The organism is Polaromonas jejuensis NBRC 106434, from assembly GCF_001598235.1.
Taxonomy (GTDB): domain Bacteria; phylum Pseudomonadota; class Gammaproteobacteria; order Burkholderiales; family Burkholderiaceae_C; genus Polaromonas; species Polaromonas jejuensis.
On sequence record NZ_BCYO01000014.1, the window covers coordinates 56292 to 113449 of the forward strand.

Annotated in this window: 50 protein-coding genes and 1 pseudogene (2 of these 51 cut by a window edge); 34 read left to right on the forward strand and 17 right to left on the reverse strand. The window is 62.6% G+C overall.

The features are described from left to right. The 14 genes from ispC to PJE01S_RS15840 all read left to right on the forward strand — a co-directional run. Positions 1 to 245, forward strand: partial view of a 1-deoxy-D-xylulose-5-phosphate reductoisomerase gene (ispC, locus tag PJE01S_RS15775; protein WP_068834597.1) — the final stretch only. 943 nt of this gene lie to the left of the window's left edge; 245 of the gene's 1188 nt are visible here — the last part of the coding sequence; its start codon lies off the left edge, out of view; the stop codon is at positions 243 to 245. A gap of 1 nt (position 246) precedes the next feature. Next, positions 247 to 1623 carry an RIP metalloprotease RseP gene (gene rseP, locus PJE01S_RS15780; protein ID WP_068834598.1) on the forward strand — a complete coding sequence of 459 codons (1377 nt, stop codon included), beginning with the start codon at positions 247 to 249 and terminating at the stop codon, positions 1621 to 1623. A 13-nt stretch (positions 1624 to 1636) separates the two neighbouring features. Next, complete coding sequence (bamA, locus tag PJE01S_RS15785) at positions 1637 to 3937, forward strand: outer membrane protein assembly factor BamA (RefSeq protein ID WP_068834599.1); 2301 nt, start codon at positions 1637 to 1639, stop codon at positions 3935 to 3937. Further along, positions 3937 to 4443: an OmpH/Skp family outer membrane protein gene (locus PJE01S_RS15790; protein WP_068834600.1), complete on the forward strand. Its 507-nt coding sequence runs from the start codon at positions 3937 to 3939 to the stop codon at positions 4441 to 4443. Before bamA ends, PJE01S_RS15790 begins: the two co-directional genes overlap by 1 nt. Positions 4444 to 4490: 47 nt before the next feature. Beyond that, positions 4491 to 5546: a UDP-3-O-(3-hydroxymyristoyl)glucosamine N-acyltransferase gene (gene lpxD / locus PJE01S_RS15795; protein ID WP_068834601.1), complete on the forward strand. Its 1056-nt coding sequence runs from the start codon at positions 4491 to 4493 to the stop codon at positions 5544 to 5546. Next, positions 5543 to 5983: a 3-hydroxyacyl-ACP dehydratase FabZ gene (gene fabZ / locus PJE01S_RS15800; RefSeq protein ID WP_068834602.1), complete on the forward strand. Its 441-nt coding sequence runs from the start codon at positions 5543 to 5545 to the stop codon at positions 5981 to 5983. The genes lpxD and fabZ overlap by 4 nt, the downstream gene beginning before the upstream one ends. Positions 5984 to 5996: 13 nt before the next feature. After that, a complete protein-coding gene (lpxA, locus tag PJE01S_RS15805) occupies positions 5997 to 6809 on the forward strand; it encodes an acyl-ACP--UDP-N-acetylglucosamine O-acyltransferase (protein WP_068834603.1) in 813 nt (270 codons plus the stop codon). Between the two features lie 96 nt (positions 6810 to 6905). After that, positions 6906 to 8045, forward strand: a complete 1140-nt coding sequence (lpxB, locus tag PJE01S_RS15810) for a lipid-A-disaccharide synthase (protein WP_068834604.1) — start codon at positions 6906 to 6908, stop codon at positions 8043 to 8045. Then, complete coding sequence (gene rnhB / locus PJE01S_RS15815; protein WP_068834605.1) at positions 8017 to 8634, forward strand: ribonuclease HII; 618 nt, start codon at positions 8017 to 8019, stop codon at positions 8632 to 8634. Before lpxB ends, rnhB begins: the two co-directional genes overlap by 29 nt. Continuing rightward, positions 8631 to 9413 (forward strand): TrmH family RNA methyltransferase, encoded by a 783-nt coding sequence (locus PJE01S_RS15820; protein ID WP_084389590.1) that lies wholly within the window; start codon positions 8631 to 8633, stop codon positions 9411 to 9413. Before rnhB ends, PJE01S_RS15820 begins: the two co-directional genes overlap by 4 nt. 251 nt (positions 9414 to 9664) lie before the next feature. After that, entirely contained in the window at positions 9665 to 10861 is a 1197-nt protein-coding gene (gene carA / locus PJE01S_RS15825) for a glutamine-hydrolyzing carbamoyl-phosphate synthase small subunit (RefSeq protein WP_068834606.1), read from the forward strand. Continuing rightward, positions 10854 to 14084, forward strand: coding sequence for a carbamoyl-phosphate synthase large subunit (gene carB, locus PJE01S_RS15830; protein WP_068834607.1), 3231 nt, complete (start codon positions 10854 to 10856; stop codon positions 14082 to 14084). Before carA ends, carB begins: the two co-directional genes overlap by 8 nt. A 117-nt stretch (positions 14085 to 14201) precedes the next feature. Next, a complete protein-coding gene (gene greA, locus PJE01S_RS15835) occupies positions 14202 to 14678 on the forward strand; it encodes a transcription elongation factor GreA (protein WP_068834608.1) in 477 nt (158 codons plus the stop codon). Positions 14679 to 14734: 56 nt separating this feature from the next. Beyond that, positions 14735 to 15199 (forward strand): DUF4149 domain-containing protein, encoded by a 465-nt coding sequence (locus PJE01S_RS15840; RefSeq protein WP_377371961.1) that lies wholly within the window; start codon positions 14735 to 14737, stop codon positions 15197 to 15199. A 44-nt stretch (positions 15200 to 15243) separates the two neighbouring features. On the opposite strand, the gene folD is transcribed toward PJE01S_RS15840, so the two are convergent. The 3 genes from folD to PJE01S_RS15855 form a co-directional block, all read right to left on the reverse strand. Continuing rightward, a complete protein-coding gene (gene folD, locus PJE01S_RS15845) occupies positions 15244 to 16089 on the reverse strand; it encodes a bifunctional methylenetetrahydrofolate dehydrogenase/methenyltetrahydrofolate cyclohydrolase FolD (RefSeq protein WP_068834609.1) in 846 nt (281 codons plus the stop codon). 88 nt (positions 16090 to 16177) lie between these two features. Beyond that, complete coding sequence (locus PJE01S_RS15850; protein ID WP_068834610.1) at positions 16178 to 16804, reverse strand: response regulator transcription factor; 627 nt, start codon at positions 16802 to 16804, stop codon at positions 16178 to 16180. A gap of 36 nt (positions 16805 to 16840) precedes the next feature. Continuing rightward, complete coding sequence (locus tag PJE01S_RS15855) at positions 16841 to 19411, reverse strand: PAS domain-containing sensor histidine kinase (RefSeq protein ID WP_068834611.1); 2571 nt, start codon at positions 19409 to 19411, stop codon at positions 16841 to 16843. A 302-nt stretch (positions 19412 to 19713) separates the two neighbouring features. Here PJE01S_RS15855 and aceE point away from each other — a divergent pair, with 302 nt between their 5' ends. From aceE to PJE01S_RS24585, 9 genes and pseudogenes are all read left to right on the forward strand, one after another. Next, a complete protein-coding gene (gene aceE, locus PJE01S_RS15860; protein ID WP_068834612.1) occupies positions 19714 to 22446 on the forward strand; it encodes a pyruvate dehydrogenase (acetyl-transferring), homodimeric type in 2733 nt (910 codons plus the stop codon). Positions 22447 to 22490: 44 nt separating this feature from the next. Beyond that, the gene (gene aceF / locus PJE01S_RS15865; protein WP_068834654.1) at positions 22491 to 24161 is read left to right on the forward strand and encodes a dihydrolipoyllysine-residue acetyltransferase; all 1671 of its coding nucleotides are present in this window, start codon (positions 22491 to 22493) and stop codon (positions 24159 to 24161) included. Beyond that, positions 24158 to 24748: an Ntn hydrolase family protein gene (locus tag PJE01S_RS15870; RefSeq protein ID WP_068834613.1), complete on the forward strand. Its 591-nt coding sequence runs from the start codon at positions 24158 to 24160 to the stop codon at positions 24746 to 24748. Before aceF ends, PJE01S_RS15870 begins: the two co-directional genes overlap by 4 nt. Next, positions 24745 to 26598 (forward strand): dihydrolipoyl dehydrogenase, encoded by a 1854-nt coding sequence (gene lpdA, locus PJE01S_RS15875; protein WP_068834614.1) that lies wholly within the window; start codon positions 24745 to 24747, stop codon positions 26596 to 26598. The genes PJE01S_RS15870 and lpdA overlap by 4 nt, the downstream gene beginning before the upstream one ends. 159 nt (positions 26599 to 26757) lie before the next feature. Next, positions 26758 to 29829, forward strand: a complete 3072-nt coding sequence (locus tag PJE01S_RS15880; RefSeq protein ID WP_068834615.1) for a type I restriction endonuclease subunit R — start codon at positions 26758 to 26760, stop codon at positions 29827 to 29829. After that, on the forward strand, positions 29819 to 31099 hold the full coding sequence (locus PJE01S_RS25570; protein ID WP_068834616.1) for a restriction endonuclease subunit S: 1281 nt from the start codon (positions 29819 to 29821) through the stop codon (positions 31097 to 31099). Before PJE01S_RS15880 ends, PJE01S_RS25570 begins: the two co-directional genes overlap by 11 nt. Then, positions 31092 to 32312 carry an AAA family ATPase gene (locus PJE01S_RS15890; protein ID WP_084389591.1) on the forward strand — a complete coding sequence of 407 codons (1221 nt, stop codon included), beginning with the start codon at positions 31092 to 31094 and terminating at the stop codon, positions 32310 to 32312. The genes PJE01S_RS25570 and PJE01S_RS15890 overlap by 8 nt, the downstream gene beginning before the upstream one ends. Then, entirely contained in the window at positions 32309 to 33928 is a 1620-nt protein-coding gene (locus tag PJE01S_RS15895; RefSeq protein WP_068834617.1) for a type I restriction-modification system subunit M, read from the forward strand. The genes PJE01S_RS15890 and PJE01S_RS15895 overlap by 4 nt, the downstream gene beginning before the upstream one ends. A 52-nt stretch (positions 33929 to 33980) precedes the next feature. Further along, positions 33981 to 34151 (forward strand): annotated as a pseudogene (locus tag PJE01S_RS24585) (oxidoreductase dimerization domain-containing protein); the annotation flags it as partial. 85 nt (positions 34152 to 34236) lie between these two features. Here the strand turns inward: PJE01S_RS24585 and PJE01S_RS15900 are convergent. From PJE01S_RS15900 to PJE01S_RS15930, 7 genes are all read right to left on the reverse strand, one after another. After that, entirely contained in the window at positions 34237 to 35418 is a 1182-nt protein-coding gene (locus PJE01S_RS15900) for a M20 family metallopeptidase (protein WP_068834618.1), read from the reverse strand. Continuing rightward, a complete protein-coding gene (locus tag PJE01S_RS15905; protein WP_068834619.1) occupies positions 35415 to 36818 on the reverse strand; it encodes a M20 family metallopeptidase in 1404 nt (467 codons plus the stop codon). Before PJE01S_RS15905 ends, PJE01S_RS15900 begins: the two co-directional genes overlap by 4 nt. Before the next feature lie 37 nt (positions 36819 to 36855). Continuing rightward, the gene (locus PJE01S_RS15910) at positions 36856 to 37722 is read right to left on the reverse strand and encodes an ATP-binding cassette domain-containing protein (protein WP_068834620.1); all 867 of its coding nucleotides are present in this window, start codon (positions 37720 to 37722) and stop codon (positions 36856 to 36858) included. Beyond that, the gene (locus tag PJE01S_RS15915) at positions 37719 to 38714 is read right to left on the reverse strand and encodes an ABC transporter ATP-binding protein (protein WP_245660803.1); all 996 of its coding nucleotides are present in this window, start codon (positions 38712 to 38714) and stop codon (positions 37719 to 37721) included. The genes PJE01S_RS15910 and PJE01S_RS15915 overlap by 4 nt, the downstream gene beginning before the upstream one ends. A gap of 17 nt (positions 38715 to 38731) precedes the next feature. Continuing rightward, on the reverse strand, positions 38732 to 39661 hold the full coding sequence (locus tag PJE01S_RS15920; RefSeq protein ID WP_068834621.1) for an ABC transporter permease: 930 nt from the start codon (positions 39659 to 39661) through the stop codon (positions 38732 to 38734). A 24-nt stretch (positions 39662 to 39685) separates the two neighbouring features. Continuing rightward, entirely contained in the window at positions 39686 to 40603 is a 918-nt protein-coding gene (locus PJE01S_RS15925) for an ABC transporter permease (RefSeq protein WP_068834622.1), read from the reverse strand. A gap of 85 nt (positions 40604 to 40688) precedes the next feature. Further along, complete coding sequence (locus tag PJE01S_RS15930; RefSeq protein WP_068834623.1) at positions 40689 to 42221, reverse strand: ABC transporter substrate-binding protein; 1533 nt, start codon at positions 42219 to 42221, stop codon at positions 40689 to 40691. A 182-nt stretch (positions 42222 to 42403) separates the two neighbouring features. On the opposite strand from PJE01S_RS15930, the gene PJE01S_RS15935 reads away from it, so the two are divergent. Continuing rightward, positions 42404 to 43336 (forward strand): LysR family transcriptional regulator, encoded by a 933-nt coding sequence (locus PJE01S_RS15935; RefSeq protein ID WP_068834624.1) that lies wholly within the window; start codon positions 42404 to 42406, stop codon positions 43334 to 43336. A 75-nt stretch (positions 43337 to 43411) separates the two neighbouring features. Here PJE01S_RS15935 and PJE01S_RS15940 read toward each other — a convergent pair whose 3' ends face one another. Continuing rightward, positions 43412 to 44098 carry a C40 family peptidase gene (locus tag PJE01S_RS15940; RefSeq protein ID WP_068834625.1) on the reverse strand — a complete coding sequence of 229 codons (687 nt, stop codon included), beginning with the start codon at positions 44096 to 44098 and terminating at the stop codon, positions 43412 to 43414. Between the two features lie 225 nt (positions 44099 to 44323). On the opposite strand from PJE01S_RS15940, the gene PJE01S_RS15945 reads away from it, so the two are divergent. Then, positions 44324 to 45490 carry a PQQ-dependent sugar dehydrogenase gene (locus tag PJE01S_RS15945; protein ID WP_084389593.1) on the forward strand — a complete coding sequence of 389 codons (1167 nt, stop codon included), beginning with the start codon at positions 44324 to 44326 and terminating at the stop codon, positions 45488 to 45490. A 78-nt stretch (positions 45491 to 45568) separates the two neighbouring features. Here PJE01S_RS15945 and PJE01S_RS15950 read toward each other — a convergent pair whose 3' ends face one another. The 3 genes from PJE01S_RS15950 to PJE01S_RS15960 all read right to left on the reverse strand — a co-directional run bounded on the left by PJE01S_RS15950 (position 45569) and on the right by PJE01S_RS15960 (position 47288). After that, positions 45569 to 45880, reverse strand: coding sequence for a DUF167 domain-containing protein (locus PJE01S_RS15950; RefSeq protein WP_068834626.1), 312 nt, complete (start codon positions 45878 to 45880; stop codon positions 45569 to 45571). Then, positions 45881 to 46516 carry a LysE family translocator gene (locus tag PJE01S_RS15955; RefSeq protein ID WP_068834627.1) on the reverse strand — a complete coding sequence of 212 codons (636 nt, stop codon included), beginning with the start codon at positions 46514 to 46516 and terminating at the stop codon, positions 45881 to 45883. A 118-nt stretch (positions 46517 to 46634) separates the two neighbouring features. Beyond that, positions 46635 to 47288 carry a LysE family transporter gene (locus tag PJE01S_RS15960; protein ID WP_068834657.1) on the reverse strand — a complete coding sequence of 218 codons (654 nt, stop codon included), beginning with the start codon at positions 47286 to 47288 and terminating at the stop codon, positions 46635 to 46637. 102 nt (positions 47289 to 47390) lie between these two features. On the opposite strand from PJE01S_RS15960, the gene PJE01S_RS15965 reads away from it, so the two are divergent. The 4 genes from PJE01S_RS15965 to PJE01S_RS15980 are packed head-to-tail and all read left to right on the forward strand — an operon-like array spanning position 47391 to position 50241. After that, positions 47391 to 48203: an MlaE family ABC transporter permease gene (locus PJE01S_RS15965; protein WP_068834628.1), complete on the forward strand. Its 813-nt coding sequence runs from the start codon at positions 47391 to 47393 to the stop codon at positions 48201 to 48203. A gap of 18 nt (positions 48204 to 48221) precedes the next feature. Further along, positions 48222 to 49244, forward strand: a complete 1023-nt coding sequence (locus PJE01S_RS15970) for an MlaD family protein (protein ID WP_068834629.1) — start codon at positions 48222 to 48224, stop codon at positions 49242 to 49244. Next, the gene (locus PJE01S_RS15975; RefSeq protein WP_068834630.1) at positions 49241 to 49942 is read left to right on the forward strand and encodes a hypothetical protein; all 702 of its coding nucleotides are present in this window, start codon (positions 49241 to 49243) and stop codon (positions 49940 to 49942) included. The genes PJE01S_RS15970 and PJE01S_RS15975 overlap by 4 nt, the downstream gene beginning before the upstream one ends. Then, positions 49939 to 50241: a hypothetical protein gene (locus tag PJE01S_RS15980; RefSeq protein WP_068834631.1), complete on the forward strand. Its 303-nt coding sequence runs from the start codon at positions 49939 to 49941 to the stop codon at positions 50239 to 50241. The genes PJE01S_RS15975 and PJE01S_RS15980 overlap by 4 nt, the downstream gene beginning before the upstream one ends. A gap of 86 nt (positions 50242 to 50327) precedes the next feature. On the opposite strand, the gene PJE01S_RS15985 is transcribed toward PJE01S_RS15980, so the two are convergent. The 3 genes from PJE01S_RS15985 to PJE01S_RS15995 all read right to left on the reverse strand — a co-directional run bounded on the left by PJE01S_RS15985 (position 50328) and on the right by PJE01S_RS15995 (position 52997). Then, positions 50328 to 51125 carry a slipin family protein gene (locus tag PJE01S_RS15985; protein WP_068834632.1) on the reverse strand — a complete coding sequence of 266 codons (798 nt, stop codon included), beginning with the start codon at positions 51123 to 51125 and terminating at the stop codon, positions 50328 to 50330. After that, positions 51122 to 52573 (reverse strand): NfeD family protein, encoded by a 1452-nt coding sequence (locus PJE01S_RS15990; RefSeq protein ID WP_068834633.1) that lies wholly within the window; start codon positions 52571 to 52573, stop codon positions 51122 to 51124. Before PJE01S_RS15990 ends, PJE01S_RS15985 begins: the two co-directional genes overlap by 4 nt. 205 nt (positions 52574 to 52778) lie before the next feature. Beyond that, the gene (locus PJE01S_RS15995) at positions 52779 to 52997 is read right to left on the reverse strand and encodes a hypothetical protein (protein ID WP_068834634.1); all 219 of its coding nucleotides are present in this window, start codon (positions 52995 to 52997) and stop codon (positions 52779 to 52781) included. Between the two features lie 280 nt (positions 52998 to 53277). On the opposite strand from PJE01S_RS15995, the gene PJE01S_RS16000 reads away from it, so the two are divergent. The 5 genes from PJE01S_RS16000 to PJE01S_RS16020 form a co-directional block, all read left to right on the forward strand. Beyond that, on the forward strand, positions 53278 to 53811 hold the full coding sequence (locus PJE01S_RS16000; RefSeq protein WP_068834635.1) for a hypothetical protein: 534 nt from the start codon (positions 53278 to 53280) through the stop codon (positions 53809 to 53811). Beyond that, entirely contained in the window at positions 53808 to 55067 is a 1260-nt protein-coding gene (locus tag PJE01S_RS16005; protein WP_068834636.1) for an Hsp70 family protein, read from the forward strand. The genes PJE01S_RS16000 and PJE01S_RS16005 overlap by 4 nt, the downstream gene beginning before the upstream one ends. Before the next feature lie 192 nt (positions 55068 to 55259). Next, on the forward strand, positions 55260 to 55577 hold the full coding sequence (locus PJE01S_RS16010; protein WP_068834637.1) for a helix-turn-helix domain-containing protein: 318 nt from the start codon (positions 55260 to 55262) through the stop codon (positions 55575 to 55577). 10 nt (positions 55578 to 55587) lie between these two features. Then, entirely contained in the window at positions 55588 to 56934 is a 1347-nt protein-coding gene (locus tag PJE01S_RS16015) for a type II toxin-antitoxin system HipA family toxin (RefSeq protein WP_068834638.1), read from the forward strand. Positions 56935 to 56985: 51 nt separating this feature from the next. Continuing rightward, a protein-coding gene (locus tag PJE01S_RS16020) for a DUF2721 domain-containing protein (RefSeq protein WP_068834639.1) crosses the window boundary here: on the forward strand, positions 56986 to 57158 show its start. The gene runs 283 nt beyond the window's last position; the window shows 173 of its 456 coding nt (coding positions 1-173); it begins with the start codon at positions 56986 to 56988; its stop codon lies off the right edge, out of view.

A 57158-nucleotide genomic window follows, 5' to 3' on the forward strand; every position in this document is an offset into this window, starting at 1 on the left:
TGCCGCTGGCCTGGCAGGTGTTGAATGCGCCCATGGGCAGCACGGCAGTGCTCAATGCGGCGAATGAAATCGCCGTGGCGGCTTTCCTGGACAAGCGAATCCGCTTTGACCATATTCACCAGGTCAACCATGCCACTTTAGATGCCGTGGCGGTCTCCGGTGTGAACGATATCGAAGGCCTGCTCGCGCTGGATGCGCGGGTGCGCCTCGTTGCCGCTGAAATCGCAAAACGTCTGGAGACCTGACATGCTGACGCTGGTTTCTTTTGCGGTGACGCTGGGCATACTGATCTCCGTGCACGAGTATGGCCACTACCGGGTGGCGGTGGCCTGCGGCATCAAGGTGTTGAAGTTTTCCATCGGCTTTGGCAAGCCCATCTACACCTGGCGGCTCAAGAACAAGTCCACGGAATTTTCCATCGGCATGCTGCCGCTGGGCGGCTACGTCAAGATGCTGGACGAGCGCGAGGCTCCGGTCGACCCCGCGGAGCGCCATCTGGCCTTCAACACCCAGCCCCTTAAATCCCGCGCGGCCGTCGTGGCTGCGGGGCCTGCGGCCAACCTGCTTCTGGCCGTGCTGATCTACGCCGTGCTCAACTGGATAGGTTTGCAGGAGCCCAAGGCCGTTCTGGCCAGTCCCGTGGCGGGTTCGCTGGCCGAGAAGGCCGGCCTGCGTGGTCGCGAAACCGTCCAGCAGGCGGCTTTCGATGGCGAGGAGCTGCAACCGGTCCGCTCCTTTGAAGACCTTCGCTGGCGGCTCACGCAGGGCGCGCTCGATGGCCGCGATGTGCAACTGATGCTGGGTGGTGACCCGGAAGCTTCCACGCGAATGGTCGTGCTGGAGCTCAGCAAACTGGGTGCGGCCGAAGCCGACGCGCAGTTGTTCCGGACAATTGGCATCCTCGGGCCATGGACCTCGCCGGTGATGGGGGAGATCATGGCGGGGAGTGCGGCTGAAAAATCCGGTTTGCGTGCAGGTGATGTGGTTCAGCGCGTGGGCGATGCGGTGATTGTGGATGGACAGCAGTTGCGCGAACTCATACGGACCTCTGCGCGATCCGCCGGCGGGAGCGCTGCCGCCGTGGCGCCGCAGCGCTGGCAAGTCCTGCGGGCCGGCCAGCCCTTGACGCTGCAAGTCACCCCCGAACTCAAGCAGGAGGGCGGAGTGGCGGTGGTCCGCATCGGTGCCTATGTCGGTGCGCCACCGGAGTTCGTGACGGTGCGTTACGGACCGCTGGATGGCTTGTGGCAGGGCGCTGTTCGCACCTGGGAGGTTTCTCTGCTCACGCTCAAGATGATGGGGCGAATGCTGATCGGAGAAGCCTCCCTCAAAAATCTGAGCGGGCCACTCACCATCGCGGACTACGCCGGAAAGTCGGTGAGCCTGGGCTGGACAGCCTATCTGCTGTTTTTGGCCCTCGTTAGCGTGAGTCTCGGCGTCTTGAATTTACTCCCGCTGCCGGTTTTGGATGGTGGGCACCTGATGTATTATCTTTGGGAATGGGTCACTGGTCGCGGCGTGTCTGACGTCTGGATGGACCGCTTGCAACGCGTTGGCGTTGCGATCCTGCTGGGCATGATGTGTATTGCCCTTTTCAATGATGTCACCCGGCTTTTGGGCTAATTCCAACCACTTCATGCAAAAACAATTCAATCGTTTCAAAGTTCGTGCGGTCTGCGCCATTGCCGCCGGTTTGCTAGTAGCCAATGCCGCATGGGCAGTAGACCCTTTCACGGTTCGGGACATTCGGGTGGAGGGCCTGCAACGGGTTGAACCCGGAACGATTTTTGCCTCGCTCCCCTTTCGTGTTGGTGAGACTTACAACGACGACAAAGGCTCCACGGCCATCCGCGCGCTGTTCGGCCTGGGCCTTTTCAAGGACGTGCGGCTGGAGGTCAACGGTGACGTGCTGGTGGTGATCGTCGAAGAGCGTCCTACCGTGGCCGACGTGGATTTCGTCGGCGCCAAGGAATTCGACAAGGACGTGCTTAAAAAAGCACTGAAGGACGTGGGTATCTCGGATGGCCAGCCTTTTGACAAGGCGCTGGCCGACAAGGCCGAGCAGGAACTCAAGCGTCAGTACATCAACAAGAGCCTGTACGGTGCCGAGGTGATCACGACCGTGACGCCGATTGAGCGCAATCGTGTGAACCTGACCTTTAGCGTCGTCGAAGGCGATGTCGCAAAAATCAAGGAAATTCACATCACCGGCAACAAGGCATTCAGCGAATCCACGCTGCTGGGCCTGTTCGACCTGGACACCGGCGGCTGGCTGAGCTGGTACACCAAGTCGGACCGCTATTCCCGGACCAAGCTCAATGCGGATATTGAGACCCTGCGCTCCTATTACCTCTCGCGGGGCTATCTCGAGTTCAAGGTGGACTCGACCCAGGTGGCGATTTCCCCTGACAAACAGAGCATTGCGGTCACCGTCAACATCACGGAGGGCGAGCGTTTCGTGGTGTCGGGTGTGAAGCTCGAAGGCAATTACCTGGGCAAGGAAGAGGAATTCAAAACCCTGGTGGCGATCAAGCCGGGAGCGCCTTACAACGCCGACCAGGTCGCCGAAACGACCAAGGCCTTTAGCGACTACTTTGGTACTTTTGGCTTTGCCTTTGCCCGGGTAGAGGCGGTACCGGAAATTGACCGGGTCAATAACCGTGTGGCGTTTGTGCTGCAGGCCGAGCCCTCGCGCCGGGCCTATGTGCGGCGCATCAATGTGGCGGGCAACAACCGCACGCGTGACGAGGTGGTGCGCCGGGAGTTCCGTCAGTTCGAGTCGTCCTGGTACGACGGCGACAAAATCCGTCTTTCGCGTGACCGCGTGGACCGCCTGGGCTTCTTCAACGAGGTGAATATGGAGACGCAGGAGGTGACCGGCACGGCTGACCAGGTCGACGTCACCGTGAATGTGGTTGAAAAACCCACCGGCAATTTGCAACTGGGCGCCGGCTACTCCACGGCTGACAGCCTTTCCCTGGTGTTCGGCATCAAGCAGGAAAACGTTTTCGGCTCGGGCAACTACCTGGGTATTGAGGTCAATACCAGTAAATCCAATCGCCAGCTGGTTTTGAGCACGATTGATCCTTATTTCACGGCCGACGGCATTTCCCGCAGCATTGACGTGTATGACCGCACGTCCTCGCCCCTGAACGGCCAGGGGGGTGACTACAAATTGAAAACGCGGGGTGCCAGCATTCGTTTCGGGGTTCCCTTCACCGAAACGGACACGGTTTATTTCGGCAGCGGCTATGAGCGCTTGACTATTGTGCCGGGGACGCTGCTTCCCGTCAGCTATCAGGACTACGCGAATCAGTTCGGCCTCACGAGCAGTTCCATTCCCTTGACCGTGGGCTGGTCGCGCGATAGCCGGGACAGTGCGCTGGTGCCTACGTCGGGGCGCTACCAGCGCGTCTACGGCGACTGGGGCGTGGCCGGCGATATCAAGTTCGTACGCGTCAATTACCAGATCCAGCAATACATTCCACTCAACAAGCAGTTCACGATTGCCCTGAACGGTGAGTTGGGTTGGGGCAAGGGCCTCAACGGCCAGCCTTTCCCGCTCTTCAAGAACTTCTACTCCGGCGGTTTGGGCTCTGTGCGTGGTTTTGAACAGAGCTCTCTGGGCCCCCGCGACTCGTCAGACCTGGCCACCGGCGCGCCCAAGAAGCTGACGCTCAATGCCGAGCTCGTCGCCCCGTTTCCGGGGGCGGGCAATGACCGTACCCTGCGTGTGTACGGTTTTGTGGATGCGGGTAACGTGTTTAAAGACAGCTACAGCCTGAACGGTCCGGATGGTCTTCGCGCATCGACCGGTCTTGGCATCAGCTGGATTTCCCCAGTGGGTCCTCTTCGTCTCGCCTATGCCGTGCCTCTGCGAAAACAGCCAGGCGATAGAATAGAGCGGTTGCAATTCCAAATCGGTACATCTTTCTAATGAAGCATTATTCAAGCAAAATTGTCCTGGGCCTCGTCATCGCATTGGCAGGTTTTTCCGCCAGCGCGCAGGAGTTCAAGGTTGGAGTTGTCAACCTCGACCGGATTTTCCGCGAAGCCAATTCGGCCAAGGCGGCCCAGACCAAGCTGGAGCAGGAATTCAGCAAGCGCGAGAAGGAGTTGAACGATCTCGCCACCCAGCTGAAAACGCAGTCCGACAAGTTCGAGCGCGAAGCGCCCACGCTGGCTGAAAGCCAGCGCGTGGCCCGCCAGCGGCAACTGGTCGATCTGGACCGGACCTTCCAGAACAAGCGCCGCGAATTCCAGGAAGATCTGAGCGCCCGTAAAAACGAAGAGCTTCAGCAAGTGATTGAGCGCGCCAACAAGGTCGTCAAAACGCTGGCTGAAACCGAGAAGTACGACCTGATCCTGCAGGAGTCGGTGTACGTGAACCCCAAGCATGACATCACCGACAAGGTGATCAAGGCGCTGAACGCCTCCCGTTGATTGCGGGTGTTCACCACGCACGTTGACGTAAAACTGGCAGGCGCAGTGTGACGCTCCGTCTTGCCGACATTGTTCAGTCTTTGGCTGCCAGGGTGGATGCCGAGCTGCTCGGCAACCCTGATATTCTGATAGAGCGCCTGTCCACGCTGGACGGCGCCGGTCCCCGGGACCTGACATTTCTGAGCCACCCCAAGTACCTCGGCAAGCTGGCGCAGTCTGCCGCTGCCTGCGTCGTGGTCTCCCCCGCAGTCCGTGAAGCCGCCATGCGCCGCGGGGCCTGTATCGTGGCGGATGACCCCTACCATTACTTTGCGCTGATCACCCAGCTCTGGAAACAGCGTCATTTTCCGCCTCCGGCACCCCACATCCATCCCAGCGCCTTCATTGATCCCGGCGCGACGCTGGCCCCCGGCGTCTCCATCGGTGCGTTCGCCTGCATCGGGGCCGGCGCCATGATTGGCGCGGGTGTACGCATCGCCGAGCATTGCGTCATCGGCGCGCAGGTGGAAATTGGCGCCGATACCCGGCTGTCGGCACGCGTCACGGTGGCCGACGGTTGCCGCATGGGTGAGCGCTGCATTGTTCATCCCGGCGCAGTCATCGGTGCGGATGGCTTCGGCTTTGCGCCGCATGAGGGCGAGTGGGTCAAGATCGAGCAGCTGGGCGCGGTGCACATCGGCAATGATGTGGAAATCGGCGCCAACACCTGCATCGACCGCGGCGCCTTGCAGGACACCGTGCTGGAAGACGGCGTCAAGCTCGATAACCTGGTGCAGATCGGCCACAACGTCAGGGTCGGCAAGCACACCGCCATGGCCGGTTGTGCCGGCGTCGCGGGCAGCGCAACGATTGGTGCGCATTGCACGGTCGGTGGTGGCGCCATTGTGCTGGGACATCTGAGGCTGGCCGACCATGTGCATGTGTCGGCGGCCAGCGTGGTGACGCGATCCATTCTGAAACCCGGACAGTACACCGGGCTCTTTCCTATCGACGACAATGCGGCGTGGGAAAAAAATGCGGCCACGCTCAAGCAGCTCCACAGTCTGCGCGAGCGACTCAAGCTGACAGAAAAATCACTCTCACAAATTCTAGAAAAATCATGATGGACATTCACCAAATTCTCAAGCAGTTGCCGCACCGCTACCCGATTCTGTTGGTCGACCGTGTGCTCGAAGTGGAAAAAGGCAAAAGCATCAAGGCACTCAAGAATGTCACGATCAATGAACCGTTTTTCATGGGGCATTTTCCGCACCATCCCGTGATGCCGGGTGTTCTTATTCTTGAAGCCATGGCACAGGCCGCGGCGCTGCTGGCATTTGAAACATTGGGCGTGACACCCGACGACAAGACGGTGTACTACTTTGCCGGCATCGACGGCGCCCGTTTCAAGCGTCCCGTCGAGCCCGGCGACCAGCTGATCATGGATGTGACGCTGGACCGCATGAAAGCCGGCATCTTCAAATTCAAGGGTGTCACGCGCGTGGGTGACAACATCGCCTGCGAGGCCGAACTGATGTGCACCATGCGCACCATTGCCTGAGCGCGGGCCTCACATGACATCGCCAGTCGCTGCGCCGGGCATTCATGCCACGGCGCTTGTTGATCCACAGGCCCAGCTGGACAGCTCGGTCAGCGTGGGCCCGTACACGGTCATCGGTCCCCACGTCAGGGTAGCTGCGGGCACCAGCATTGGCGCCCACTGCGTGATTGAAGGCCACACCACCATAGGCCGTGACAACCGGATTTTCCAGTTCAACTCGCTGGGCGCCATTCCGCAGGACAAAAAGTACGCGGGCGAGCCCTGCGAGCTGGTGATTGGTGACCGCAACACCATCCGCGAGTTTTGCACCTTCAACATCGGCTCGCCGGGCGACAACGGCGTCACGCGGGTCGGCCATGACAACTGGATCATGGCCTATGTGCATCTGGCGCACGACTGCGTGGTGGGCAACAACACCATTTTTGCCAACAACACGCAGCTGGGCGGACATGTGCATGTGGATGACTGGGCCATACTGGGCGGCTTCACGGTGGCGCACCAGTTCGTCAGAATCGGCGCCCACAGCTTTACCGCCATGTGCTCGCTGCTGTTTGCCGACCTGCCGCCTTTTGTGATGTGCCAGGGCCAGCCGGCCCAGGCGCGATCCATGAATTTTGAGGGCCTGCGCCGCCGTGGTTTCTCGGCGGAGCGCATTTCAGCCGTCAAGGCCATGCACAAGGCGCTGTACCGCGACGACCTGACGCTGGAGCAGGCCAGGGCACGCATCACAGAACTGACTGAAAAACACCCCGAGTCGGCGCCGGACGTGCAGATGATGCTCTCATTTTTGCAGCAGACATCGCCGCAACGCGGCATCGTCCGGTAGGCGCTCATGTCGGTTGCGTCCACCCCTCTGCCCACTCGTAGAGAGGCTGGTGGGCCTGCCGCCAGCCCGGCCGTGCAGGCGGCGCCGCGCGTCGCCATGGTGGCCGGCGAAACCTCCGGTGATTTGCTGGCAGGCTTGCTGCTCGATGGCCTCAAGGCGCGCTGGCCGGCCTTGGTGTCCAGCGGCATAGGCGGGCCGCAGATGGCGCGCCGGGGTTTTCAGGCCTGGTGGCCCAGCGACAAGCTGGCGGTGCGCGGTTATGTGGAGGTGCTGCGACACTACCGCGAAATCATAGGCATCCGCGAGCAGCTGAAAAAGCGCCTGCTTGATAGGGCCGATCAGCGCCCCGACGTTTTTATCGGCGTGGATGCGCCCGATTTCAACCTGGATCTGGAGGCCGCGCTGAAGGCCGAAGGCATCAAGACCGTGCATTTCGTCAGTCCCTCCGTCTGGGCCTGGCGCGCCGACCGGGTCGAAAAAATCCGGCGCAGCGTGGACCATGTGCTGTGCATTTTCCCGTTTGAACCGGCCCTGCTGGCCTCGCATGGCATTGCCGCGACTTATGTCGGGCATCCGCTGGCCAACGTGATTCCGGTGGCGCCTGATCGGGCGGCGGCGAGGCGCCAGTTGGGCCTGCGGGATGAGGACACCGTCATTGCCATCTTGCCGGGCAGCCGCAAGTCGGAAATCCAGTACCTCGCTACTCGCTTTTTCAGGGCTGCGGCGCTGGTCAAGCGGGCGCAGGCTGCTATTAAATTTGTAGTGCCTGCGGTTCCCGCGCTAAAGGCGTGGATAGAGCGGCTGGCCGATGAGGCGGGTGTGCGGGCGGATCTGCAAATCGTCGAAGGCCAGTCGCACACGGTGCTGGCGGCCTGCGATGTCACCCTGATCGCCAGCGGCACCGCCACGATGGAGGCGGCCTTGTTCAAGCGCCCCATGGTGATTGCCTACAACATGAACTGGCTGTCGTGGCAGATCATGCGGCGCAAAAAACTCCAGCCCTGGGTCGGCCTGCCCAACATCCTTTGCCAGGACTTTGTGGTGCCGGAGTTGCTGCAGGAGGCGGCGACGCCCGAGGCGTTGGCGCACGCGCTACTGCAGTGGGTTGACGCAAAAACTGCGGCGCCCGACAAAATAGCGGCTGTCGAACAACGATTCACCAAGCTGCATGCCGAGTTGCAGCGCGACACTTCTCAATTGGCGACCGATGCGATCCAAAAAATTCTTGAAGGCTGAGCAAACCGCCTTGTCCTGGGACACCCCGGGGTTGATGGCGGGCGTTGACGAGGCCGGGCGCGGGCCCCTGGCCGGGCCGGTGGTGGCGGCAGCGGTCATCCTGGACGATTTGAATCCCATCAAGGGACTGGCCGACTCAAAAAAACTCACGGCCTTGCGGCGTGAAAAGCTTTACGACGAAATCCGCGCCAAAGCGCTGTGCTGCTCCATTGCGCTGGCGAGCGCCGAAGAAATCGATAAGCTGAACATTTTGCAGGCCACTATGCTGGCCATGAAACGTGCGGTGGAGGGCTTGCGGCTCAAGCCCAGCAAGGTGCTGGTCGATGGCAACCGTCTGCCGGCACTTGGCGTTCTGGCGGAAGCCATTGTCAAAGGCGACGCCCTGGTACCGGCGATCTCGGCCGCGTCCATTCTGGCCAAGGTCTACCGTGATCGCTGGTGTCAGGAGTTTGACCTCGAATACCCGCAGTACGGTTTTGCCGGCCACAAGGGCTATGGCACGGCCGCGCACCTGGCCGCGTTGCGGGAGCACGGTGCCTGTCCCCAGCACCGCAAGTCGTTTGCGCCGGTGGCCGAGGTGCTCCGGTGAGCAGCGGTTTTGCCGTCCCTGTGTCGCATGTCACGTCCCGCGACAACCCGCTCATCAAGGAGTTGCGCAAGCTTTCGCAAGACAGCACGGCTTACCGCAAGCAGGGCCGGGTCTGGCTGGAGGGCGACCATCTGTGCCGTGCGGCGCTGCTGCGCGGGTTGAAACCGGCCGTGGCCGTTTTTTCGGAGTCTTTTTGGCCTCTGGCCCCCGCTGAGTGGGCGCAGGCAGCTATTAAAAACATAGTGATTTCCGACGCGTTGCTGCCGGAGATCAGCGGCCTGGAGTCCCCGGCGCGCATGGGCTTTGTGCTGGAATTGCCGGCCGCAACGGCGCTGCGGCCCGATGCGGCCTCGGTGATTCTGGATCGGGTCCAGGATGCCGGCAATGTCGGCTCCATTTTGCGCAGTGCGGCGGCGTTTGGTTTTGGCCAGATCATCGCGCTCAAGGGCACGGCCGCGCTCTGGTCGCCCAAGGTGCTGCGCGCCGGCATGGGGGCGCACTTTGCCCTGCAACTGGTGGAAGGGGTGGCGCCGGAGGCGCTGGCCGGCTTGCGTGTTCCCATCGTCGTCACCAGTTCGCACCACGGCAGCTTTTTGCACCAGCAACAATTGCCCATGCCCTGTGCCTGGGCCATGGGCCATGAAGGGCAGGGCGTCAGCGACGAGCTGATGGCCCGCGCTGCACTGAAGGTCCGTATCGACCAGCCGGGCGGCGAAGAATCGCTCAATGTGGCCGCAGCGGCAGCCATCTGCCTGTACGCAAGTTCGTTGGGGATATAAACCCACCCCCGTCCAGTCTCGCTGCGTGTAGTCTGTTCCCCCTCGGGGGGGCGGCCCCCTCGGGGGCAGGGAGCTACACGAAGTGAGCGACCGTGGGGGCCACGTTCACGCTATAATCAAGGGCTTTTCAAATCACAGCTTCGCCCGAGCGCATACAAAGCCAACACCCTCACAAAAGCATCCAGCAAGAGTCTTGACCGAGACGTTTCTTGTGCACGCTTGGGCGAACCGTAACCAACCCGGAGAACCCAGTGCTTTTGTCTCTACAGGGAATATCAGGAATAACCCCTCACGCCATCCTGGCGCTCGCAGACGGCACGGTCTTTGTCGGCAATTCGATTGGGGCCGCTGGCTCCACGATCGGTGAGGTGGTGTTCAACACCGCCATGACCGGCTACCAGGAAATCCTCACGGATCCCAGCTACTGCCAGCAGATCGTCACCCTCACGTACCCGCATATCGGCAACTACGGCATCAATGCCGAAGACGTCGAAGCCGGCAAAGTCCATGCCGCCGGCCTGATCATCAAGGATTTGCCGCTGCTGGCATCCAACTTCCGCATGTCCATGACCTTGTCCGAGTACCTGGTCAAGGAGAACACGGTGGCGATTGCCGGCATTGATACCCGCCAGCTGACGCGTCATCTGCGGACCAAGGGCGCCCAGAACGGCTGCATTCTGGCCCTGGCCGACGGCGAGCCGGTCAGCCAGGCCGCCATAGACAAGGCCATTGCGGCCGCCAAGGGCGCGCCCAGCATGGCCGGCCTGGACCTGGCCAAGGTTGTGTCCGTGAAGCAGACCTACGAATGGACGCAGACAGAGTGGAAGCTGGTGAACCTGGAAGGCAAGCCCGGCTACGGCGTGCAGATCACCCCCCGGTTCCATGTCGTGGCCTACGATTTCGGCGTGAAGAAGAACATCCTGCGCATGATTGCCGAGCGTGGCGCGCGCATCACGGTGGTGCCGGCACAGACGCCGGCCGCCGACGTGCTCAAGCTCAAACCCGATGGCATCTTTCTGGCCAATGGCCCGGGTGACCCCGAGCCTTGCGACTACGCCATTGCCGCCGTGCGTGAACTGATTGAAACCGGCATTCCGACCTTCGGCATTTGCCTGGGTCACCAGATCATGGCCTTGGCCAGCGGTGCCAAGACCTTCAAGATGAAGTTCGGCCACCATGGCGCCAACCATCCGGTCAAGGATCTCGATAACCAGCGCGTCAGCATCACCAGCCAGAACCACGGTTTTGCGGTGGACGAGAAAACCTTGCCCGCCAATCTGCGTCCCACGCACATCAGCCTGTTTGACGGCACGCTGCAGGGCCTGGCCCGCACCGACAAGCCGGCCTTCTGCTTCCAGGGCCACCCGGAGGCCTCACCCGGCCCGCACGACATTTCCTATTTGTTCGACCGCTTCACGGCACTGATGGAGCAACACAAACATGCCTAAGCGTACAGACATCAAATCGGTTCTCATCATTGGCGCCGGCCCCATCATCATCGGCCAGGCCTGCGAGTTCGACTATTCCGGCGTGCAGGCCTGCAAGGCGCTGCGCGAAGAGGGTTACAAGGTCATCCTGATCAACAGCAACCCCGCCACGATCATGACCGACCCGGCGACCGCCGACGTCACCTACATCGAGCCCATCACCTGGCAGACGGTTGAAAAAATCATCGCCAAGGAGCGGCCGGACGCCATTTTGCCCACCATGGGCGGCCAGACCGCGCTCAACTGCGCACTCGACCTCTGGCACCACGGCGTGCTTGAAAAATACAAGGTCGAGTTGATAGGCGCCAAGCCCGAAGCCATCGACAAGGCCGAGGACCGCCTGAAGTTCAAGGAAGCGATGACCAAGATCGGTCTCGGCTCGGCCCGCTCCGGCATTGCCCACAGCATGGACGAAGCTTGGGGCGTGCAGAAGTCCGTGGGCTTTCCGACCGTGATCCGCCCCAGCTTCACGCTGGGCGGCACCGGCGGCGGCATTGCCTACAACCCCGAAGAGTTTGAAGTCATCTGCAAGCGCGGCCTGGAAGCCTCGCCGACCAATGAGCTGCTGATCGAAGAGTCGTTGCTGGGCTGGAAAGAGTACGAGATGGAAGTGGTGCGCGACACCGCCGACAACTGCATCATCGTCTGCTCGATTGAGAACCTGGACCCCATGGGCGTGCACACCGGCGACTCCATCACCGTGGCGCCGGCCCAGACCCTGACCGACAAGGAGTACCAGATACTGCGCAACGCTTCCCTGGCCGTGCTGCGCGAGATCGGCGTGGATACCGGCGGCTCCAACGTGCAGTTCTCCATCAACCCGGTCGATGGCCGCATGGTGGTGATCGAGATGAACCCGCGCGTGTCGCGCTCCTCGGCGCTGGCCTCCAAGGCCACGGGTTTCCCGATTGCCAAGGTGGCGGCCAAGCTGGCCGTGGGCTACACGCTGGATGAGTTGCGCAACGAGATCACCGGCGGCGCGACCCCTGCGAGCTTTGAGCCCAGCATCGATTACGTGGTCACCAAGATCCCGCGTTTCGCGTTTGAAAAATTCCCGACAGCCGACTCGCGCCTGACGACGCAAATGAAGTCGGTGGGTGAAGTGATGGCCATGGGCCGCACCTTCCAGGAGTCCTTCCAGAAAGCCCTGCGCGGCCTGGAAGTGGGCGTGGACGGGATGAACGAAAAAACCCAGGACCGCGAAGTACTCGAGAAAGAACTCGGCGCTCCGGGCCCCGACCGCATCTGGTATGTGGGTGACGCCTTTGCCCTGGGCATGAGCGTGGATGAAGTGTTTGCGCTGACCAGGATCGATCCGTGGTTCCTGGTGCAGATTGAGCAGATCGTCAAGATCGAGCTGGAACTGGAAACCACCTCGCTGGACAAGATTGACGCCGTCACCTTGCGTGCGCTCAAGCAAAAAGGCTTCTCGGACCGCCGGCTGGCCAAGCAGCTCAAGACCACCGACACCGCCATCCGCGAAAAGCGCCGTGCGCTGGGCGTGCGCCCGGTCTACAAGCGCGTGGACACCTGCGCCGCCGAGTTTGCGACCAACACCGCCTATATGTACTCGACCTATGAGGCCGAGGGTAGCGAGTGCGAGGCCGCGCCCACCGACAAGAAAAAAATCATGGTGCTGGGCGGCGGGCCCAACCGCATCGGCCAGGGCATCGAGTTTGACTACTGCTGCGTGCACGCGGCCCTCGCCATGCGCGAAGATGGTTATGAAACCATCATGGTCAACTGCAATCCCGAGACCGTCTCCACCGACTACGACACCAGCGACCGCCTGTACTTCGAGCCGCTGACGCTGGAAGACGTGCTGGAGATTGTCGACAAGGAAAAACCCTTTGGCGTCATCGTCCAGTACGGTGGCCAGACGCCCTTGAAGCTGGCGCTGGACCTGGAGAAAAACGGCGTGCCCATCATCGGCACCTCGCCCGACATGATTGACGCCGCCGAAGACCGCGAGCGCTTCCAGAAGCTGCTGCACGAGTTGAAGCTGCGCCAGCCGCCGAATGCCACGGCCCGTACCGAGCCCGAAGCGCTGGAAAAGGCCGCCGCCCTGGGCTACCCGCTGGTGGTGCGCCCCAGCTATGTGCTGGGTGGCCGTGCGATGGAAATCGTGCATGAGCAGCGCGACCTGGAGCGCTACATGCGCGAAGCCGTCAAGGTCAGCCATGACTCGCCGGTGCTGCTGGACCGTTTCCTGAACGATGCGATTGAGTGCGATGTGGACTGCATCCGTGACGCCGAGGGCAAGACCTTCATCGGTGGCGTGATGGAGCACATCGAGCAGGCCGGCGTGCACAGCGGCGACTCGGCCTGTTCCCTGCCGCCGTATTCCCTGAGCGCAGAAACCGTCACGGAAATCAAGCGCCAGACCGCCGCCATGGCCCAGGCCCTGAATGTGGTCGGTTTGATGAACGTGCAGTTCGCCATCCAGAACATCGATGGCAAGGACGTGATCTACGTGCTGGAAGTGAACCCGCGCGCGTCGCGCACCGTGCCTTTCGTCAGCAAGGCCACGGGCATCCAGCTGGCCAAGGTGGCGGCACGCTGCATGGCCGGCCAGTCGCTGGCCTCGCAAGGCATTACCAAAGAAGTCACGCCGCCTTATTTCAGCGTGAAAGAGGCGGTCTTCCCCTTCGTCAAATTCCCCGGCGTGGACACGATTCTCGGCCCCGAGATGAAGTCCACCGGCGAGGTGATGGGCGTGGGCAAGACCTTTGGCGAGGCCTTTGTGAAGTCGCAGCTGGGCGCAGGCACCAAGCTGCCGACGTCGGGCAAGGTCTTCCTGACGGTCAAGAACAACGACAAGCCGCGTGCCGTTGAAGTGGCGCGCGCGCTGGCCGCCCTGAAGTTCGAACTCGTGGCGACCAAGGGCACGGCTGCCGCCATCCAGGCGGCCGGCATTGCCTGCACGGTGGTGAACAAGGTCACGGAAGGCCGCCCGCATGTGGTGGACATGATCAAGAACGACGAAATCGCCCTGGTCATCAACACCGTGGAGGAGCGCCGCAATGCGATTGCCGATTCACGGCAGATCCGCACCTCGGCGCTGCTGGCCCGCGTCACCACCTTCACCACGATTGCCGGTGCCGAAGCGGCGGTCGAAGGCATGAAATACCTGGACAACCTGAACGTGTATTCGGTTCAGGAGCTGCATGCGCAGCTGGCGTGAAGCCTAGGTGATTTTCCGGGCTCGTTGAGCCCGTATTTGCATTAAACTTATTGCAGATTAAACACTCCGCCGCCAGGTGACTGGTGGCGGTTTCGCTTTTGCAGGAGTAAAAAATAAATGGCAACCTTACCGATTACCAAGCGCGGTGCAGAAAAACTCAAGGCTGAATTGCACCAGCTCAAAACCGTTGAGCGCCCCTGGGTCATCAACTCGATTTCCGAAGCCCGTGCGCAGGGTGACCTGAGCGAAAACGCCGAGTACGATGCCGCCAAGGACCGCCAGGGCTTTATTGAAGGCCGTATCCAGGAAATCGAGGGCAAGCTGTCTGCCGCCCAGATCATTGATCCGGCGGAGCTGGATGCGGGCGGCAGGGTCGTGTTCGGCTCCACCATCGAGTTGCAGGAAGAAGACTCCGGCGACACCGTGACCTACCAGATCGTGGGTGAGGACGAGGCCGATATCAAGCAGGGCCGGGTCAACATCAGCTCACCGATTGCGCGCGCGCTGATCGGCAAGGATGAGGGCGACACCGCCGAGGTGCAGGCACCGGGCGGCCTCAAGCGCTACGAGATTGTGTCAGTCAGCTACCTCTGAAGCATGTGGCCCCCACGCTTGTCCCTGTGCTGCGTTCGGTGGCCCCGGGCCTGATGATGCCGACAAAACAACGTTTCAGCCTCTTGCTGGCGGCCCTCTGGTGGGGCAGCCTGACGGGCCTGGGCTTTGTGGTGGTGCCCCTGCTGTTCATGCATCTGGGCAGCCCTGCGGCGGCCGGCGCCATGGCGGCCAAACTCTTCACGGCGCAAACCTGGCTGAGCACCGGCTGCGCCATGCTGATGCTGCTGGTTCTTAACAGGAAAGACGGTCCAGCCCTTTCTCCACCTGCGGATGCAGCTATGAAATTCATAGTCGCTGGCCTGCTGCTGGCCTTGCTGGTCGAGTTTGGCGTGGCCCCGCGCATCGTCAATGCGCGGGCCGAGGGCGGCGATCTCAAACTCTGGCATGGCCTGGGAAGCGCCATGTACCTGGGGCAATGGCTGTGCGCCGGCTTCGCCCTCTGGCGCCTGTCCGGGCGTTCAGACGCGCAAAACACCGGGGCTCACGCCGACCCGGCCTGAGCCGGCCGTCACGCCCCGGCCCATGTGGCGCGGGGTTGTGCGCGTCAAAGCCGTTCAGCGGCTTCCAGCGTGTTGACCAGCAGCATGGTGATGGTCATGGGGCCCACGCCGCCAGGCACCGGCGTGATGTAGCCCGCCACTTCCCTGACGCCCTCGAAATCCACGTCACCGCAGAGTTTGCCTTCGGCGTTGCGGTTCATGCCGACGTCGATCACCACTGCGCCGGGTTTCACCATGTCGGCGGTCAATACCTTTTGCTTGCCCACGGCGGCCACAATCACGTCGGCCTGCAGCGTCATGCCCTTGAGGTCTTTGGTGGCGCTGTGGCAAATGCTCACGGTGGCATTTTTCTGCAGCAGCATCAGTGCCATGGGCTTGCCCACGATGTTGCTGCGGCCTATGACCACGGCATGCTTGCCGCGCAGGTCGTAGCCAATGGATTCGAGCATCTTCATGCAGCCATAGGGCGTGCAGGGCCAGAAGCCGGGCATGCCGGTCATCAGGGCGCCGGCACTGGCGACGTGAAAGCCATCGACATCCTTGGCGGGCGCAATCGCTTCGATCACCTTTTGCGCATCAATGTGCGCGGGCAGGGGCAGCTGCACCAGGATGCCGTGGATGGCGGGGTCCTTGTTGAGCGCTTCCACGCGGGCCAGCAGTTCGGCTTCGGTCAGGCCGGCGGGGTATTGCTCGAGCACTGAATGCAGGCCGGCGTCATGGCAGGCCTTGACCTTGTTGCGCACATACACCTGGCTGGCCGGGTTTTCGCCGACCAGCACCACGGCCAGACCCGGTGTGATGCCGCGGGCGCGCAGGGCGGCCGCGCGCTGGGCGACTTCGGCCCGCAGCTGTTTGGAGAGGGCATTGCCGTCAATGAGTTGTGCAGTCATTTTTCAGTTTTCTCAAGTAAAAACGCCCGCTGGTCCAGGAGCCACGGGCGCAATTAGCTATCGATAAGATAGCGTTTGATGGTCGGGCTCAGGTCTTGGGCGCGTTGGAGCCCAGGGCTATCTTGAGCAAATCGGCCACGGTGTTGGCATTGAGCTTTTCCATGATGTTGGCGCGGTGCGCTTCCACCGTCTTGATGCTGATGCCCAGGTCGTCGGCGATCTGCTTGTTGAGGCGGCCGGCCACAATGCGTTCGAGCACCTGGGCTTCGCGCGAGGTGAGCTTGGCGAGCAGGGCGTCGCGGCTGGCGGACTGCTGGAAATCGCTGAAGGCTTCCTTGGCCTGCTCCAGCATGCGCTCGACCAGGTTGACCAGCGCCTCTTCCTGGAAAGGTTTCTGGATGAAATCCATGGCGCCTTTCTTCATGGTGTTGACCGCCATGGGCACGTCGCCATGGCCGGTGATGAACACGATGGGCAGTGGCGACTTGCGTTCGACCAGGCGGTCCTGCAGTTCCAGGCCCGTCATGCCGCCCATGCGGATGTCGACGATCAGGCAGGCCACTTCGCGTGCGTCGTAGCGGCTCAGAAAGGTTTCGGCCGAGTCGTAGCAGCGCACCCGGTAATCCTTGCCTTCGAGCAACCATTGCAGTGAGTCGCGCACGCCCTCGTCGTCATCAACGACGTAGACCGTGCCTTTTTTGGGAATCAAGCTCATGCCGTGCCTTCTTGTGTGAACTGTCTCGAATGGTCTTTAGGGAACGCCGGCATCCTTGAACGCTACGTTATCGGTAGCAGCGGCCGCCAGTGAAAGCAGGGGTCTCACGGGAATCCAGAAGGTAAACCGGCAACCCACCACTTCCTCTCCATTGTAGAGGTTCTCGGACTCCATCCGGCCGTGGTGAGACTCGACAATGCTGCGGCACAATTTCAGGCCTATGCCCATGCCTTCGGCCTTGGTGGAGTAGAAGGCCTCGTACAGCCGGGTCATCACTTCCGGCGACAGGCCGTGCCCCGTGTCGAGTACCGAAAACTCGACCACGGCCTGGTCTTCGATGTGTTTGGGCACCACGCGCAATTCCACGCTGCGGCGGGCCGGCGGCAGTTGGGCCTGCTCAATCGATTCGGCCGCATTCTTCATCAGGTTGATCAGCACCTGCTCGATCAGGATGGGGTCCACCATGATGTTGGGCAGGCGCGCCGCGATGTAGTGGGTCAGCCGCACATGGTGGCGCCTGAGCTCGATCTCGGCCAGTTCCATCGCGTTGCTGACGATGGTGGCGACATCGGAAATGGTGCGGTTGGGTTCGCTGCGTTTCACAAACGAGCGGATGCGCTGGATGATCTGCCCGGCGCGGTTCGCCTGCTTGGCGGTCTTCTGCAGCGCGACCAGCAAGTCCTCGTTGCTGATTTGCTGGCCCTTGATGCGTGACACCATGCCGTTGCAGTAGTTGTTGATGGCCGTCAGCGGCTGGTTCAGCTCGTGTGCCACGCTGGAGGCCATTTCGCCCATGGTGATGAGCCGGCTCGCGGTCTGGGCGCGTTCGTTCTGCAGGGCGGCCTGTTCTTCGGCATGACGCCGCGGCGTGATGTCGGTGGCAATCACCATCTGGGCCAGGCGGCCGTCCACCCAGGTCAGGTAGCGTGAGCGCACTTCCAGCCATTTGGCCAGCTCGGGCACAAAGATCTCGGCGTTTTCCGTCCGGGCCGCCGTGAGCTCGTCGGTGGGCAGGCCGGCCAGGCCGTCCACGGCATCGAGTGCATCGTCGGTCGGAGTGGACACGGGGACGCCGGCCTGGGCGATCAGGTTCAAGTGCCCGGAGACCTCGCCGCCAAACCAGGCGCGGTACAGCTTGTTGGCAAACAGCAGCTCTTCACTGCTGCCCAGCGGCGCCACGGAAACGGCGGCGTCCAGCCCTTCCAGCACCGTGGTGAAACGCTCATAGGAGGCGGTCAGTTCCTCGCGAATCCGTTTGGGTTCGGTGATGTCGGTCATGGAGGTCATCCAGCCGGTTTGCTGCCCGCGCGGATCAATCAGGGGGGACACATACATGCGGGCATCAAAGATCTGGCCGCTTTTGCGTTTCACCCGGACTTCAAAACCGCCAGGTGGCGTTCGGCCATGCAACTCGTCGTCCAGCCGCGCCATCAGCGTATCGAGCTCTTCCTCGGGCCAGTGGGGAAAAGGCGCGGTGCAACCGACCAGCTCGCTTTCAGACAGGCCCGTCATCTGGCAAAAAGCCGGGTTGACATAGGTGATGCGGCCCTGCAAATCCAGCGCACGCATGCCGGTCAGCATGGAGTTCTCCATGGCGCGGCGAAAGTTGGTCTCCGAGATCAGGGCTTGCTGGGCCTGCACGCGGCGACGCGTGTGGCGCCAGGTGCCCAGCAGCATCCAGACGGTCAGCGCACTCAGGGCGCTGACCAGCCAGAAAAAGCCGCTGCCGACCACCCCCAGCGAGGTGCGATAGCCCTCGGCGCGTATCAGCAGGCCGTTACCAACTGGCGAGACGGGTATTTCGTATTCAGCGGCACTGTCCGACCAGGGCAGCAGGCGTGCGGCCGGATTGCGTGGCGGCGGCACGTTGCCTGCCAGCACCATGTTTTTGTCGTCCACCAGGGTCACGGCGTATTTGGCGGTGACTTCGGTCGGCACGCCAAAGCGCAGCAACCCGTCTATCGAGTAGTCGCCCATGATGACGCCGTCGAACTTGCCCTGGTCATCCAGCGGCACCTGCAATTGCAGGCTGGGGGTTTTGTAGCCGTTGTTTTCCTTGGTGACCAGCGGGCGCGAGTAAACCGGCTGCCGCAGGTCGCGCGCCAGTCCGAAGGTGCCGTCGGTTTCCCCTATCTTGAGCTGCTCGCCGGCGCTGCGAATCTGGCTGGCGCTGGCGCTGGGCGATATGTAAGAGACCTTGACGCGCCGTTTGCTGTCCACCCAGCTCACCGCCATCAATTCGGGGTACTGGTTCACCAGCGACTCGGCCTGGCTGATGAACTCTTCGGTGTCGACCTCCTTGTTGGAGACATCCCTGCCAATGCGCATGAGCTGCTCCTGCCGCTCAAGCAGGCGCAGGCGCAGGCGCTGCTGGGCGTATTCCACATCGCGCCTGACGGCTTGCTGCTCGCGGTCGATTTCTTCAATCCGCAGGTAGCCGAAAGCCGCAATCACGGCGGCCAGGAAAAGCACCACCGCCAGCAATGGGCCCAGGGTGATGAAACGGTCTTGCCGCGAGGGCGACTGCTTGCGCCACCAATGGCGCCACAGAGCCAGAGGAGCGGGGCTGGCCGCAGCATTGGCGGGGGAGGGGGCGTGTTTGGGCATAGGGGATTCTGCAGTTTAAGTGAGAGGCCCTGCGCGGAGCAGGGCGGGTTGTGATCTTTTCAGGGGGCAGGAAGCGAAGCGCTTGAGCCCTGATGAACGGTATGTGACTGCATTTGTTTAGGGATTTCTTAATGTGAAATTAGAAAGCACGATTTGAAATTAGTCAAATATTATGAGAAACTAGAGACTTGGATCTAAATTGCGTTTAAAACACGCCTTGGTTCCAGCTTAGACACAAGCGTTGCGCGCAGGCTCTGCAAGGGCTTGTGTTGCAGGTTAACAAGCGTTACTTAGGAGACAAAATGGCTGCCAATCCCAACCAAGCCGGCACAGACAACTTACGCGCCGCCGCCAATGACCCACTGGACAAAGACACGCAGGAAACCCGGGAGTGGATGGATGCGCTGTCGGCGGTGATTGAAAGCGAGGGCCCCGAGCGCGCTCACTTTCTGCTGGAGCAATTGCTTGAGCACGCCCGCCAGAAAAGCATAGACATGCCTTTTTCTGCCAACACCGGCTACGTCAACACCATCGAAACCGATCAGGAAGAGCGCTCTCCCGGCAACCTTGAGGTTGAAGAGCGTCTGCGCGCCTACATGCGCTGGAACGCCATGGCCATGGTGGTCAAGGCCAACCGCCTGCACCCCGCCGATGGCGGCGACCTGGGCGGCCACATCGGCTCGTTTGCCTCGCTGGCCAGCCTGTTTGGCGCCGGCTTCAATCATTTCTGGCATGCCGAGAGCGAAAACCACGGCGGCGACTGCCTTTACATCCAGGGCCACGTGTCGCCGGGTGTCTATGCCCGCGCCTACCTCGAGGGCCGGCTGACCGAAGAGCAGTTGCTCAACTTCCGCCAGGAAGTCGACGGCAAGGGCCTGTCCAGCTACCCGCATCCCAAGCTGATGCCCAATTTCTGGCAGTTCCCCACCGTTTCCATGGGCCTGGGCCCGCTGATGGCGATCTACCAGGCACGTTTCCTCAAGTACCTGCATGCCCGCGGCATTGCCAACACCGAGAACCGCAAGGTCTGGGTGTTCTGCGGCGACGGTGAAATGGACGAGGTTGAATCGCTGGGCGCCATCGGCCTGGCGGCCCGCGAAAAACTCGACAACCTGGTGTTCGTCATCAACTGCAACCTGCAGCGGCTCGACGGCCCGGTGCGCGGCAACGGCAAGATCATCCAGGAACTCGAAGGCGAGTTCCGCGGCGCCGGCTGGAATGTCATCAAGCTGTTGTGGGGCAGCAACTGGGATCCGTTGCTGGCGCGCGACAAGGATGGTGCGCTGCGCAAGATCATGATGGAGTGCAACGACGGGGATTACCAGGCCTTCAAGGCCAACGACGGCGCCTATGTGCGCAAGCATTTCTTCGGCCGCGACCCCCGCACGCTGGAAATGGTTGCCAAGATGAGCGACGACGACATCTGGAACCTGCGCCGCGGCGGCCATGATTCGCAGAAGGTCTACGCGGCCTTCCACGCGGCCGTCAAGCACACGGGCCAGCCCACGGTGTTGCTGATCAAGACGGTCAAGGGCTTTGGCATGGGCAAGATCGGCGAGGGCAAGAACACCGTGCACCAGACCAAGAAGCTGACCGACGAAGACATCAAGATCTTCCGCGACCGTTTCAACATCCCGATTCCCGATAGCCAGCTGGCCGACCTGCCGTTCTACAAGCCGGCCGACGACACCCCCGAGATGAAGTACCTGCACGAGCGCCGCAAGGCCTTGGGCGGCTACCTGCCGCACCGCCGTACCCAGGCTGACGAGCAGTTCACGGTGCCGGCCATCGAGGTCTTCAAATCGGTGATGGAGCCCACGGCCGAAGGCCGTGAAATCTCCACCACGCAGGCCTATGTGCGCTTTCTGACGCAGCTGCTGCGCGACCAGGCGCTGGGCCCGCGCGTCGTGCCCATTCTGGTGGACGAGGCGCGTACCTTCGGCATGGAAGGCCTGTTCCGCCAGATCGGCATCTACAACCCTGCCGGCCAGCAGTACACCCCGGTCGACAAGGACCAGGTCATGTACTACAAGGAAGACGTCAAGGGCCAGATCCTGCAGGAAGGCATCAACGAAGCCGGCGGCATGGCCAGCTGGATTGCCGCAGCCACCTCGTACAGCACCAACAACCGCATCATGGTGCCGTTCTATGTGTACTACTCGATGTTCGGCTTCCAGCGCATCGGTGATCTGGCCTGGGCGGCCGGCGACATGCAGGCGCGCGGCTTCCTGCTGGGCGGCACCTCGGGCCGCACCACGCTGAACGGCGAAGGCCTGCAACACGAAGACGGCCACAGCCACATCCTGGCGGGCACGATTCCCAACTGCATCAGCTACGACCCGACCTTTGCGCACGAGGTGGGCGTGATCCTGCACCATGGTCTCAAGCGCATGGTGGAAAAGCAGGAGAACGTCTATTTCTACCTCACGCTGCTCAACGAAAACTACGCCATGCCAGGCCTGAAGGCCGGCACGGAAGAGCAGATCATCAAGGGCATGTACCTCTGCAAGGAAGCGCCCGCCGCGGCCGCCACGCCGCGCGTGCAGCTGCTGGGCTCGGGCACCATCCTGCGTGAATCCATTGCCGCGCAAGAGCTGCTCGAAAAAGAGTGGGGCGTGTCCGCCAACGTCTGGAGCTGCCCCAGCTTCAATGAGCTGGCCCGCGACGGCCAGGCCATCGAGCGCTGGAACCTGCTGCACCCGACGCAGGCGCCGCGCGTGTCCTTTGTGGGTCAACAGCTCGCCGCTCACGGCGGCCCTGTCGTGGCGTCGACCGACTACATGAAGGCCTATGCCGAGCAGATCCGTCCTTTCATTCCCAAGGACCGCACCTACAAGGTCCTGGGGACGGACGGCTTTGGCCGCAGTGACTTCCGCAGCAAGCTGCGCGAGCACTTCGAGATCAACCGTCACTACATCGTCGTCGCCGCATTGAAGGCGCTGAGCGAAGAGGGCACCGTACCGGTGGCCAAGGTGGCAGAGGCCATCCAGAAATACGGCATCCAGGCCGACAAGATCAATCCTCTTTATGCCTGATGCACGCCCTCACGCAAAAGCCAGAAGCAATCGGAGATAACAACATGGCATTGGTAGACATTCAAGTTCCTGATATCGGGGATTTCGACGAAGTAACGGTGATCGAACTGCTGGTCAAGCCGGGCGACGCCGTCAAGGCCGAGCAATCGCTGATCACCGTGGAGTCCGACAAGGCCTCCATGGAAATCCCGTCCAGCCAGTCTGGCGTGGTCAAGGAACTCAGGGTCACGCTGGGCGACAAGGTCAAGCAGGGCTCGGTGGTGCTGACGCTGGAGGTCGCCGGCGCCGAAGCCGCACCGGCTGCAGAGAAAAAACCGGCTGCAGCCCCCGCCGCTCCTGCGCAGGCAGCTAGCAATTCAGTAGCGACTTCAGCGCCCGCCGCTGCGGCGCCTGCCGCCTCCGGCCCGGTCGAAGTGCGCGTGCCCGACATCGGCGACTTCAAGGACGTTTCGGTGATCGAGGTCCTGGTCAAACCAGGCGACACCATCAAGGCCGAGCAGTCGCTGATCACCGTCGAATCCGACAAGGCCTCGATGGAAATTCCGTCGTCGGCTGCCGGCGTGCTCAAGGAACTCAAGGTCAAGCTGGGTGACACCGTCAATATCGGCGACCTGCTGGCCGTGCTGGAAGGCTCGGTGGCTCCGGCGGCCGCAGCGGCGCCACTTCCTGCCGCCTCTGCGTCGGCGCCTGCGGCAGCCAGCGTTTCCGTGCCGGCCGCTGTCGCCCCCGTGGCACCGGTAGCGGCCATGCCCGCGCATGAGCCCACAGCGGCGCCACAGGGCGGCTTGCCGCACGCCTCCCCCTCGGTGCGCAAATTCGCCCGCGAGCTGGGCGTGCCGCTGGCTGAACTCAAAGGCAGCGGTCCCAAAGGCCGGATCACGCAGGACGACGTGCAGGCCTTCACCAAATCGGTCATGGCGGGCGACACCCGTACCCAGGCCCAGGTGGCCAAGGCACCGGCCGCGTCGGCTGGCGGTGCCGGGCTGGATTTGCTGCCCTGGCCCAAGGTCGACTTCACCAAGTTCGGTCCGGTCGAGCGCCGGGACATGTCACGCATCAAGAAGATCAGCGGCGCCAATCTGCATCGCAACTGGGTCATGATTCCGCACGTCTGCAACCACGACGATGCCGACATCACCGAGCTGGAAGCCTTCCGCGTCCAGATGAACAAGGAAAACGAAAAAGCCGGCATCAAGATCACCATGCTGGCCTTCCTGATCAAGGCCTCGGTGGCGGCGCTGAAAAAATTCCCCGAGTTCAACGCCTCGCTCGATGGCGACCAGCTGGTGCTCAAGCAGTACTACAACGTCGCGTTCGCGGCCGACACGCCGAACGGCCTGGTCGTGCCCGTCATCAAGGATGCCGACAAGAAAGGCATCGTGCAGATCTCGCAGGAGATGGGCGAGCTGGCCAAGAAGGCGCGCGACGGAAAACTCAGCCCGGCCGACATGTCGGGGGCCTGCTTCACGATTTCGTCGCTGGGCGGCATTGGCGGGCGTTACTTCACGCCCATCATCAATGCGCCCGAGGTGGCGATTCTGGGTGTCTGCAAGAGCCAGATGGAGCCGGTATGGGATGGCAAGGCCTTCCAGCCGCGCCTGATGCTGCCGCTGTCCCTGAGCTGGGACCACCGCGTGATCGACGGCGCCGCCGCCGCGCGTTTCAACGCATACCTGGGCCAGATTCTGGCGGACTTCCGCCGTGTTCTCCTATGACCACTCTGGTGGTGGTCAAGAAGGCGGGGCAGGTGGCCATTGCGGCCGACACGCTGGTCACTTTTGGTGATACCAGCCTGGGCCACCGCTTCGAGGCCAACAGCAAGATCTTCAAGGTCGATACGCCGGCGGGCATGAGCTACGTCGGCATGGCCGGCACGGTGGCGCACTTTCCCGTGCTGCGCAAGGCCATGCTGGCGCTGCCCAAGGATCAGCTCAGGCTGGGCACCAGAGACGAGGTGTTTGACACCTTTGTCAAGCTGCACCCCTTGCTGAAAGAAACCTTTTTCCTGCAGACCAAGGAAGAAGAGAACGACCCGTACGAGTCCAGCCAGTTCACGGTGGTGATTGCCAATGCGAGCGGCATTTTCGGCCTCTACAGCTACCGTGAAGTCTTTGAGTTCAAGGAATTCTGGGGCATAGGCTCGGGCCGCAGCTTTGCGCTGGGCGCCATGCATGCCTGCTGGGAGCAGGCCAAAACCGCCCGCGAAGTGGCGGTGGCGGGCCTGAATGCCGGCTGCGAATTCGACAAAAATACCGCCGGACCGGTGGAAGTATTTACCCTCAAATTGAAAGCCCCCAAATGAGCGAATCTGCCAACCTGATCGATATCAAGGTGCCGGACATTGGCGACTTTGACGAAGTGTCCGTGATTGAAATGCTGGTCAAGGCCGGCGACACCATCAAGGCCGAGCAGAGCCTGATCACGGTTGAAAGCGACAAGGCCTCGATGGAAATTCCGTCTTCGGCGGCAGGCGTGGTCAAGGAGATCAAGGTCAAGCTGGGCGACAAGGTCAAGCAAGGTTCCGTGATCCTGACGCTGGAAGCGGCTGGGGCTGCTGCCCCCGTTTCGGAGCAAAAACAGGCTGCAGCGCCTGCTGCATCAGCGCCGGCAGCTAGCAAAACTGTAGCATCTGCAGCGGCTCCTGCCGCCGCCAGCTTCAGTGGCTCTGCCGATCTGGAGTGCGACGTGCTGGTGCTGGGCGCCGGCCCCGGCGGTTATTCGGCGGCCTTCCGCGCGGCCGACCTCGGTTTGAAGGTCGTGCTGGTCGAGCGCTACGCGACGCTGGGCGGCGTCTGCCTGAATGTGGGTTGCATCCCGTCCAAGGCCTTGCTGCACGTGGCCGCGGTGATGGACGAGGTCAAGCATTTCGAGGCCCTGGGGGTGAGTTTTACCGAGCCCACGGTGGACCTGAACAAGCTGCGTACCCACAAGGAAAAAGTCGTCGGCAAGCTCACCGGCGGCCTGGCCGCCATGGCCAAGATGCGCAAGGTCACCACCGTGCGCGGCGTGGGCCAGTTCGTGGGCGCCAACCACCTGCAGGTGGCGGAAACCGCCGGCGCCGAAGGCCAGGAAAAAACCGGCAAGACCCAGACCATCGCCTTCAAGAACTGCATCATCGCCGCCGGCTCGCAGGCCGTGCGCCTGCCCTTCATGCCCGAGGATCCGCGCGTGGTGGACAGCACCGGCGCGCTCGCGCTGAAGGAGGTCCCGAAGCGCATGCTGATCCTGGGCGGCGGCATCATCGGCCTGGAAATGGGCACGGTCTACAGCACGCTGGGCGCGCGCCTCGATGTGGTCGAGATGCTGGACGGCCTGATGTTGGGCGCCGACCGCGACCTGGTCAAGGTCTGGCAGAAGATGAATGCTCCGCGTTTTGACAACATCATGCTCAAGACCAAGACGGTGGGCGCCAAGGCCACGCCCGCGGGCATCGAAGTGACCTTCGCCGCAGCCGAAGAGGGCGGCACGGCTCCTGCACCGCAAACCTACGATTTGGTGCTGCAGGCCGTGGGCCGCAGCCCCAACGGCAAGAAGATCGCCGCCGAGAAAGCCGGCGTGGCCGTGACCGACCGCGGCTTCATCCCGGTCGACATCCAGATGCGCACCAATGTGCCGCACATCTTCGCCATCGGCGACATCGTGGGCCAGCCCATGCTGGCGCACAAGGCGGTGCACGAGGCGCATGTGGCGGCCGAGGTCATCGCCGGTGAACTGCAGGGCAACAGGGAGCTGGCCAGCGCGGCCTTCAACGCCCGGGTGATCCCGAGCGTCGCCTTTACCGACCCCGAAATCGCCTGGGTGGGCCTCACCGAGACCGAAGCCAATGCGCAGGGCATCAAGGTCAAAAAGGGCCTGTTCCCCTGGACCGCCTCGGGCCGCGCCATTGCCAATGGCCGCGACGAAGGCTACACCAAGCTGCTGTTCGATGACAGCCCCGAGGCACATGGCCACGGCAAGATCCTGGGCGGCGGCATCGTCGGCACGCATGCGGGCGACATGATTGGCGAGATTGCGCTGGCCATCGAGATGGGCGCCGACGCGGTGGACATCGGCAAGACCATCCATCCCCACCCCACGCTGGGCGAGAGCATAGGCATGGCGGCGGAGATTGCACACGGCAGTTGCACGGACGTGCCGCCGGCACGTAAGTAGACCAAGCATCCAAGCTACCCTGCAAAGCCCGAGCCCTCACCGGTTCGGGTTTTTGCCTTGTGGGTGCGGATTGCGTAGGCGTGGTGAACCAAGCAGTCACAATCGTGGATACCATAAAGCAAATAGCCTTAATCAGTCGATAACGTCAATCGCTAACCCATGCCTTCATCCAAGTTCACTTATGCCCTGCCGTCCGGCGCGCCGAGTCCCGTCGTCAGAGAGGAGCAGATCGAATACGGCTTCATCGGCAAACTTCAAAACCTCAAGTACGAATACCGTGTGGACATTCGTGACCGAGCATCACTGGAGCGCAACTTCCGTGAAAAGTTCGAGGCCCTCAACCGCGTCCACCTCACCGATGGCGAGTTCGCCCGCCTGCTCGACGAAATCGTAACCCCCGATGTCTTCGCCGCCGCCCGAACCCTGCGCGACCGCAATGCCTTCACCCGCGACGACGGCACCCCGCTGAACTACACCCTGGTCAACATCAAGGACTGGTGCAAAAACACCTTCGAGGTCGTCAACCAGCTCCGCATCAACACGGACAACAGTCACCACCGCTTCGACGTTTTGATCCTCATCAACGGCGTTCCGTGCGTCCAAGTAGAGTTAAAGACCCTTGGCATCAGCCCGCGCCGCGCCATGGAGCAGATCGTTGAATACAAAAACGACCCCGGCAACGGCTATACCAAGACCTTGCTTTGCTTCCTCCAGCTCTTCATCGTCAGCAACCGCACCGACACCTGGTATTTCGCCAACAACAACGCTCGCCATTTTTCCTTTAACCAAGACGAGCGTTTCCTGCCCATCTATCAGTTTGCCGACGAGGCGAACAAAAAGACCACCCACCTCGACAGTTTCGCCGAGACCTTTCTCGTCAAATGCACGCTGGGGCAAACCCTCAGTCGCTACATGGTGCTGATTGCCAGCGAGCAAAAGCTCATGATGATGCGCCCGTATCAGGTCTATGCCGTCAAAGCCATCGTGGACTGCATCCACCAAAACTGCGGCGACGGCTACGTCTGGCATACCACCGGCAGCGGCAAGACGCTCACGTCCTTCAAAGCCTCCACCCTGCTCAAGGACAATCCCGACATCGAGAAATGCCTCTTTGTGGTGGACCGCAAAGACCTTGACCGCCAGACCCGCGAGGAATTCAACAAGTTCCAGGAAGGCTGCGTCGAGGAAAACACGAACACCGGTGCGCTTGTACGCCGGCTGCTTTCCGAAGACTACGCAGACAAGGTCATCGTCACCACCATTCAAAAGCTCGGCCTCGCGCTCGATGAAAACAGCAAACGCAACAAGCAGCGCAAAAAGAACGACCAGCTCACCTACAAAGAGCAGTTGGAGCCGCTGCAGGGTAAACGCATCGTTTTCATCTTCGACGAATGCCACCGCTCCCAGTTCGGCGAGAACCACAAGGCCATCAAAGAGTTCTTCCCCAAGGCCCAGCTCTTTGGCTTCACCGGCACGCCCATTTTTGAGGACAACGCCTCCCGCGTAAAGGTGGAGGACCAGCAGGCCTCGTACCAAACCACCGTGGAACTCTTCCAGAAGCAGCTCCACGCCTACACCATCACCCACGCCATTGAAGACGCAAACGTCCTGCGCTTCCATGTCGATTACTTCAAGCCAGAGGGGAAAAACCCGCCCAAGCCCGGCGAAGGCCTGGCCAAGAGAGCGGTTATCGAGGCAATCCTGGCCAAGCACGATATTGCGACCGGCCAACGCCGCTTCAATGCCATCCTGGCCACCGCCAGCATCAACGACGCCATCGAATACCACGGCATCTTTACCGAGCTGCAAAAGGCCAAGCAACTTGCCGACCCCGACTTCAAGCCGCTGAACATCGGCTGCGTTTTTTCACCGCCTGCCGAGGGTGATGCCGATGTGAAGCAAATTCAGGAAGACCTGCCGCAAGAAAAGGAAGACAACGAAGTCGAGCCCGAGAAGAAGAAAGACGCCCTCAAGGCCATCCTCGCCAGCTACAACAGCCGCTTTGGCACCAATCACACGGTCAGCGAGTTCGACCTCTACTATCAGGACGTACAAAAGCGCATTAAAGACCAGCAGTGGCCCAATGCCGACTACCCGCATGCGCAAAAAATCGACATCACCATCGTAGTGGACATGCTCCTGACTGGCTTCGACTCCAAATACTTGAACACGCTCTACGTGGACAAAAACCTCAAGCACCACGGCTTGATCCAGGCTTTCTCGCGTACCAACCGCGTGCTCAACGGCACCAAGCCCTACGGCAACATCCTCGACTTTCGCCAGCAACAAGACGCCGTGGATGCCGCCATCGCCCTGTTCTCTGGCGAAAAGAGCGGCCCGCAGGCCCGCGAAATCTGGCTGGTGGACAAGGCCCCTGTGGTTATCGAAAAACTGCAAACCGCCGTGCAAAAGCTGGACGGCTTCATGCAATCCCAAGGCCTTAACTGCGCCCCTGAGGCCGTGCCCAACCTCAAGGGCGACGAAGCCCGCGCCGCCTTCATCAGCCACTTCAAGGAAGTGCAGCGCCTCAAGACCCAACTTGACCAATACACCGACCTCACCGAGGAAAACGCCGCCGCCATTGAGCACATCCTGCCCAAGGAAAACCTGCTCGGCTTTCGTGGCGTCTATCTGGAGACGGCCCAACGCCTCAAACAACAACAAGCCCAGCAGGGCAAGGGCGGCAAAGAGGCAGACGGTGGCGCTGCTGACGTGGAGCAGCTCGATTTTGAATTCGTCCTCTTCGCCTCCGCCCTCATCGATTACGACTACATCATGAGCCTCATCTCCCGCTTCTCGCAGCAGGGGCCGGGCAAGCAGAAGATGAGCCGCGAACAGCTCATCAGCCTCATCCAAGCCGATGCCAAGTTCATGAACGAGCGCGAGGACATTGCCGCCTACATTGCCACCCTCAAAGCGGGTGAGGGCCTGAGCGAAACCGCCATCCGCGACGGCTACACCCGCTTCAAAAAAGAAAAAGACGCCACCGAACTCGCGGCAATTGCAGGCAAGCACCGCCTTTCCCCCGCCGCCCTACAGGCCTTTGTGGACGGCATCTTGCAACGCATGATCTTCGACGGCGAACAGCTCAGCGACCTCATGGCTCCGCTGGAACTTGGCTGGAAAGCCCGCACCCAGGCCGAACTTGCCCTGATGGCAGAACTCCACTCCCTGCTCACCAAACGCGCCCAAGGCCGCGACATCTCAGGGCTCAGCGCGTATGAGCAATAAGACGAAGACAAGCGCCACGAAGGATGACGGCAAACCAGCGTTGTTGCCCAAGCTGCGCTTTCCGGAGTTTCAGGACGCCGAGGGGTGGGAGGTCGGCGCACTGGGAAAAGTTGCGGAATTTGTGAGCGAAAGAATCTCGCTAGAGCGGGTGGAATTGGAAAACTACGTCAGCACGGAAAACATTCTTCCAGACTACGGCGGAATAACCCGAGCTTCTAAATTGCCGACAACGGGTTCAGTCACTAGGTTTAGACCAAATGACACGTTGGTTTCCAACATTCGCCCATATCTGAAGAAAGTATGGTTTTCAAACAAGGATGGGGGCGCATCGAATGATGTGATTGTGATTCGTGCAAAGCACAAATTGTTCACGCAATACCTGCCCTTCCTGCTTAAGAATGATTCGTTCATCGACTATGTAATGACTGGGGCAAAGGGCGTGAAGATGCCCAGGGGCGATATCGACTCAATGAAGGAATATCCAGCATTCTTTCCTGCCCTTGCCGAACAACAAAAAATTGCCGATTGCCTGAGTTCGATGGACGAAGTGATCGCCGCGCAAGCCTGGAAACTGGACGCGCTCAAGACCCATAAAAAAGGGCTGATCCAGCAGCTTTTCCCCGACGATGGCGCAACCCAACCCCGACTTCGCTTCCCCGGATTCGAAAACGCCGGAAATTGGGATGTAAGGAGGTTGGACAGTATTGGCCGAGTTATTCGTGGTGCGAGCCCCCGCCCCCAGGGTGACCCCCGATATTACGGCGGACCCGTTCCCCGGTTGATGGTCCAAGATGTGACAAGAGATGGCAAATGGGTAACTCCTCGGATTGATTCATTGACCAATGAAGGGGCTAAATTGAGCAGGCCCTGCTCGGCAGGTACGCTAACCATTGTGTGCTCTGGAACAGTGGGTGTTGTGTCGTTTTTAGCGGTCGACGCATGTATCCATGACGGCTTTCTAGCGTTGATCGATATTAATGAATCGATAGCTACGAAAGACTTTCTTTTCCACAGCCTTAGCACTCTTCGACTTCAATTTGAGGAGGGTGCAACGCATGGCGGCGTGTTCACTAATTTGACGACCTCAGGCATTCAACAATTTGAGATCAAGTGTCCAAAGCCGGCTGAACAGCAACGCATCGCCGCTTGCCTCAGTAACCTAGACGACCTGATCACCACCGAGATCCAAAAGATCAGTGTTCTGAGGAGCCACAAGAAGGGTCTAATGCAGCAGCTTTTCCCCTCGCCGGAAGATTTAAAGCATGAGTAAGCAACCAATCATCACCAAGTTCAGATCTCTAGAATCACTCGCTAGAAATTTTCGCAGGGATCTCAACGGAGTTCGTAAACGGGCGAAGACGGCAAAGCGCAAAGGCACAACTCCCATTGGAGGAAATGATTTTGTCCTGGTTTTTGCGCACAACGGCGTGGGTAAAACGCGGCTGTCCATGGAATTTAAGGACATCGGAAAAAATGGAGAGAAACGGGATACGCTTTATTTCAATGCCTTTACCGAAGACCTCTTTGATTGGGACAACGACCTTGATGAAGACAGAGATCGAAAAATCAAGTTCAAGGCGCGTTCCCAATTCTTCGAAGGCCTCGATGGAATGGGCCTCGAAGATATCATTCGTCCGCATCTTCACCAGCACGCCGACTTTGACTTTCGCATCGACTATGCTGCAACGGAGATACGTTTTTATCGCGATGTGACCATTGCCGGAAACCGCAAGCGCCTTGAGGATATAAAAATCTCACGGGGCGAAGAGAACATCTTCATCTGGTGTTTCTTTTTGGCCATTCTCCAGTTGGCCATCGAAGCTAAAGAGGGGCAGCCTTACGATTGGGTAAAGTATGTTTACATCGATGATCCCATTTCTTCACTGGACGAGCACAATACAATCGCGGTCGCATCAAGCCTCGCCGCACTACTGAAAGCCGAAGACAATGATTTGAAGGTCGTCATATCTACACACCACGGCTTATTTTTCAATGTCATGTTCAATGAACTTACGGGGAAGAGAACTGTTGGCGGAAAAGAAAATATCAAGAAGAAGGCGTATATCCTGCACAGGCTGAATGAAGCTCAGACATACACTCTTGAGGACACTGGCGAATCTCCGTTCTTGCACCATGTCGCGGCTTTGGATGAACTGCGAGCAGTTGCCAAGACAGGAAAAATCTCACAGTATCATTTCAATTCGCTTCGAAGTCTTCTTGAAAAGACGGCCATCTTCTTTGGCCGCCAACACATTTCAACGTGCTTTGAAGGGCTTCCCAAGAAGGCTCTTTATACGCGCTTTCTGAACGTGCGAAGTCACGCAAAATATTCAGTATTCGAATCGGATTCCATCACCTCATCTGATAAGAAGATGTTTCGTGAAATCCTGAATGCCTTCCTCGACCGCTATTCATTCCGGCTGGCGGCAGCTGATGCATTGCCTGCTTCCGTATCCCGCCCATCATCGGCACCCACCACATGACCGATTCAAACCAAAAGCAACTGAACCAAACTCTTTGGTCTATCGCCGACCAATTGCGCGGAGCGATGGATGCGGACGACTTCCGCGACTACATGCTGTCCTTCCTCTTCCTCCGCTACCTGTCAGACAACTACGAGGCAGCTGCCAAGAAGGAACTGGGCAGCGATTACCCTAAAGTCGGAGGCGCCGAAGAGGGCAACAAGCGCCGCGTGCCGCTGGCCGTCTGGTACGCCAACAACCCAGACGACATTCCAGCATTCGAAAAGCAGATGCGCCGCAAGGTGCATTACGTCGTCCAGCCGCTGCACCTGTGGAGCAGCATCGCCAATATGGCCCGCACCCAGAATGATGAGATGCTGAACACGCTGCAGGCAGGCTTCAAATACATAGAGACAGAATCTTTTGAGAGCACCTTTCAGGGGCTGTTTTCAGAAATTGATCTGAGCTCCCCCAAGCTGGGCCGCACCTACGCCGACCGCAATGGCAAGCTCTGCACCATCATCCAGAAGATCGCCGAGGGTCTGGCGGAGTTCTCCACGAACATTGATGCGCTGGGCGATGCCTATGAATACCTGATCGGTCAGTTTGCGGCGGGCTCGGGCAAGAAAGCGGGGGAGTTCTACACGCCCCAGCAGATTTCCGACATCCTCTCCACCATCGTCACGCTGGACAGCCAGGAGCCCAAGACCGGCGTGAAGCAGCGGCTGGAAAGCGTGATGGACTTTGCCTGCGGCTCGGGCTCGCTGCTGCTCAACGTGCGCAAGCGCATGGGACCGCATGGCATTGGCAGGATTTACGGCCAGGAAAAGAACATCACCACCTACAACCTGGCCCGCATGAATATGCTGCTGCACGGGGTGAAGGACACGGAGTTTGAAATCTTCCACGGCGACACGCTGACCAACGACTGGGACATTCTGCGCGAGCTGAACCCCGCCAAAAAGCCTGCGTTCGACGCCATCGTTGCCAATCCGCCTTTCAGCTACCGCTGGGAGCCCACCGACGCCCAGGCTGACGACGTGCGCTTCAAGAACCACGGCCTGGCCCCCAAATCGGCGGCAGACTTTGCCTTTTTGCTGCACGGCTTTCATTTCCTGAAAGACGAAGGTGTGATGGCCATCGTCCTGCCCCATGGAGTGCTGTTTCGGGGCGGCGCCGAGGAGCGCATTCGCACCAAGCTGCTCAAAGATGGCCACATCGACACCGTCATCGGCTTGCCCGCCAACCTTTTTTATTCCACCGGTATCCCGGTCTGCATTCTGGTGCTCAAGAAATGCAAGAAGCCGGACGACGTGCTCTTTATCAACGCCGCCGAGCACTTCGTCAAAGGCAAGCGCCAGAACCAGCTGACGGAAGCGCACATTGCCAAGATCATCGAGACCTACCAGTTCCGCAAGGAAGCGCCCCGCTATGCGCGCCGGGTGGGGATGGAAGAGATCGAGAAGAACGAATACAACCTGAATATCTCCCGCTACATCAGCACGGCGGTGGGTGAGGCGGAAATCAGCCTAAAAGCGACGCATGGCGAGTTGGCCGAGATTGAAAAAGCCATCGCGGCGGCAAAGCACGAGCACAACGGCTTCCTGAAAGAGTTGGGGTTAAGTCAGTTGCCATAAGTCGGTCTGGCTAACAGGTGTGGCCGCATGGCCAAAGCCCCTCAGTTCGCCTACCCATGCGGGCGATATGATGGGCGAGATCGCCCTGGCCATTGAAATGGGCGCCGACGCGGTGGACATCGGCAAGACCATCCATCCCCACCCCACGCTGGGCGAGAGCATGGGCATGGCGGCGGAGATTGCACACGGCAGCTGCACGGACGTGCCCCCGGCACGGAAATAGGCCGCCAGCAGGCTAATGCAAAAAGCCCGGACCTGTGAGAGGCCGGGCTTTTTGCTTCTAGCGTGCGGCCGGCACCGCGCCCGGCTCAGGCCAGTGGTGCGGCCAGGCCCAGGATGGTGCCCACCAGGGCCTGCGCGCGCGGCACCAGGGTGTCCAGGCAGCAGTACTCGGCCTCGGTATGCGCCTTGGCCCCGACTGGGCCCACGCCGCATAGCGTCGGGATGCCCAGCGAGGCGGTAAAGCCGGCGTCGGAGCAGCCGCCGGTGAATTCTCCCGCCACGCCGAAGCCGAGTTGCGCGGCACTGGCCTGGTAGCGCTGCATCAGGTCGTGGCTCCAGCGCGGCTCCAGCGGCAGGAATTCCGAGGTCTGGGTCACGGTGGCGTGCGTGCCCTGCACGCCGGGTTGCGCCACCACCTCCTGGATGTGGGCGAACAAGGCTTCGCGCTGGGCCAGTGTGCAAAATCGCACGTCGAGCTTGGCCTGCGCCGATGGCGCAACCGTGTTGGTCGACATGCCGCCGCTGATAAGCCCCACGTTGGTCGTGACGCCGGTCGCGTAGTCGGTCAGCGCATGCAGCGCCTGGATTTTCCGCGCCAGGGTCTCGATGGCACTGGCACCGTCCGCGTGGTTCATGCCCGCGTGGGCCGCGCGCCCCGTCACCGCGATGGCGAAGTTCGCTCCGCCCTTGCGCTCGGTCACCAGGTTGCCGCTGACGCGGCCCGGCTCGGCGTTGAAGGCGGCGCGGGCGCCGCGCGCATGGGCCTCGATCGCCACGCGCCCATGTTGAGAGCCGATTTCCTCGTCCGCGGTGAACAAGCCCAGCACCGGGAACGGCAGTGGGGGCAAGCGCCGCAACGCCATCAGCACGAAGCATTGCAGCACCAGGCCGGACTTCATGTCGGACACGCCAGGACCGTAGCCGCGCTCGCCTTCGACGCGCCAGGGCCGCTGCGCCACGCTGCCGGTGGGGAACACGGTGTCGCGGTGCCCCATGAGCACGACCGGGGCTTCCGCAGGCCTGGCCCCCGGCAGCCGGGCCAGCAGCACATCGCCGTCGGCCAGGGCGGCGTGGTGCTCGGCGTCTATCCCTTCGGCGACCAGCCAGCTCTGCATGGCCTGGGCCACGCGGTCGGTGCCGGGCTTGTCATGGCTGTTGGAGTCGATGTCGACCAGGGTGGCCAGGGCAGACTCCATCGCCCCGCGCTGGCCGGCCAGCCAGTCTATGGCGGCGTTCGCGGCATCCGAAGCAAGCGGTACGGCGCTCATGCGCGGGCCGCCATGACGCCGGGGCCTTCCTCGGCCAGGTCCCAGAACAGGCCGGCCATGATCTGCAGCGACTCGCGCGTGACGTCGGCCAGGATGTGCTCGTTCGGCGCGTGCTGGGAGCAGGCGGGGTAGGAATGCGGCACCCACAGCGTGGGCAGGCCCAGGGTTTCGGAGAACACGTCGTTCGGCAGCGAGCCGCCGAGGTTGGGCAGCAGCGCCGGCGGCTTGCCCGTGCTGCGTTCGATGGAGGCCAGGCCCCAGCGTACCCAGGCGTCGTCCGGGTCGAGGCGCGTGGCGGCCATGTGCACTTCGGTGCCGCGCAGTTCGACATCATCGAAGCCGTGTTCGTCCAGATGCTGGCGGATGTGTTTCAGGAACTGGGTGACGTCGCTGCCCACCACGTAGCGCATGTGGCAATGCGCGCGCGCTTCCGCGGGAATGGCATGCACCGGCATGGCCGGGTTGCCGGTGGTGAAGGCCAGCACTTCGAGGCTGTTCCAGCCGATCACGCGTTCGGCTGCCGACAGGCCGGGCTCGCCCCAATCGGCGTCGATCTCGGGATCGTTCACGTCGCCGCCGACCTCGATGTCTTGCAACGCAGTGCGCACGCTGGCGGGCAATTCGGCGGGGAGCAGGCCGGGCACGAGAATCTTGCCCTTGGCATCGACCAGGCTGGCGATGGCATGCGCGAGGCGGATGCCGGGGTTGCGCAGCAGGCCGCCCCAGTTGCCCGAGTGGTGGCCGCCCTCGCGCAGCTTCAGGTGCAGGTCGAAATTGAACACGCCGCGCGAGCCGAGGAACATCGTGGCGCGCGAGGCCGAGACCCGCGGGCCGTCGGAGGCGATGAACAGGTCGGCGGCGAGCAGTTCGCTGTGCAGCGCGCAGACTTCGTTCAGGCCCGGCGAGCCGGCTTCCTCGCCCATCTCCAGGATGATCTTCACGTTGTAGCCCAGCCGGCCTTCGCGCACCGCCAGCACCTGCTCCAGCGCGGTCAGGTTGATGGTGTGCTGGCCCTTGTTGTCGGCGGTGCCGCGGCCATACCAGCGGTTGCCCTCGACCACGATGTCCCAGGGATTGAGGCCCTTGCGCCATTGCGCGTCGTAGCCGCGCACCACGTCGCCATGGCCGTAGGTCAGCAGGGTGAAGGTGGCGCCGGGCTCGATGCGCTCGGCCAGCAGGAAGGGGCTTTTGCCGGCCTCGGGGTTGTCGACGACGCGGCAGGCGAAGCCCAGTGCTTCGAGCTGCGGCACGATTTCATCGCGCAGGTAGGCGTGCAGGATAGGGCCGCTGGCGGCGTCCTGGCTTTCGGTGCGGAAGGCGACGCGGCGGGCCAGCGTCTGCTGGAAGCGACCGTCGTCGAAAAAGGCCAGCGTCTGTTCGATGGCTTGGTGGCGGCTCATGGGTGTTCCTCTCAATGGTGCTTTTGGAATGGGAAGCTCAGGCGAGCGCGACGGGTAGATCGCGGTCGATGTCGGGAATGCCGAGGCCCGGCTCGGGCGTGAGCGCCGAGGCCAGCAGCATGCGGGTGTAGGCGTGTTCGGGCCGCGCGAAGATCTGCTCGCGCGTGCCGAGCTCCACGATCGCGCCCTGGTGCATCACGGCCACGCGGTCGACCAGGTGTTCGACCACGCCGAGGTCGTGGCTGATGAAGAGGTAGGTCAGGCCGAACTCGGCCTTCAGGTCGAGCAGCAGGTTGAGGATCTGCGCCTGTACCGAGACGTCGAGCGCCGAGGTCGGCTCGTCGCAGATCAGGATGTCGGGGCGCAGCACCAGGGCCCGGGCGATGGCCACGCGCTGGCGCTGACCGCCCGAGAGCTGGTTGGGGTACTGGCTGTGCGTGCGCTCGGGCATGCCCACGAGGTCGAGCATTTCGCGCACACGTTTACGCTGCTCGGCGGCCGTGCCGACCTGGTGCAGGCGCAGAGGCACGCCGACGATGTCGGCCACCGTGCGGCGCGGGTTCAGCGACGAATACGGGTCCTGGAAGATCGGCTGGATCGAGCGCGCCAATGCCTTGCGGTGGCCGGGGTCGATCTCCTTGCCGTTGACCAGCACGTTGCCCGAGGTGGGCGCGAGCAGGCCAAGCAGCATCTTGGCCAGCGTACTTTTGCCGCAGCCGGATTCACCCACCAGGCCGAGGGTTTCGCCCTTTTGGATGCGCAGCGAAACGTTGTTCACCGCCTTGATTTCGCCGGGGGCACGGAACAGGCCGCGCTTGAGTTGGTAGACGCGGTGCAGCGCGCACAGCTCCAGTGCGACATCGTCGCCGGGCACGGCTGCATCGGAAATGGAAGCTGTGTTCATGCGGCCTCCGCCATGGGAAGCTGGGCGGCCACACAGCGCGCGGCATGCTGCGCATTCACCGCCACATACGGCGGCGTTTGCGCGCAGGCCGTCTGCACCTGCGGGCAGCGGTTGGCGAATGCGCAGCCCTGCACGTTGCCGACCAGGCTGGGTACCACGCCCGGAATCGCCTGCAGATGGCTGCCCGGAAGGGTCTTGCCGCGCACCGGAATGCAGTTGAGCAAGCCCCGCGTGTACGGGTGCGTGGGCCGGGCGAACAGCTCACCCACGGGTGCGGTCTCTATCACCTCGCCGGCGTACATCACGGCCACGCGGTCGGCGATGCGCGCCACCACGCCGAGATCGTGGGTGATGAAGACGACCGCGGTGCCGAACTCTTTCTGCAGCTCGCGAATCAGCCGCAGGATCTGCGCCTGGATAGTCACGTCGAGCGCGGTGGTGGGTTCGTCGGCAATGATCAGGTCGGGCCCGCACATCAGCGCCATCGCGATCATCACGCGCTGGCGCAGGCCGCCCGAGAGCTGGTGCGGGTACTGGCGCAGCCGCTCGGCGGCCTGCGGCACACCCGCACGCTCCAGCAGGTGCACGGCCCGGTCGCGCGCCTCGGCGGCGCTGACTTTGCGGTGCGCGCGCAGGGCCTCGCACAACTGGTCGCCCAGCGTGTAGGAGGGGTTGAGCGAGGTCATGGGCTCCTGGAAGATCATCGCCATGCGGGCGCCGCGCAAGGCGGTCATGTCGCGCTCTGGCAGGGTTTGCAGGTCCACGCCGTCGAAGCGGATGTGGTCGGCCGTGCGCACCGCCTTGCGCGGCAGCAAGCCCATCAGCGCCAGCGAGGTCATGGACTTGCCACAGCCCGATTCGCCGACCAGGCACAGCATCTCGCCGCGGTTGACGTGGAAGTCGATGCCGCGCACGGCGTGCAGCATGCCGCGTTCGGTCGGCAGGTCGACGCGCAGGTTCTTCACATCCAGCAAGGGTGTTGTCATCTTCATGCCTTTCAGTTGCGGCTTCAGTTTCTGCCGTCGGGCGCGGTCAGGTCGCGGATGCCGTCGCCCACGAGGTTGATCGCCAGCACCATGACGGCGAGCACAACGCCGGGGATGACGATGACCCAGGGCTGGAAGAACATGTAGGCCTTGCCCTCGGCCACCATCAGCCCCCACGACGGCGTGGGCGGCTGCACGCCCAGGCCCAGGAAGGACAGCGTCGATTCGAGCAGGATCGCGTGCGCCATCTCCAGCGTGGCCACCACGGTGAGTGCGCTCATCAGGTTGGGCAGCAGCTCGCGCAGCAGGATGTAGGGTGTGGACGCGCCCAACGCCTTGGCAGCGGCGATGAATTCGGCGTCACGCAGCTGCTGCGTGGCCGAGCGTGTGACGATGGCGAAGCGGTCCCACAGCAGCAGCCCGAGCAGCACGATCACCACCTGCAGCGAACCGCCGACCAGCGAAGCCATGGCCAGCGCCACCAGCACCACCGGCATGGCCAGGCGCGTGGTGATGATGTAGCTGATCACCGCGTCGACCCGGCCGCCGTAGTAGCCCGCCAGCACACCCAGCGTGGTGCCGATGGCGCCGGCGATCACGGCGGTGACCAGGCCGATGACCAGCGACACGCGTGCGCCGAAGAGCAGCCGGCTCAGGTAGTCGCGGCCGAGTTTGTCGGTGCCGAGGATGTGCTCCCAGCTGCCCCTGTCGTGCCAGATCGGCGGGATCAGGCGCCGCGTCACGTCTTGCGCATACGGGTCGTGCGGGGCGATCCACGGCGCGGACAGCGCAGCAAGCACGATCAGACCGAGGATCAGGGCGCCCAGCGTGAGGCCGTGTTGCCCCAGCACGCGGCGCAGCCAGCGGCGCCATGCGGGCGGCGGCGGCAGGGCCAACGCGGGTGCGGGTGCGCCGGTCACCGCGGGGGAAACGGACAAGGTTGGAGAATTCATGTTTTGGCTCTCTGCGAACTCTGCTTAGCGTGTGCGCATGCGCGGGTCGAGCGCGGCGTTGAGCACGTCGGCCACGAAGGTCAGGCCGATGTAGAACACGGCGATGATCAGCACCACCGCCTGCACCACCGGGTAGTCGTTGCGCGAGATCGAATCCCAGGCCAGCTGGCCCAGGCCCTGCATCGAATACACGGATTCGATGACGACCGAACCACCGAGCATGAAGCCCAGCTCGACGGCGGCCAGCGCCACCACTGGGATGATGGCGTTGCGCAGCGCGTGTTTGAACACCACGCGCGCCGGGCTCAGGCCCTTGGCGCGCGCGGTGCGGATGTAGTCCGAGCCCAGCACGTCGAGCATGCCGGCGCGGGTGAGCCGCATCATCGCGGGCATGGCGTAGTAGCCCAGCGCCACGGCCGGCAGCACGAAGTGTTGCCAGGTGGTGTTGCCCGCCACCGGCAGCCACTTGAACCCGACCGAGAACACCAGGATCAAGGTCAGCGCGAACCAGAAAGTGGGCATGGCCTGCCCCACCACAGCCACCATCAGAGACAGGCGGTCTATCCACGTGTCGCGGTAGATGGCGGCCAGCACGCCCAGCGGGATCGCCACGAGCACGGCCAGCAGCAGCGCCACGCCGCCGAGCTTGAGCGTGACAGGCAGGCGTTCGCCGATGAGTTCGACCACCGTGTTCTGGAAGTAGAACGAACGGCCGAAATCGAGCCGCGCGGCCGCGCCCAGCCAGTCGAAGAACTGCGAGGTGATGGGGCGGTCCAGGCCGTACTGCACGCGTATCTTCTCCACGTCGGCGGCACTGGACTCGGGCCCGGCGATGGCCGTGGCCAGGTCGCCCGAGAGGTGTAGCAGCATGAAGCTGACGACGGCCACCGTCAGCATGACGCTCAGGGCCACGAGCAGCCGGCGAAAAATGTAGATCAGCATGGGGAGGTCGGGGTGTTTTGTGAAAAATACGTCCAGGCGGCCCGCTGGCCTGCCTGGTGCCAGGCGGTCTATCGTCGGCGGCGGCCTATTTCCAGCTCGCCTGGAAGAAGCGCGGCAACTCGTCTGGCTGCGCCTCGAACTTCAGCTCCGAGGTGAAGGCGTAGTTGGTGGAGTAGGAGAACATGGGCGCCCAGAACGCCTGTTCGGAGATGCGTTGCAGCGCCTGCCCATACTTGCCCCTGCGTTCGGCCTTGTCCACGGTGGCGTCGGCGGTCTGCAAGAGGGCGATGACCTGCGGGTCCTTCGCCGTGTCGTCGGGCCCGCCCTTGAAGAAGTTGCCTGCGAAGGCCGATGTGTCGTTGATGGAGAACGAGCCCCAGGCCTGGAAGGTCAGCGGTGCGCGGCCGGAACGCAATTCGGTGCGCAGCGCCGGGTACTGCACGAAATGCAGGCGCGCGCGGATACCCACCTTGCGCAAGTCGCCAATCATGGCCTCGGCATACTCGCGCTCACGGTAGGCCCAGAGGTCGGTATCGAAGCCGTTCGGAAAACCCGCCTCGGCCAGCAGGGCCTTGGCCTTGGCCGGGTTGTAGTCGTACTTGGTCACCTTGCCCAGGTCGCAGCCGAACTGGGTGCGAAAGCACGGGGCGTATACCGGCTGGCTGCCGCCGCGCACCAGGCTGTCGGCCAGTCCCTTGCGGTTGATGGCGTAGTTGAGCGCCTGGCGCACGCGGATGTCCTTGAACGGCGCGGCCTCCGGCGTGGTGCCGTTGTTGTTGATGGACATGAAGGCCACGCGCATGGTCTCGCCACTGAGCACCGAGAGGTTGGGCGCGGCCTTGAGCGATTCGGCCTGGTCGGCGGGGACGCGCCAGATCCAGTCCACCGCGCCGGTCATGAGCTGGGCCAGGCGGGCTTCGGGGTCGCGGATCACGACGAACTTGACCGTGCCGATCCTGGGCTGGCCGATCGGGCTGTCCTTGAAGTAGGCCGGATTCTTCACCATGGTCACGCCCTGGCCGGGCAGGACTGCCGTGACCTTGTAGGGGCCGGTACCCACCGGGGCCTTGCTGAAGCCTTCCAGCCCCACCTTCTTGAAATAGCCCGCCGGGTAGATCGGCGTGGGGCCGGCCAGGTAGTCGAGCGCGGCCGGGAAGGGCGTCTTCAGGTTGATGCGGACCTGGTATTCGCCGGTCTTCTCGACGTTCTTGATCCAGTCCGTGTTCTGGCGCGTGGCGATCTTGGCGTCCGGGCCTGTCACCACATTGAAGGTGTAGACCACGTCGTCCGCGGTGAACTTGTCGCCGTTGTGGAAGCTCACGCCCTGCCGCAGCGTGACCTGCAGCGCGGTGGGCGATTCCCACTTCCACGAGGTGGCCAGCTGCGGCTTGTACTCCCCGGTCTTGGGGTCGCGATGGATCAGCGTGTCCCAGGCCATGTTGGCCAGGATCACGCCCTCGCGCATGTTGTTGTGGTAGGGGCTGACGTTCTCGACCTCGCTGTCCGAGGCGTAGACCAGCGTGTCGCTGGCCTTGCCCGCGTGTGCGCCCGTCATGCCGGCAGCCAGCGCCAGCGCCCAAAAACCCCGACGCACCAGTGTGGTGGATAGATGCCCCATTACAAACTCCTTGGTCGTTCCGATATTGAAAATCCACGCAGTCGTTGCAAGAGTAATGCCCGCAAAACATATCCGCCATTACAGAATATCGACGCCATCGATGCTAAAAAGGCAAGGCTCCGTCGGGCCATATGCTGGAATACGCCCGCACCCGGACATCACACAAGTTTTAAGGTTCGCCCATGACACGCCCGCAATTCGCCGCTCGCCAACTGCAGGACACCGCCCTGCGCTACTTTCTGGAAGTGGTGCGCTGCGGCTCCATTAGCGAGGCCTCGCAGCGCCTGAACGTCGCCGGCTCCGCGATCAGCCGCCATATCGCGCACCTGGAAGAGCTGCTGGGCGCCAGCCTGTTCGACCGCCATGCGCGCGGCATGGTGCCGAGCGCGGCCGGCGAGGTGCTCGCCGTCCACGCCCTCAAGTCTGCGCACGATGCCGAGCGCGTGGTCCATGATGTGCAGGCGCTGCAAGGCATGCAGCGCGGGCGGGTGCGCATTGCCGCGTCCGAAGGCTTCGCGATGGAATTCGTGCCCCGGCTGGTCAGCGACTTCGTCCGGCAGCATCCGGGCATCCAGTTCCACCTGGGCGTGTACCCGCCGGCGGAGAGCACGCGCCGCATCCTGCAGGGCGATGCCGACATCGGCATCACCATGAGCCGTAGCCCCGAGAAGGACATCAAGATCGAACATCTGCAGCCGTCGCCGGTCCTGGCCGTCATGCGGCACGGCCACCCATTGACGCGTTTCAAGCAGATCAGCCTGTCACAACTACGGGCCTACCCCATCGCCCTGCCGGAGCCGGACACCACCGTGCGCCAGTTGTTCGATATTGCCTGCAGCCGCCAGCAGCTGAGCTTCGAGCCGGTACTTACCAGCAACTATGTCAGTAGCCTGTTCGGCTTTCTGCGGCATCAGCCTGACGGCATCACCATCTCGGGCGAGATTTCGATCCGCTACCAGGTCGAACGCAAGGAGCTGGCCCATGTCCGCTTGCGCGACCGCGGCCTGGACTTGCGCAACATCGAGGTGCAGACGCTGATGGGCCGCACGCTGTCACGCGCCGCCCAGGCCTTCCTGGCTTATCTCAAGGCCCAGTTGTCCGAATTGCCGCCTTGAGCGGCCTGGATCAGGCGGCCTGCCGCTTGTTCTGCGGGACGTCGCCGATGAACTGTCGGCGTCCACCGGCAGGCCCTAGTTTCGGTACTGTTCCTGCTGCAGCCACGCTGACGGCAGCTGCTGTTGGGCGGTGATCTGTGGCGGTTTGGCCTGTATGCCGGCCAGCGCTGCCTGGGCAGCGGGCGGCGACGTTGACGTCTGGCGCTGCGCATCCTGCGCGACGGCCCCCTGGGGCTGCACACGGCGGGCGCCATCGAAGCGGCGCTGCCAGTAGCTCACGCCCATGCTTTCGACGCGCACTTCGGCGCCGGGCTTGGGGGAGTGGATGAACTTGCCGTCGCCGACATAAATGCCCACATGGCTGAAGGCGCGGCGCATGGTGTTGAAAAACACCAGGTCGCCGGGCTGCAGGTCGGTCTTGTCGATGCGCTCGGTGGCCGCCGCTTGCTGTTCGGCCCTGCGCGGCAACAGCAGGCCGACGCTTTGCTCATAGATGGCGCGCACAAAACCGCTGCAGTCGAATCCGGTTTCCGCGTTGTTGCCGCCCCGCTTGTAGGGCACGCCCAGAAAACCCATGGCGTTGACGACCAGTTCGGAGGCCTTGTGGCTGACGCTTTGGCGAACCTGGTCAATCCTGCTCAGCAAGCCTTTGTCGGCCAGCAATTTGTCCATGTCCTCATCGGAAGTGCCCGGCGCTGCATGTGCACTGGCTGCCAGCAATGCAGCAGTAACTATGACGAGAGCAGGGGTAATCAAACGCATGGCGGCAAGGATACTTGAAGGATTGGTCCTGCGTCAATTTCAGGTGTCTTGTTACATGATTGATTTGTAACGACTTAATACCAATCGAATGATGTGTTTTTGGTAACAGGGCCATGCTTGCATATGAAAATGGCCTCTCCGGCCACGATGCGCCATGGAATGGGGGGATTCAGAATTCTTTGAAAACCCACCCACCGGCCGGTCAAGGCACTTAAGGGGTCAAATATGCTTCAAGTCTTTTCCCGATGGGTGCTGGTAGCTATTATTTTGATAGCTAATTATCTGCCCGGCGCTCCGGTTCAGGCGCAAGCTGTCCGTCCCCAGACGGTGACCGCGGGCCTGCAGAACCCCTGGGGTGCGGCTTTTTTACCGGGCGGACGCTTTCTGGTGACTGAGCGCCCCGGCCGCCTGCGGGTGGTGGAGCCAGACGGCAAGCTGGGGGCGCCTGTAGCCGGCCTGCCCGGGATCGCCGCGGGCGGGCAGGGCGGACTGCTGGATGTGGTGCTTGACGCCGACTTCGCCCGCAACCGCAGCCTGTACTTCTGTTTTTCCGAGCCTGCGCCCACCGGCAATGCCAACAGCACGGCACTGGCGCGCGCCACCCTGAGCGCGGACGATGCCCGGCTGGAAGACGTCAAGGTCATCTTCAGCCAGAAGCCCAAAGTGGCCAGCGCGCTGCACTTTGGTTGCCGCATTGTTGAAAGCCGCAGCCCTGGCGTCAACGGCCGGCCCGACGGCAAGCTGTTTTTGACCCTGGGCGAGCGCTTTTCGCGCATGGAAGACGCGCAAAAGCTCGACAACCACCTCGGCAAGATCGTGCGCATCAACAAGGACGGCTCGGTGCCCCAGGACAACCCCTTTGTCGGCCAAGCCGGGGCCCTGCCTGAAATCTGGAGCTACGGCCACCGTAATCCCCAAGGCGCCACGCTCGCACCCGACGGCACCTTCTGGACGCATGAACATGGGCCGCAGGGCGGCGACGAGATCAACCTCCCCAAGCCCGGCGCCAACTACGGCTGGCCGGTGATTACCTATGGCGAAAACTACGGCGGCGGCAAGATCGGGGAGGGGCTGACGCACAAGGCCGGCATGGAGCAGCCGCTGCATTACTGGACGCCTTCGATTGCGCCCTCGGGCATGGCCTTCCTGACCAGCGAGCGCTACGGCAAGGCCTGGCAGGGCAATCTGTTTGTGGGGTCGCTCAAGTTCGCCTACCTGGACCGCATCGAGCTGTCGGCGCCTTTCGGCGGCAAGGTGCTTAGGGAAAGCAAGCTCCTGACCGAGGTCGGTGAGCGCATCCGCGACGTCAGGCAGGGCCCCGATGGCCTGCTTTATGTGCTGACCGACAGCACCAACGGCAAGCTGATACGCCTGCTGCCTGTCAACGATTAGGCGGGTCTTTCAGGCCGGGCTGGCCCGACGCATTGTTGGGCGCTGGCGGACACCCACCGGGGCCAGGCTCCAGCGCTTTCACTGGGCGGTGAACACCGCGGGCAGCTTTTTGGGGGCCTTGATGCGCAGCTGCTTGTTGACGTTTTCCTGGCCAAACACCACCTCGATGTCGGCCACTGCCACGCCGAACAGCGGCGCCAGGAAGCGCAGCATGTGGTCGGTGGCCTTGCCGTTCTTGGGCGCGGCGGTGACGCTGATTTTGAGTTGCGTGCCCTTGGGCTTGCCAATGGCGTCACGGCTGGCAGCAGGCTTGCCCAGGATATTGACCACCAGCACATCGCCGTCCCAGGCAAAAAACGAGTCGCCGGTGGCGTTGCGCGGCGCAGCCATTCAGCTGGGGTTCTTCAAACGCAGCAGGCCCAGCCCCAGCAGGCCAAACGCGCCGCCGCAGACGCGGTTGAACAGGCGGGCTCGCGGGGCTGTGCCCAGCCAGCGGTGGGTGCGTTTCGCCAGCAGCACGTAGGCGAAGTGGGATGTCAGCACGCAGGCGATGAAGGCGCTGGTCAGTGCCAGGAATTGCGGCAGTACCGGGGCCTGCGGCTGGATGAACTGGGGAAACAGCGCGGTGAAGAACAGAATGCTTTTGGGGTTGGTCAGCGCCACCAGCAGGCCCTGCCGGAACAGGCCGGCGTTGGTTTTCCCGGGCTGCGCCGCGGTGGGCAAGGGCTTGTCGAACATCGAGGTTTTGCTCGTCCACTGGCGATAACCGAGGTAGACCAGGTACACCGCGCCCAGGGTCTTGAGCAGCGCAAACAGCCAGGCCGAGCTGTGCAGCAAGGTGCCCAGGCCCGCCATCGCCGCGCCGGACACGGTGAACACGCCCAGCACGTTGCCCGCCGAGCTGCACAGCGTCTTGCGCGGCCCCCAGGCGACGGCGTTGGAGATGGCCAGCAAAATGCCCGGCCCGGGGCTGAAGGCGGTGACCAGCGAGATGGTGATGAACAGGAGCCAGGCGGAGGGGGTCATGGCGGCAGAGGTGGAAAATGGAAAATCGGAAATGGCAGGAGTGGAATTTACCTTGGTTGGCCTCTGGCCCTTTGTCTGTGCGTGCAGGAAGCTATCGTTTTGATAGCAATTGAAAAACCTAGTGTGCCGCTGCCTGGCTGCGCTTGACAAAAAACAGGCCCGCGCCCACCGCCATAAGCAGGCCGCCAAACAGGCGGTTCTGCAGCTTGATGGCGCGGGCATTTTTAAACAGGGTCTGCAGCCTGCTGGCGGCAAAGGCATAGCCATGCATCACCACGGTGTCCACCGCCACCGTGGTCACGGCTATCACCAGCAGCTGCAGCCAGAGCGGGCGGCTCGGGCTGATGAACTGCGGCAGCACGGCCACCATGAACAGGATGCCTTTCGGGTTGGTCACATTGGTCAGCAGGCCGGTGAGGCAGCGTTTGCGCGACGACGGCATGTTCACGGCGTTGACCGGGCCGGCCAGATCATCCGTCATGATGGCTGCCGGGGAGCGCCACTGCGACCAGCCTATATAGATCAGGTAGGCGGCGCCCAGGGTTTTGACCACGCTGAAAGCCAGCTCCGAGGCCACCAGCAGCGAGCCAACGCCGGCGCCGGCCACCAGCAGGATGATCAGCAGACCGGTCTGCAAGCCGGCGATGGTCGCCTGGGTGCGCCGCACGCCATAGCTCAGGCCGTGGCTCATGGCCAGGACGGCGCCCGAACCCGGGGAAATCGCAATCAGGATGGAGGCGAGGAAATAAGCGGTCCAGGTGTGAATATCCATGTGCTTTTGCGTGCTGACGACGGAACAGGGCGGGTAGGGTGGCGATGAGAATGAGGCATGCATCCTACAGGCAATGCGCAGGCCCGTCGTTATCATGTCCGCATGACCTCAACAGCTTCCTGGCAAAGCCGGCTGACGCGAACCGGCCGCGCCATCCAGCGGTGGTTCATGGAATGGTGGCAGCTGGTGCATCTGGGGGCCTTGATTCTGGTGCTGACGCTGTCGCCATCGAGCTACAGCCGCCAAAACCGCGCGGTGCTGGTCAGCCACATCTACCTCCATACCGCGCCCATTTTGCTGGGATTTAGCGTGCTCTGCGCGCTGGTGACCGTGGTGCTCACGCGCATCGTGCTGGTCACCGCGCTGAGCTACGGCCTGTCGCAATACGCGCTGCAGGTGGTGATCCGCGTGCTGGTGCTGGAACTGATTCCCCTGACGGCCGCGCTGTTTGTGGCGCTGCGCTGCACCATTCCCGATGGCGCCGAACTCAGGGCCATGCAGGCCAGCGGCGAGCTCGACGAGATGCGCGGGAAGGGTATCGATCCCGTGCAGCGCGAGGTGCTGCCGCGGGTGGTGGCCGGCATGTTCTCGGGCATCACGCTGGCGGCGCTGAGCTGTGTGGTCGCACTGGTGGTGGCCTATGTGGCGGTCTACGGTTTCCGAGTGTCGGGGCTGGCGGCTTACACCCGGCTTTTTGGCCAGGTGTTCAGCCCCGCCGTGACCCTGATCTTTGTCCTCAAGACCCTGTTTTTTTGCCTGGCGGTGTCGCTGATTCCCATGGCTTCCGCCTTGTACGGCATGTCGGGCCAGCACGGCGCCAGTGTGCGCACCAGCGCCGAAATGCGCGGGCTGGTCCGCATGTTTGCGGTGATTCTGCTGATTGAAGTGGCCTCGCTGGTTGGCAACTATTATTGAACCTGAAAATTTCACACCATGAGTTCACCGCAAGACCCATTGACGCCACCGCCAGCCGGCCAGGACCCCGCAGATCCGCTGCAGCCGGCGCGAACTGCGGCCACCCCCGCACAGGTGGCCAATCTGGAGTTCAAGGCCAGGCTGCTGCTGCTCTTCATGCTGCTGCTGGTGTGCGGCTCGGCGCTCTATGTGCTGTACGCCCGCGGCGCGTTTGAAAGCACCCAGCGGCTGGTGCTGGTCGCCGAGGACTCCGAGGGCGTGGTGGTGGGCATGGACCTGACGTTTTCGGGTTTTCCGATTGGCCGGGTACGGCGCATAGAACTGGCCGAAGACGGCAAGGCCCGCATCCTGGTGGATGTTGCCGCCAAGGACGCGCACTGGTTGCGCACCAGCAGCGTTTTCACCTTGGTAAAAGGCATCGTGGGCGGGCCCAATATCCGGGCCTATTCCGGCCTGCTCAATGACCCGGCCCTGCCCGACGGCGCGGTGCGCACGGTGCTGCAGGGCGACGCCAGCGCGGAAATCCCCAAGGTCATTGCGGCCGCCAAGGACCTGATTGAAAACCTCAACAGCCTGACCGGCAGCAGCGGCGCGGTAGGTGTCAGCCTGGCCAACCTGCAAATCCTGACCGAGCGGCTCAAAGGCCCCGGCGGTGCGCTGACGGTGTTGCTGGGCAGCGAGGCGGAGGCCAAAAAGATAGCCGTCACGCTGGACCGCACCAATGCGCTGCTGGCCAAGCTGGACGGCCTGGCCGCCAAGACCGACACCCAGGTGTTTGGCGAGAAGGGCGTGATGCCCGAGACGCGCGCCACCGTGGTGCAACTCAATGCCATGCTGGGCGAGGCCCGCACCAGCCTGAAAAAGGTGGATGCGATTCTGGTCGATGCCCAGGCCATCACTTCCAATGCCAAGGACGCCACCGCCGATTTGGGGGCTCTGCGCGCCGAGGTGGACACCAGCTTGCGCAAGGTCGAAGGCCTGGTCAACGAGATCAACCGCAAATGGCCGTTTGCCCGCGATGCGGAGATGAAGCTGCCATGAAGACCGCCCTGTTTGATGCGATCAAATTTGTAGCCCTCCTCGCCGGCGCCCTGTTGCTGGCGGCCTGTTCCAGCGGGCCCAAGCCGCCGGACTGGCAGCTCGAGGCCAAGGGCTCCATGGAGCGTTCGGTGGCCGCCTACATGGAAGGCAACACCCGCGTGGAGATGGCCGAGCTGGTGCGCGCACGCGGCCAGCTCGCGCGCACCGGCCGCGCCGACTTGCTGGCCACCGCCGAGCTGCTGCACTGCGCCACCCGCGTGGCCAGCCTGGTGTTTGAACCCTGCGCCGGTTTTGAAGCGCTGCGCCAGGATGCGACACAGGCGCAGCGCGCTTACGCCGATTACCTGCGCGGCCAGCTGCCGCCGCAAAACGCCGCCTTGCTGCCTGAACCGCAGCGCGCCGCGGCCGGCGGCAATGCAGGAGCCGTCAAAGGCATCGCCGATCCGCTGTCGCAACTGGTGGCCGCCGGCGTGCTGTTCCAGAAAGGCCAGGCCAGTCCGGCCGTGTTGCAGCAGGCGGTAGACACCGCCTCGGGGCAAGGCTGGCGCCGCCCCTTGCTGGCCTGGCTGAGCGTGCAGGCCCTGCGCGCGGAGCAGGGCGGTGATGCGGCGGAAGCCGCCCGGCAGCGCCGGCGCATGGCGATCACGCAGGAAAGCGCTTTAACCGTGAAAGAAAAAACCGTGAATGACATCCCGTGAGTTACAGCCTCAAGCTTTACGCCTTTGAAGATGCCTCCGACCGGGAGCGGCGGGACGCCGAGCAGCGCTTTCGCAAGGCGCTGGATGAAACGCTGGGTGACGCCAGCCTGGTGGCGCCGGTCTACACCGCCTACCGGCGCATCGTTGCCACCTATGGCGACGCGCCCGCGCCCGACACGCTCACGGACGCCGAGCAGCAGGTGTTTGACCAGTGGCAGGCCGCCGAGTCAGCCGCCATCACGGCGGCATTTGGGCCGCACCGCTACATGGGCGATGCGCAGTTTGAAATTGAGGCCTGAAATCGCCTTCAGCCCTTTCTGTGCAGGCGTAAGATGCTATTAAAAGAATAGCGATTGAAGACCGGGCGACGGCAGCTCACCCGGCTTCATTCACGCTTGGCAGCCGTCCGGTCGCGCGACAGCAGCGGGCTCAAAAGATCCAGCGGTAGCGGAAACACGATGGTCGAGGCGCGGTCGCCCGCCACCTGCGTCATGGTCTGCAGGTAGCGCAGCTGCATGGCTTCGGGTTGCCGCGCCAGCATCTGGGCGGCCTCCAGCAAGGCTGCGGCGGCCTGTTTCTCGCCCTCGGCATGGATCACCTTGGCGCGGCGCTCGCGTTCGGCCTCGGCCTGGCGGGCAATGGCCCGCACCATGGATTCGTTCAGGTCGATGTCCTTGATTTCGACATTGGTGACCTTGATGCCCCAGCCGTCGGTCTGCGCGTCCAGGATGCGCTGGATGTCGACGTTGAGCCGCTCGCGCTCGGCCAGCATTTCATCGAGCTCATGCTTGCCGAGCACCACGCGCAAGGTGGTTTGCGCGAGCTGGCTGGTGGCCATCAGGAAATTCTCCACCTGGATGATGGCTTTCTGCGGATCGATGATGCGAAAGAAAAGCACCGCGCTGACTTTCACCGACACGTTGTCGCGGGAAATCACGTCCTGCGGGTCCACATTCATTGTCACCACGCGCAGGTCGACCCGCACCATCTTCTGTATCGCCGGGATGAGCAGCACCAGCCCGGGACCCTTGACCTTCCAGAAGCGCCCGAGCTGGAACACCACGGCACGCTCGTACTCGCGCAGTATGCGTATCGCGTTGACGGCGATCACGATCAACAGGACCAGCAGCGGCAGCAGCACGCTGCCGAAAATGCCGACGCCGAAGTTGAAACTGGTGCTCATGATGTGACTCCTTGGGTTTTTGTTGGTGTTTCGGTGTCAATTTGCACGTCCAGCGTCAGCCCGTGCAGGCCGAGCACGTGTATGCGTTGGCCGGGCGCCAGCGGCTGCGGGCTGCTCACGCGCCAGCGCTCGCCCCTGACCCTTGCCCAAGCCTCTCCGTCGGCCACCTCCAGTACCTCGCCCGGCGCACCGGTCATCTCTTCGCGTCCGCTGACCACCGGCCGCCGGCGCGCCTTCAGGGCCATGCCGCCGCCCAGCAATATGACCGCTGCCGAGGTGGCCGCGAGGGCGAGGATCAGCGGCAGCGGCACGCCGAAGCCGGGCGCGTCACTGTCGAACAGCAAAATGGCGCCGGCGATGAAGGCGACCACCCCGCCCAGGCCGATCACGCCGAAGGTCGGCAGGAACAGTTCCGCCACCAGCATCCCCATGCCAAGCAGGATCAGCGCCAGGCCCGCGTAGTTCACCGGAAGCAGTTGCAGGGCAAACAGGGCCAGCAGCAGGCAGATCGCACCGGCCACGCCGGCGATGCCAAAAGTGCTCGACGAGAACTCCGTGATCAGGCCGTACATGCCAAGCATCATCAGGATCAGCGCAAAGCTCGGGTTGGCAATCACGGACAGCAACTCCTGCCGCCAGTCCGGCAACCGGGTTTCATAGGGCAGGCCGCGGGTGGCGAGCTTCACATCGCTGGCCTGGACATGCACCGTGCGGCCGTCGATCTGGCCCAGCAGGTCGGGCAGGTCCTTGGCCACCACGTCAATGACCTTGTCACGCAGCGCCTCGCTGGCCGTCAGGGTGACGGCCTCGCGCACCGCGCGCTCGGCCCAGACCGCATTGCGGCCACGCAATTGCGCCAGGCCGCGGATGAAGGCGGCGGCATCGTTCACCTGCTTGGTGGTCATGGTGTCGGCGGGAGGTGTGGCCGGTTTGGCATCCGGCTTGGCCGCCTTGCCGCCTTCCTTGTCGGTATTTTTATTTTTATCGGCCGGGCCCTCTTTTTCGGGCGGTCCGCGGCCGACTCCAGGCAGGCCAATGGCCACGGGGGTGGCCGCGCCCAGCGTCGTGGCCGGTGCCATGGCCGCGATATGGGCGGCATAAAGCATATAGGTGCCGGCGCTGGCCGCACGTGCGCCTGAGGGATGCACGTAAATGGCCACCGGGACCGGTGAGGCCAGCATGGCCTGGATGATTTTCCGCATCGAGATGTCGAGCCCGCCCGGCGTGTCGAGCTCGATCACCACCAGTGGCGCGCCGCTGTCTTTGGCCTTGCGCAAGCCCTGGATGACGTAGTCGGCGCTGGCCGGGCCGATGGCGTCCTGCACCTGCAGCACCAGTACCGGAGTGGCGCTGACGGCCGGTATCGCAAACACCAGTAGCAGCAGCGCCAGCAAAAATGCACAAAACAGGAAGATGCCGCGCTTGCCGCGGCGTGTGGCCGCTGTCATCCGGCCGTGTAAGGACTTGCGCGCTGACGCCATTGAGGCCTCCAGGAACGCCATAGACTCCGTTCGGACATCCCAACTAACACTATGCGCCAACCGCCAGGAGTCTCCAGCGGCAGGGGGCTATCCCATGAGGCAAACCGGGGATTCAGGCCGATGGGCCGGCGCGGACTTTACCCGGGAGGATGCAGCCTTTTGCGGCCTGTTGTCAAGGCGAGCGGCTCAAACGCGGTGACGCCAGCGCCTGCAACTGGTCGTTGATGGCCGTTTCCACGCCCTGAAGCTTTGGCAGCAATTGGGCCTTGTCCAGTGCGGCATGCAGATGGCGCAAGTCCTTGCTGCTCGTCGTGGCCTTGATCTGGGCCAGCGCGGCCGGAAGGTTGCCGCTTTTGATCAGCGCCAGCATTTTGGTAACCCATTCACTCATGGCAAACCTTTGTTGAGGGTGGATGCAGCGAAGTGTCTGCGTCCTGTATTTTAGTTTTGCTATTAAAAATATAGCTATAAACGCTTTAACTGATTGGGCTGGAGGCTATTTTTATTGGAATTCATGGAAGAGGCCGGGTGCGTCGTGTGCCTGCGGACAGGGGGCTGTAAAATCTGCGCCCCGCCTGGCAGCGCATCCATTTCACGCGTGGTTTTGCGCTGCCGCTTCGTGCCGCTCCGGCCGTGCGATCTTTTGACCTGACTACCTGAGTGATAGCGCATTGACCGACTCCCCAAGCCCGCAGCCTGATCTGGCCGCCGATGTTTCCACCGAAGATTCTTCCAGAATTCAGGAGCCGCGTCTTTGGCGCGGCGACGGCTGGACGGCGCGGGTGATCAAGAACGAAGACGACGACGGCTGGGCGGTGGCCATGGTCAAGGACGGCGAGCCCGAACCCGCGCTGGTCGGGCCCTGGACCATGGGCCGCGACAAGAAGAACCCCAAACCGCTGGACACCGCCGCATTCCACACGTTGGTCAAAACGGCCTCCGAGTTTGTGCGCCGGCACGAGCAGCAGCTGCACGCCACGCTGCACCAGCGCATCACCGTGACGGCCGGCGCGGGGCGGATCACCGTTTCGCTGGACATCGTGCCGGACGAAGACCATCCCCATGCGCTGCTGAGCGCCCATGATGAAGCCGGCGAGCCGCTGGCGCAGGTGCGCGTGGCGCCTTCCTTCAAGCTGAGCCGCAGCAGCGCGGTGGCCTGGGTTGACAACGCTTTTGCAAAGCCGGCTGATCGGGCGGATCGATGAGTGCGACCCTTGACGCCTGCGGGATCGACTTCGGCACCTCCAACTCCACCGCGGGCTGGGCCCGCCCCGGCCACGGCGCCTTGCTGCCCCTGGAGGACGGCAAGCTGACGCTGCCTTCGGTGATCTTCTTCAATGCAGAAGACGAGGACGTGAGTTACGGGCGTGCGGCCATGGCCGACTACCTCGAAGGCTATGAGGGGCGCCTGATGCGCTCGCTCAAGAGCCTGCTCGGCACCTCCATGATTGACGACCACACCGAGGTCATGGGCCGGGCCTTGCCGTTTCGCGACTTGCTGGCCCGGTTTATCGGCGAGCTCAAGCACCGGGCCGAGCGCGCCGCGGGGCGCGAATTCAGCCGTGCCGTGCTGGGCCGGCCGGTGTTCTTTATTGATGATGACGCCGCCGCGGACCGGCGCGCCGAAAGCACGCTGGAAGACATTGCGCGCAAGGCGGGCCTGCGCGACATTGCCTTTCAGTACGAGCCGATTGCCGCCGCCTTTGATTACGAATCCAGCATCTCGCGCGAAGAGCTGGTGCTGGTGGTGGACGTGGGCGGCGGCACCTCCGACTTCAGCCTGATCCGCGTCGGCCCCGAGCGCGCCGGCCGCTCTGAGCGGCGCGACGACATTCTGGCCAATGGCGGCGTGCATATCGGGGGGGCCGATTTCGACCGCGCCCTGAGCCTGGACAGCGTGATGCCTATGCTGGGGCTGGGCAGCCCCCTGAAAAGCGGCTTGACCATGCCGTCGGCGCCGTACTTCAACCTGGCGACCTGGCACACCATCAACATGGCCTACAGCAAAAAAGCCTGGTCGGAAATCACGGAGCTGCACCGCGAGGCGCGCGACAAGGACAAGCTGGAACGGCTGCAGAGCGTGGTCCGCGAGCGTGCCGGCCACTGGCTGGCGCTGCAGGTTGAAGAGGCCAAGATCGCCTTGTCCAGTGCCGCCCAGACGCGGATAGACCTCGGGCGTATTGCCGCCGGTGCGGCGGTGAGCTTGCACCGGGCCGATCTGAATCGGGCCATTGACGGTCTGGTGACGTCGGTGGAGCAGACGTTGGGCAATTTGCTGCGGGATGCCGGTGTGGCGCCCGCGGCCCTTGACACCGTGTTTTTCACCGGAGGCTCCAGCGGCGTGCCCCTGCTGCGCCAGCGGGTGCTCGCGCTGGTGCCGCAGGCCCGTTCGGTGGAGGGCGACCTGTTTGGCAGCATTGGCGCCGGCTTGGCGCTGGATGCCAGGCGCAAGTTCGGCTGAGGCGTGCTGCCCCTCGCTTTTCGCGACGCCGCATGGCTTTGTCCGGCAGGGCCGGCGCTGAAACCTTTCTCTGCGAAAAAGATTTAAAGATAGTTAACTATTCTTGTTTTGAAAAAAGATAGTTAAATATTGCTTTATTGGTGGTGATGGATAAAATACTATCTATCCGTTCAATAACGATATTTTTCTATCATGAAAACCTTGTCTGAAGTGGCAGCACGGCTGGAAGGTGAGCGGCGGCGCCTAAAGCTGGACTACCAGACCATGGCCGAGAAAACCGGGCTCACGCCCTTGTCGGTGCGCAGCGCCTTGCAGGGCCGCACGGCGCCGCGCATCACCACGCTGATGGCGCTCGCTGATCAGCTGGGGCTGGAAGTGCTGCTGCTGCCCAAGGTGGTGGCGGCGGGGCTGGAGGCGCAAAGCGCCGAAGCGCCCGCACCGGCGCTGTCCCGGGTGGACCGCATCGTGGCGGACACCTCCCTGCGCGCGATGCCGGGCTCAAAAACCTAGGGGCCGCGCCATGAACGTTTTGACACTCGACATCTACCTCGGTTCGCTGCGCGCCGGGCTGCTGTTCCAGTACGGCACGGGCGGCACGGCGCTCACGCGCTTCATTCCCGACGAAGCCTTCTGGTCCAACCCGGATTCGCCGGTGATTTCCTGGTCAGCCACCGATGACGACGCCCAGCGCCGCGAGGTTTTCTGGCGCAGCTACGTCAGCACGCCGTTTTTCAATGCCGAAGGCGGCCTGTTGCCGGCTTTTTTCCAGAACCTGCTGCCCGAGGGACCCTTGCGCCGCCATCTGGAAGCGCTGCGTGGCTGCGGACCCAATGACCATTTCGACCTGCTGGCCGCCTGCGGCACCGACCTGCCGGGCAATGTGTTTGCCTATCCAGCGCACCTCGATACCGATGCGCTGGCGCAGGTCGTGACCCAGCACAACGATGCGCTGGAGATGTCCGTCACGGCCGATCCCTTGCCCGAGGCCACGTCCCTGTCGGGCGTGCAGCCCAAGTTGGCGCTGGTCGCACAGCCGGGCCGCTATGTGGCGCGCACCAAGGATGCCGAGGGCACCCACATCATCGCCAAGCTGCCGACGGCGGAATATGCCTTGCTGCCCGAGGTCGAAGAGCTGTCGCTGCGCCTGGCGCAAGCCGCCGGGGTGGACGTCTGCGAAGCCTGGCTGGCGCCGCTGGAGGAGATCGTGGCCGAGCAGCCCTTCGTGCTCGGCGAGAGCCGGCAGTTTCTGGCCGTGAAGCGCTTTGACCGGGGGCCTGAGGGCCACATTCACTGCGAGGATTTTGCGCAAATCCTGCGCATACAGCCCGAAGAAAAATACACCCATCCGGCCGCGACCTATGCCGCCATCGCCCGAACCCTGCGCGAAGGCATGAGCCTGGCACCCGCGCTGGGCGAGGGCGCCGCCGAAGAGCTGATCCGGCGCGTGATGGTGAACGAAATGCTGGGCAACTACGACGCCCATGTGAAAAACTTTGGCGTGGTGTACCGCGACGGCCGCACGCCGGAATTGTCCCCGGCCTACGACGTGGTGGCCTATGCCGCCTATATGGGCGGCCGCGGCCACGCGCTGCGTTTTGTGCCCGGCGGTGAAAAGCAGGCCAGGCTCACGCCCAAAACCGTGCGCAGCTTTTGCAATGCCACGGGCATGTTTGAAACCCGGGTGCGCGGCGTGCTCAATGAGACGGTAGGCCAGGCCTGCGCCTCATGGCCGGCGCTGATTGACGCCAGCAGCCTGTTGGACAAGCAAAAGCAGAACCTGCGCAAGCATTTTGAAGCCTGCGACGCGGTGCAGAGCTGGCGGCGCAGGCGCGCGGGAACTGCCGGGCGCAAGGCGGCCGCGTCGTAAAGCTTGCACGATGCTTGCTTGACAATCTAAAACCCAGAAATTTGGAGCCCAATGATTTTTGCACCTGACCTTTCGACGGTGACCCACGGCATACAACTGGCCGTGGCGCCGGTGTTTCTGCTGACCGCGGTGTCTGGAATGATTGCCGCCGTGGCGGGCCGGCTGGCCCGGATCATCGACCGCGCGCGCCTGCTGGAAAATCGGCTCGAAGCCGACGGCGTTGA

Bases quoted from the DNA above. Each gene is read 5' to 3' on its own strand.
- rseP (WP_068834598.1), top strand. From the start codon at position 247: ATGCTGACGCTGGTTTCTTTTGCGGTGACGCTGGGCATACTGATCTCC.
- bamA (WP_068834599.1), top strand. From the start codon at position 1,637: ATGCAAAAACAATTCAATCGTTTCAAAGTTCGTGCGGTCTGCGCCATT.
- PJE01S_RS15790 (WP_068834600.1), top strand. From the start codon at position 3,937: ATGAAGCATTATTCAAGCAAAATTGTCCTGGGCCTCGTCATCGCATTG.
- fabZ (WP_068834602.1), top strand. From the start codon at position 5,543: ATGATGGACATTCACCAAATTCTCAAGCAGTTGCCGCACCGCTACCCG.
- lpxA (WP_068834603.1), top strand. From the start codon at position 5,997: ATGACATCGCCAGTCGCTGCGCCGGGCATTCATGCCACGGCGCTTGTT.
- lpxB (WP_068834604.1), top strand. From the start codon at position 6,906: ATGGTGGCCGGCGAAACCTCCGGTGATTTGCTGGCAGGCTTGCTGCTC.
- rnhB (WP_068834605.1), top strand. From the start codon at position 8,017: ATGCGATCCAAAAAATTCTTGAAGGCTGAGCAAACCGCCTTGTCCTGG.
- carB (WP_068834607.1), top strand. From the start codon at position 10,854: ATGCCTAAGCGTACAGACATCAAATCGGTTCTCATCATTGGCGCCGGC.
- greA (WP_068834608.1), top strand. From the start codon at position 14,202: ATGGCAACCTTACCGATTACCAAGCGCGGTGCAGAAAAACTCAAGGCT.
- PJE01S_RS15840 (WP_377371961.1), top strand. From the start codon at position 14,735: ATGCCGACAAAACAACGTTTCAGCCTCTTGCTGGCGGCCCTCTGGTGG.
- folD (WP_068834609.1), bottom strand. From the start codon at position 16,089: ATGACTGCACAACTCATTGACGGCAATGCCCTCTCCAAACAGCTGCGG.
- PJE01S_RS15850 (WP_068834610.1), bottom strand. From the start codon at position 16,804: ATGAGCTTGATTCCCAAAAAAGGCACGGTCTACGTCGTTGATGACGAC.
- PJE01S_RS15855 (WP_068834611.1), bottom strand. From the start codon at position 19,411: ATGCCCAAACACGCCCCCTCCCCCGCCAATGCTGCGGCCAGCCCCGCT.
- aceE (WP_068834612.1), top strand. From the start codon at position 19,714: ATGGCTGCCAATCCCAACCAAGCCGGCACAGACAACTTACGCGCCGCC.
- aceF (WP_068834654.1), top strand. From the start codon at position 22,491: ATGGCATTGGTAGACATTCAAGTTCCTGATATCGGGGATTTCGACGAA.
- PJE01S_RS15870 (WP_068834613.1), top strand. From the start codon at position 24,158: ATGACCACTCTGGTGGTGGTCAAGAAGGCGGGGCAGGTGGCCATTGCG.
- lpdA (WP_068834614.1), top strand. From the start codon at position 24,745: ATGAGCGAATCTGCCAACCTGATCGATATCAAGGTGCCGGACATTGGC.
- PJE01S_RS15880 (WP_068834615.1), top strand. From the start codon at position 26,758: ATGCCTTCATCCAAGTTCACTTATGCCCTGCCGTCCGGCGCGCCGAGT.
- PJE01S_RS25570 (WP_068834616.1), top strand. From the start codon at position 29,819: ATGAGCAATAAGACGAAGACAAGCGCCACGAAGGATGACGGCAAACCA.
- PJE01S_RS15890 (WP_084389591.1), top strand. From the start codon at position 31,092: ATGAGTAAGCAACCAATCATCACCAAGTTCAGATCTCTAGAATCACTC.
- PJE01S_RS15895 (WP_068834617.1), top strand. From the start codon at position 32,309: ATGACCGATTCAAACCAAAAGCAACTGAACCAAACTCTTTGGTCTATC.
- PJE01S_RS15900 (WP_068834618.1), bottom strand. From the start codon at position 35,418: ATGAGCGCCGTACCGCTTGCTTCGGATGCCGCGAACGCCGCCATAGAC.
- PJE01S_RS15905 (WP_068834619.1), bottom strand. From the start codon at position 36,818: ATGAGCCGCCACCAAGCCATCGAACAGACGCTGGCCTTTTTCGACGAC.
- PJE01S_RS15910 (WP_068834620.1), bottom strand. From the start codon at position 37,722: ATGAACACAGCTTCCATTTCCGATGCAGCCGTGCCCGGCGACGATGTC.
- PJE01S_RS15915 (WP_245660803.1), bottom strand. From the start codon at position 38,714: ATGAAGATGACAACACCCTTGCTGGATGTGAAGAACCTGCGCGTCGAC.
- PJE01S_RS15920 (WP_068834621.1), bottom strand. From the start codon at position 39,661: ATGAATTCTCCAACCTTGTCCGTTTCCCCCGCGGTGACCGGCGCACCC.
- PJE01S_RS15925 (WP_068834622.1), bottom strand. From the start codon at position 40,603: ATGCTGATCTACATTTTTCGCCGGCTGCTCGTGGCCCTGAGCGTCATG.
- PJE01S_RS15930 (WP_068834623.1), bottom strand. From the start codon at position 42,221: ATGGGGCATCTATCCACCACACTGGTGCGTCGGGGTTTTTGGGCGCTG.
- PJE01S_RS15935 (WP_068834624.1), top strand. From the start codon at position 42,404: ATGACACGCCCGCAATTCGCCGCTCGCCAACTGCAGGACACCGCCCTG.
- PJE01S_RS15940 (WP_068834625.1), bottom strand. From the start codon at position 44,098: ATGCGTTTGATTACCCCTGCTCTCGTCATAGTTACTGCTGCATTGCTG.
- PJE01S_RS15945 (WP_084389593.1), top strand. From the start codon at position 44,324: ATGCTTCAAGTCTTTTCCCGATGGGTGCTGGTAGCTATTATTTTGATA.
- PJE01S_RS15950 (WP_068834626.1), bottom strand. From the start codon at position 45,880: ATGGCTGCGCCGCGCAACGCCACCGGCGACTCGTTTTTTGCCTGGGAC.
- PJE01S_RS15955 (WP_068834627.1), bottom strand. From the start codon at position 46,516: ATGACCCCCTCCGCCTGGCTCCTGTTCATCACCATCTCGCTGGTCACC.
- PJE01S_RS15960 (WP_068834657.1), bottom strand. From the start codon at position 47,288: ATGGATATTCACACCTGGACCGCTTATTTCCTCGCCTCCATCCTGATT.
- PJE01S_RS15965 (WP_068834628.1), top strand. From the start codon at position 47,391: ATGACCTCAACAGCTTCCTGGCAAAGCCGGCTGACGCGAACCGGCCGC.
- PJE01S_RS15970 (WP_068834629.1), top strand. From the start codon at position 48,222: ATGAGTTCACCGCAAGACCCATTGACGCCACCGCCAGCCGGCCAGGAC.
- PJE01S_RS15975 (WP_068834630.1), top strand. From the start codon at position 49,241: ATGAAGACCGCCCTGTTTGATGCGATCAAATTTGTAGCCCTCCTCGCC.
- PJE01S_RS15985 (WP_068834632.1), bottom strand. From the start codon at position 51,125: ATGAGCACCAGTTTCAACTTCGGCGTCGGCATTTTCGGCAGCGTGCTG.
- PJE01S_RS15990 (WP_068834633.1), bottom strand. From the start codon at position 52,573: ATGACAGCGGCCACACGCCGCGGCAAGCGCGGCATCTTCCTGTTTTGT.
- PJE01S_RS15995 (WP_068834634.1), bottom strand. From the start codon at position 52,997: ATGAGTGAATGGGTTACCAAAATGCTGGCGCTGATCAAAAGCGGCAAC.
- PJE01S_RS16005 (WP_068834636.1), top strand. From the start codon at position 53,808: ATGAGTGCGACCCTTGACGCCTGCGGGATCGACTTCGGCACCTCCAAC.
- PJE01S_RS16010 (WP_068834637.1), top strand. From the start codon at position 55,260: ATGAAAACCTTGTCTGAAGTGGCAGCACGGCTGGAAGGTGAGCGGCGG.
- PJE01S_RS16015 (WP_068834638.1), top strand. From the start codon at position 55,588: ATGAACGTTTTGACACTCGACATCTACCTCGGTTCGCTGCGCGCCGGG.